Source organism: Roseburia sp. AF42-8 (assembly GCF_003435965.1).
GTDB classification, from domain to species: Bacteria; Bacillota; Clostridia; order Lachnospirales; family Lachnospiraceae; genus Roseburia_C; species Roseburia_C amylophila.
The window spans coordinates 1-41,899 of the sequence record NZ_QTVB01000023.1 but is presented as its reverse complement, the minus strand read 5'-3'; the positions used below and the strand labels follow the sequence as shown (position 1 = coordinate 41,899).

Genomic DNA, 41,899 nt, shown 5'->3' with positions numbered 1-41,899 from the left:
AAAAAAGTATAAAATTAATTATTAAAATCATATCATTGACAGTTAAAAATCATATCATTGACAGTTAAAAACGAATCTTATAATATAAAAAAAGCAAGTTTTTTTACTAAAGGAGACTAAAAATATGAGTTTTAATTTTTTAAACCAATTACCAAGTCCGGAAGAAATCAAAAAAGAGTATCCGCTTCCGGAGAAACTGGCACAGATAAAAAAAGAACGGGATGCTGCAATTCGTAAAGTCTTAACCGGCGAAGATGACCGTTTCTTAGTTATCATCGGACCTTGTTCCGCTGACAGCGAAGAACCTGTCTGCGACTACGTCAGCCGCCTGACCAAAATTGCAGAAGATGTCAAAGACCGTCTGATTATTATCCCTCGTGTCTACACCAATAAGCCAAGAACAACCGGCGAAGGTTATAAAGGTATTGCTACCCAGCCTGACCCTGAGAAAGCTCCTGATATGGTTGCCGGACTGATTGCAATGCGTAAGCTGCACATCCGTACCATTGAAGAAAGTGGTCTGACCCCTGCCGACGAAATGCTTTATCCGGAAAACTGGAGTTACATTGACGACCTGCTCTCCTACGTTGCTATCGGTGCACGTTCTGTAGAAGACCAGCAGCATCGTCTTGTAGTCAGTGGGTTTGATGTTGCATCCGGAATGAAGAACCCGACCAGTGGTGACTTCTCCGTTATGCTCAATTCCGTATATGCTGCCCAGCATCCACATCATTTCGTATATCGCGGATATGAAGTAGAGACTCCTGGTAACGACTTAACTCACGTTGTTCTCCGTGGTGCTGTAAGCAAACATGGTAACAGCACACAGAACTACCACTACGAAGATATTATGCGTCTGATTGAAATGTATAATGAACGTGATCTTAAGAATCCAGCTGCTATCGTAGATGCAAACCACTCTAACTCCAATAAAAAATACTTCGAGCAGATTCGTATCGTCAAAGAAGTGATGCATAACCGCCAGCTCTCCCCTGAAATTCACAAGATGATTAAGGGTGTTATGATTGAAAGCTACATTGAACCGGGCAATCAGAAAATCGGCGAACACATCTATGGTAAATCCATTACTGACCCATGCTTAGGCTGGGAAGATTCCGCTCGTCTTATCTATGACATTGCAGAAATGAATAAATAATAATTTCATCTACAGGAGCGTTTTTTACTTTACAGGAAAGCAATTTCCTGTAAAGTAAAAAATGGGGGCAGCCATTTTTTAAGAAATGACTGCCCCCTTTTTCTATTTATGCAAGTAGCAAGAAACTCGCAAAGCGTGTTTCCCGTAGTTTCTTCTTTATCCTCTCGGATGTGCCTTGGCATATACTTCACGGATTCTGCTCTGTTTCATCTGTGCATAGATTTGCGTGGTAGAAATATCTGCATGTCCTAACATTTCCTGAACCGCTTTCAAATCTGCCCCATTGCTTACCAAATGAGCTGCAAAAGAATGACGCAGCATATGCGGTGTTATTTCTGTCTCAATTCCGGCTTTCTTTCCATAGGCTTTGATTAATTTCCAGAAACCCTGACGGCTCATTTCTTTGCCGGAACAGTTGGTGAAAAGATATTCACTGCCTTCTTCACTGACAAGATATGATCTTCCCTCTTCCAGATAATGCTGCAGAGCCTCTTTTGCTACTTCTCCAAAAGGAATAATTCTTTCTTTATGAGCATCTTTGCAGGTAATATATTCCAGTTTCAAATTCATATCGCTTAACTTCAAAGAAATCAATTCAGAGACACGGATTCCCGTCGCATAAAGCAATTCTAACATCGCATGGTCCCTTAATTCCTTCGGTGTATTTCCGTTTGGCTGGTCTAAAAGCCGGCTGGTTTCTTCCATAGAAAGAATAACCGGAGCTTTCTTCTCTATCTTGGGTGCCTTTAATCCATCCGTCACATTTTGGTTTACATAATTCCGTACCACAAGATACTGAAAAAAGGCTTTCATGGATGCAAGTCCTCTGGAAATCGTTGCCGGTTTCTTTCCTTCCTGCTCCTGCTTTTCCATATATATTTTTAAGTGTTCCTGTCTGACATCCTCAACAGAAAGCACACCTTCAGAATACAGAAATTCCTTCATTTTGCGCAAATCCGTCTCATAAGAAACCGCTGTATTTTTCGATATTTTCTTTACTTCCTGAAGATACTTCATAAAAGCATCTATTTCCTGTGTCATAACTGTAACCACCTAACTCTTTTTCTCTTATGCCCTTCTATTCTTTTCCAAAAGGCAAGTACAATCCCTATTATAATGATTCTAATTTGGAAAAGCAATTCATATTTTCGCCTGTTTTTTGCTGATTTACATAAATCTACCACATGTATCTTATTTCTATTTTTCTACCCACAATATGTTGTAAAAATTTCGTAAAATTTTTTATATTTTTTTCAACACGAAGTGCACCATACCTGGATTCAGATATGCCTCTGTTAAGAATCCGATAAAGAACAATAATAATATAATCCCCCACAAAAGGATCCATTCCCCAAGCTTTCCATGTTCCTTTCCGCACTGGTACTTTTCTTCTAACTTTAATAACAGCAGGTATCCGGACACATAGAAAATAAATTGTGGGCATAACGCAATCATCATAAGCCAGATGGCACCTGCGCCAATATTGCTGATTGCCATCACGCACAGGAAACCAAAAGAAAAGCCGCTCCATATCAGAAATATACTATTCACAACCCGGTACCACGGTGTCATTCCAAAGAAGATTAATGTAAGGACAACCGGCACTCTTGCTGATAGTACATAAATAAAATAATCATGTTTTTCTATCGTAATATATTTTAACTGCTGTATAAAATAATCATTTAATATGCCATATTGCTGCAGACGGCTTCTTCCATACAAATTAGCAGCTATAATGCCAATCACAAAACAGCCTAAAAATAACACCTCTAACAGATGAAGATGCTTTTCTCTTCTTATCCCCGATACTCTTTCCATGTATTCACTTGTCTTAATTTTCTTATTTCATATTATTCCGGTAACGGTAACAATATGCCAAGATACCAGCTACGGTTTTACTGTCCTGGATTATTCCGGCATAAATTTTTTCCAATAATTCTTCCGGGTCATATGCCCTTACTTCAATAAATTCTTCTGGATCAAGATGCTGTTTGCCCGGTTTTAAATCCGTTGCCAGATATACATCAATAAACTCATTACAGAAAGCTACGGTCGTCTTTAAAGAAAGCATCTTTTCGATATGACCGCACTGAAAGCCCGTCTCTTCCTCTAATTCCCGCATAGCACTTATTTTCGTATCCTCTGTCAGGGAATCTCTGCATCCTGCCGGCAATTCAATAGTATAACGGTCTAATGCATTCCGATACTGGCGTACCATTAAGATTCTGCCCTCCGGTGTAACCGGCACAACTGCCGCAGCTCCTTTTCTGTGTTCCACATAATCCCAGTATGCAATATTTCCATCCGGTGTCTCGATGGTGTCTGAATAAACATCCACGATTGCGCCCTGATATTTTAACTCCCTGTTAACTCTTCTGATTCTTTTTTCTTCCTGATGATTCTGTCCCATTGTATTCTCCTTTTTTCTTACAGATTATTCCTCATTACTTGTTTTTTCTCGTAGAGCTTTTTTACTTTGCAGGAAAGCAATTTCCTGTAAAGTAAAAAAATAAGTGTCCAAAAAGCTTTCACTCTTCGGACACTTATTTCCTGCTTATTTTGCGTAATCAACTACACGTGATTCACGAATTACGTTTACCTTAATCTGACCTGGATATTCTAATTCAGATTCAATCTGCTTTGAAATATCACGGGCAAGTAATACCATTTCAGCATCACTTATCTGTTCAGGAACTACCATTACACGAATCTCTCTACCCGCCTGAATTGCAAAAGATTTATCTACACCTTTAAATTCATTTGTAATATCTTCTAACTGCTTTAATCTGTTGGAATATGTTTCCATTGTCTCGCGTCTTGCACCTGGTCTTGCTGCGCTAATTGTATCGGCTGCCTGTACCAGACAAGCAATCAATGACTCTGGCTCTACGTCGCCATGGTGTGCCTCTACCGCATTGATAATAAGCGGAGATTCTTTATATTTTCTACATAAATCCACACCAATCTGAATATGTGAACCTTCTACTTCGTGGTCTACTGATTTACCAATATCATGCAGGAGTCCTGCACGTTTTGCCAATCTTACGTCTACACCAACTTCAGCCGCAAGTAAGCCACAAAGCTGTGCTACTTCTATAGAATGCTTTAATGCATTCTGACCATAACTGGTTCTGAATTTCATTCGGCCTAATAATTTCACAAGTTCCGGATGAATGCCATGTACACCTACTTCTAAAGTAGCAGCTTCACCCTCTTCACGAATCATGGTTTCAACTTCTTTTTGCGCTTTTTCTACCATTTCTTCAATTCTAGCCGGATGAATTCGTCCGTCTACAATCAATTTCTCTAATGCAATACGAGCAACTTCTCTTCGTATTGGATCAAATCCGGAAAGGATAACTGCTTCCGGTGTATCATCGATAATTAAATCTACACCAGTCAGCGTCTCTAACGTACGGATATTTCTTCCTTCACGTCCGATAATTCTTCCCTTCATCTCATCATTCGGAAGCTGTACTACAGAGATGGTTGTCTCTGACACATGGTCTGCAGCACATTTCTGAATTGCAGTAACCACATATTCTTTTGCTTTCTTTCCAGCTTCTTCTTTTGCCTGATGCTCCATCTCTTTGATTAATTTTGCAGTATCAAGCTTTACATCTTCTTCAACAGTTTTTAATAGATATTCTTTTGCCTGGTCGGAGGTAAGTCCTGAGATTCTTTCTAGTTCCCGTACACGCTCTTCATGAAGCTTTGTAATTTCAGCTTTCTGTTTGTTCAGCTCTTCTTCTTTTGCTGCAAAACCTGCTTCGCGCTTCTCAATGGCTTCCAGTTTCTTATCCAGATTGGATTCCTTCTGTTCCACTCTGCGCTCGTTTCTCTGAATTTCGTTTCTTCTTTCCTTGATTTCCTTGTCCAATTCGTTCTTCGTACGAATCGACTCTTCTTTAATCTCAAGCAAAGATTCTCTCTTCTTCGTCTCAGCGGTCTTCACAGCTTCATCTATTATCTCACGGGCTTTATCTTCTGCACTGCCAATCTTTGAAGCAGTCTGCTTTTTCTGGTATGCATTTGCAACAAACCAGGTGATAGCACATGTGACAATAAATGTAATTACAACAGCTATAATTACTGCCTGCACAGGAGCACCTCCTTTATTCAATTTTCATTGTTCATATAACATAAATATTCATTCATCTGTCATAAATAACAATAAATAAATTTTATACTTTTTCTAATATTATGTCAAGTAGTCCGGACATTTCATTACACGTAAAATGTCTTCACTTTTATATCCTCTCCGCATCAGATATCCATACTGTTTCTGCATTTCCTTTGCATCCGGCTGTTCCGGATTATAATGTCTCTTTTTTAATATTTCTGCAATTTTTTCTGTATCATTATTTTCATAGATTTCTTCTAATGCCTGCTCTGTAATTTCTTTGGGAACTCCCTTCTGCATCAGTTCCTGCTGTAACCGGCGGCGGCTCTTACTGCCCTGTCGGTAACTGATATAATTTCTTGCATAGCGCATGTCATCAATATAATGATATTTCTTCACATACTCTATGGCATCAAGAATCAGTTCTTCCGGATATTCACTCTCAGCCAGTTTCCGGTAAAGCCCCTGTTCTGTCCGGTCCATCTTCTCTAAAAGTGCAAGTGCCCGTTTTTTCACCCGCTTACCTACTACTTCATAAAAGAGTTCCTGATACAGTGCCTCGTCTACGGTCTGCCCTTCCTGTAATCTGTAGCGGTGCACCTCACCTTTATATAATACAAGGTGTGTACCATCATCCATACACACCTTATATTTGTTTTTCTTATATTCTGTTATCCCTGAAACAATTCTGTCCATTACTCTGCATCAAGAACTTCCGGTCCATTTGCAGCTGAAGTCTCTGTTTCTTCTTCACTCTTATCCACTGCATAATGAGCTCTTACTTTTTCTTCGATTTCCTGGCAGACCTGTGGATTCTCTTTCAGATAAGTCTTGGCATTTTCACGACCCTGGCCAATCTTATCTCCATTATATGCATACCATGCACCGGACTTATTTACAATACCAAGTTCAGAAGCCAGATCAAGGATATCTCCTTCTTTTGAAATTCCTTCTCCGAACATAATATCAAATTCAGCCTCTTTAAATGGCGGTGCCACTTTATTCTTCACTACTTTAATACGGGTACGGTTACCGACAATTTCTCCACCCTGTTTTAAGGATTCAATTCGACGTACATCAAGACGTACGGAAGAATAGAATTTCAATGCACGGCCACCGGTTGTTGTCTCCGGATTACCAAACATAACTCCAACCTTTTCACGCAACTGGTTAATAAAGATTACAATACAGTTAGAACGGTTGATTGCTGCAGTCAGCTTACGAAGTGCCTGTGACATCAATCTTGCCTGTAAACCCACATGGGAATCTCCCATATCACCATCAATCTCTGCCTTTGGCACCAGTGCTGCAACAGAGTCTACGATTACAATATCTACTGCACCGGATCTGACCATAGTCTCTGTAATCTCAAGTGCCTGTTCTCCGTTATCCGGTTGTGAAATATAAAGATTATCAATATCTACTCCGATATTCTTCGCATATGCCGGGTCTAATGCATGCTCAGCATCAATAAATCCGGCAATTCCTCCACGCTTCTGTACCTCAGCGACTGCATGCAGGGCAACGGTCGTCTTACCACTGGACTCCGGTCCATATATCTCAATAATTCTTCCCTTAGGAAGTCCGCCTAATCCCAAAGCAATATCAAGACTTAATGCTCCTGTCGGAACAGTCTCCACATTCATCCGGTTGCTCTCATCCCCCAGTTTCATAACAGAACCTTTTCCGTACTGCTTCTCAATCTGGGATATAGCAGCATCCAGTGCCTTTAATTTATCTTCTTTACTGCTGTCTCTTCTCGTATCTTTTACATCTCTCGCCATGTCAATTCTCCTTCATGCGAACTTATGTTCGTTTTCTGATATTATAGTAGTATACTTTCTTCCAAATGTCAACTGCATTTTTAGAAAATATTTTTTTCTGTCCCTATACATTCTGTAAAGTGGGTATACCCGGCAGAATAGCCAAATATTTTATAGACTGTAAATATTCTCATGTAAAGAAAAAAGACTTCTTTCTGAAGTCTCTCATGGAAAGGTATCCTTATCTTAACATAATAAGATTCCGGTTACAAATTAATTTTCTATAAACAATGGAAACCTCTGGCAATCGTTCCATCTTTTTAATCATGATATTGATCCATACCAAGAATCAGGAAAATCTGTTCTAAGTACTTCTCACCAGACCGTTCTCCATAAATGATATGATTAATATACTGCGGACTGCACCCAACCGATGTTGCAAGTTCTTCCTGACTCATCTCAAGTTCTACCAGCCTGCGCTTTATTTCTTTCCCCATTGGAGTAATCTGCCGTTTTGTCTTTGCCATAAAAGTCTCCCCTTTTCTTCTTTATCATTTGTGTTTATATAAAAAATGATGTATAATATGAAAATAATTTCACAAATTACATTATAATTCATAAATATGAATTTGTCAATTCATATTTGCGTATTTTATTTTTATTTTTTATTTTCTATACAATATTATTTAATACCTGATAAAGGAGTACACTATGACAATCAGCCAACGTATCTTTGCATTATTACGGGAAAAGAAGCTTTCACAAAAAGAATTATCGGAATACACCGGAATCTCTCCTGCTGCTATCAGCAGCTGGAAATCCAAGGGTACAAATCCTTCTTCTGATAAAATTGTAAAAATAAGTGAATTTTTAGATGTTGATGTATACTATCTTCTGACCGGTGAATACCAGCCGGCTTCCAACCTTCAGATTGCAGAAGAATCAGAATATCGTGCTTTCCCATCCGATCCAGATGAACATTTACTGCTCCAGCTTTTCCATAAACTTTCTCCGATGGACAAAGGACGCATCATCGGTCAGTTAGAACAGAAACTTGCTGAAAAATAACTTCTATATTTTTTTATATGCAATGATATATTTTTATAGCAATATGAATCAGGCATTTATTACACATCTATAAAAATTGTATGATAAAATCCGGACAGTATATTAAGATATACCATCCGGATTTTCTTATCAGCTGCAATCATAAAGCTAAAAGCCTTAATACTTCGTCTTTATCCTGCACACCGATGCTCTTTCCCTCAAAAACACCTTTTTTCATTACAACCAGGGTCGGAATACTCATAATCTGATATTTTAAAGCCAGTGCTGCTTCTTCATCCACATTCACTTTTCCAACCTTTACCTGTCCCTCTAATTCATCCGCCAGTTCTTCTACAACCGGAGACATCATTTTACACGGACCGCACCAGTCTGCCCAGAAATCCAAAAGTACCGGTTTATCTGACTTTAATACTTCTTCTTCAAAATTGTCATTTGTAATCTTTACTACCATTTCGTTATCCTCCTTTACTTTTATAGAAAAGCTTCTATTTTTTCTTTTTTAAGTATGTCTCTTCTTAATTTTGTTTATACCCGCTTAATTTTTACCGAATTCCGATAATACCAGACCATCATTCCGGTCAAGAGTCATGCCGACACTCCATGCATTGACAAATAACAGCAATGGATTGCCCTTAAGGTCACGGATTTTCTTCATATCGGAAGTTCCGGTAAGCTTGTCCATATCAATATCTTTATTTTCAATCCAGCGGATATGCTCATATGGAAGCTTCTCCAAGCGTATTTCCACATTGTATTCATTTTCCAGACGGTATTTTAATACATCAAACTGCAGTACACCTACTACGCCTACGATAATCTCTTCCATACCACCCTGATATTCCTGGAAAATCTGGATTGCGCCCTCCTGTGCGATCTGCATGACACCTTTGACGAACTGTTTTCTCTTCATGGTATCTACCTGACGTACCCTTGCAAAATGCTCCGGTGCAAAAGTCGGTATTCCTTCGAATTCGAAGTTGTCTTTCGCAGTGGTTAAAGTATCACCGATTGAAAAGATACCCGGGTCAAAGACTCCGATAATATCTCCGGCATATGCTTCATCTATAATCTTTCTCTCCTGTGCCATCAACTGCTGCGGCTGGGAAAGACGGATTGTTTTTCCACCCTGGATATGTTTTACTTCCATGCCGGCTTCAAACTTTCCGGAACAGATTCGCATAAATGCAATACGGTCACGATGATTCTTATTCATATTTGCCTGAATTTTAAAGACAAAAGCAGAGAAATCGGAACCAAACGGATCAATCAGCCCCTTGTCCGAATTTCTCGGAAGCGGTGATGTAGTCATGGAAAGGAAATGCTTTAAGAAAGTTTCTACACCAAAGTTCGTTAAAGCAGAACCAAAGAATACCGGTGACAGTTCTCCCCTGGACACAAGATCCATATCGAATTCTGCACTTGCACCATCTAACAATTCAATTTCTTCATCCAATTTATCCCGGTATTCCTGCCCGATTTCTGTTGTCAATGCCGGATCATTAATATCAAAATCTTTTTCTTCACCTTCCTTGGTTCCCTTCAAGGTATCAGAGAACAGCATGACTTTTTTCGTATTCCGGTCATAAACTCCCTTAAAATTCTTTCCGGATCCAATCGGCCAGTTAACCGGACAGGTAGCAATGCCAAGTTCTTTTTCGATTTCATCTAATAAATCAAAGGTATCATTAGCATCACGATCCATTTTATTGATAAATGTAAAAATCGGAATGTGACGCATTACACAGACTTTAAACAGTTTTCTGGTTTGTGCCTCTACACCTTTTGAACCATCGATTACCATAACTGCAGAATCAGCAGCCATCAGGGTACGATAGGTATCTTCCGAGAAGTCCTGATGTCCCGGTGTATCCAGAATATTGATGCAATATCCACCATAATTAAACTGCAATACAGAAGAAGTAACGGAAATACCTCTCTCCTTCTCTATTTCCATCCAGTCGGAAACTGCATGTCTTGCAGTTGCTTTTCCTTTTACAGAACCTGCCAGGTTAATAGCTCCTCCATACAGAAGAAATTTCTCTGTCAGTGTTGTCTTACCGGCATCCGGATGGGAAATAATCGCAAATGTTCTTCGTTTCTCTATCTCTTTTCTAAAATCAGCCAAAATGGGACCTCCTATAATTCCAGCGGCTCACCCGCACATTTTTGCTTTATGTCGAAGTAAGATAATATGGTTGCAGCAATGTCTGCAAAGCTGCTTCTTGTGCCATAGTCCTTACCCGGAGTAATATGTGCTCCATACATAAGAAGTGGTGTATACTCTCTGGAATGGTCAGTAGAAGGTGTACTCGGATCACATCCGTGGTCGGCTGTAATCATTAAAATATCATCCTCCCGTAACTTTGCCAAAAGCTCCGGCAGCCGCTCATCAAAGTGTGTCAGTGCTTTTGCATAACCATCTACATCATTCCTATGTCCATACAACATATCATAGTCTACCAAATTTGTAAAACATAATCCAGTAAAATCTTTGTCCATATAGGCTGATGTTTTGTCAATTCCATCATCATTTCCGTTTGTTCGTACAAAATCTGTAATTCCGCGTTCTGCAAAAATATCTATGATTTTTCCGACAGACAGCACTGTTTTCCCACTTTCCGTCAGCTGATCCAACATGGTAACTGCCGGCGGTTCTAAGGAAAAGTCATGTCTTCCTGCAGTACGGGTAAAATTCCCCGGTTCTCCGATAAACGGTCTTGCGATGACTCTTCCCACTCCGTTTTTCCCAGTCAGCATATTTCTTGCGATCTGGCAATCCCGGTACAGTTCTTCAATCGGCACTACCTCTTCATGGGCTGCCACCTGGAAAACAGAATCTGCTGATGTGTATACAATCAGTTTTCCAGTTTCCATATGCTCTTTTCCATAATCCCGGATAACATCCGTGCCGGAATATGGACGGTTGCAAAGTACCCCGCGTCCGGTTTTCTGCTCAAATTCTTCTATGATTTCCTGTGGAAATCCATTTGGAAATGTTGGCAGTGGATGACTGGATATCACGCCTGCAATCTCCCAGTGTCCGATGGTGGTATCTTTTCCTTTGGACACCTCTGTCAGTCTGGCAAATGCACCTTTCGGATTTGCTTCTTTTCCTCCAATGTGGACTCCGTCAATATTAAAATAGCCCAGTGAGCGCATATTCGGCATGGAAAAATATGGACTCCGTGAAGCTGCAAGTAAGGTATTGCTTCCTTCATCATGATACTCTGCCGCATCCGGCATCTCTCCGATTCCAACACTGTCTAATACAATTAAAAATACTCTCTTCATAGGCATTCCCTCTCTTCTCATGGTTCTGTCGGTTCTTTTTCTTATGATATTATTATACTAATTTCAGCCCCGTTTTCAAGTATCTAAGGGCGGGGCTGCTTCCCTTAATTTGTCTGTTCTGTTGTGTCTGAATTTTCGGTGGTTTCTGTTGCCGGATTCTCCTGTGCAGTATTTTTCTGAATTGGTGTGATAATGATATTTTCTGCCTCAATGCCGGCTTTTCTCTTTACAATATCCTCTATTTGGGCACGTTTGGCATCTGTTACTTCTCCCATATCAAGTACCACATCCGCTGTATTATCAGTAATGCTGACAACTACATCCGTAAATCCTTTTGCCTCTAACAACATCTCAGCTGCATTTTCCCGTTCTGCAATATCCGTCATTGCCACCATCTGATTTAAGGCATCCTGCTTTGCAGCTTCATCTATATTTGTATTATTGATAATTTCCAGCAAAGTCTCTTTGTTTTTAGAACGTACCTGTTCCCGGCCCAGTTTCATTTCTGACGCATAATCCATGCTGCTGCTTGCCATGACGCTTCGCCCGGGTTCTCTAGGCTCTCTTCAACCACATTGTCTGCCGCTGATACAGCTTCACTACTGTTATCTTCCGTATCGGTAAAAATATCTGCTTCCGCTAAGTCATCCTCTGCCGATATCTCATAAGATAAATCTGCCGTATCCGCAGAAGCCTCCATTGCCACCTTTTCATCTTTGCCATTCTTGTCGGTAAAACTTAAGTAACCAGCCACTGCTATCATCAATGCCAATGCGGTTATAATGAGTTGATTTTTCTTAAATACTTTCTTCATTTACTGTCCTCCAGTCCGCTCATTTTTACTATTTTTATTCTATGTGCTTCTACCTGAAATAATGCCAAAACCGCCTCGGAAATATTCTGTTTCACCTTCTGGTTATCACCACCGGATGCCACAATTAAAATTCCCTCCACTTTGGGAAGAAGTTCCTTAGAAACAAAGGGGGTATTTCCGGCATCTGCTTCCTCATATACCGTACTTTCCTGTAGCTGCTGTTCCTTTGTGCTTCTTACTCCACCAGTGCTGTCACTTTCCTCTAAAGAATTTTCAGAAGTATTTTTATCCTTTTCCACCACCTGTGTCCCACTGTCCTGATAAGTAATCATCACCTTTACATCTCCAGCCCCGTCGATTTTTTCTAAAATATCTTCTAATTTCCGCTCTATTTCATCCTTAGATGCCTCCATGGTATTATTTTCCTTTGATATATTTTCTTTTGCTTCCTCTGCCTGTTTTTTTTCTTTTGTATCTGTAGGCAATGCGATAATCAGAATCAATATGCCTGCCAGGACTAAAATCAACCAATCTGACCGTTTTAGTTTCTTTTCTTTTATCTTTTGCATAAAATCCTGCATTTTCATCATCTCACCTCTTCTATCTGAATCTGCGTCTTATCAACCAGATAATTTTCACATACAAATTTTTCTAATTCTGCATACTCCTGACTTGTATGCTCCTTTTTCTCTTCTGTTTCTTTTATCTCAATTGCCGGTATCTCAATATCCGAAACATGGACGGAACTATTTTTTTCAATGTTATCCCCAGACTTTTCAATCCCGATTGTAATATGTTCTATTTCATAACCCTCATTTAACGTTACCTTACTGTATGCCACCGCATAGCCTTTCTGCCTTAGGGTATCCTCTACCTGCCCGCCACAGGCTTCTTCATATTGCAAACGATAATCTGCAGTCTCCGCACTGCTTATGGCATTTATATTTTGTACATTTTCAAGTTCCTGAAAGAACTGTGCCTGTTCCATATTCTGTATCAGCGTATCCTCATCAATTAGCCTAGAAGCAATGGGCGCCATTACCGCCAGCAGAATCAGAATCCTAAGAAAGAAATGCACATATTTTTCATAAATTTTATTCTGTACCAGATACAGCATCACATGTCCAATCAGAAAAAGGATCAGAATTCCCTTCATCCAGTTTAAAATTGCATCCATTTTATATTGCTCCCTCTTCCCCTTCTTATTTCTCTTCTTTCCTTCATCCCATAAGGAATCCGGATACTGCAGTAATCATGGCAATCGTCACAAGAAAAAGAACCAGCGAAGTAAGTAAAATCCTTGTAAGCAGCTGGCAGCCCAGACAAATGCCGTTCATGCTTCCTGCGATCCTCTTATCCGATACCGGTTCGGTTACTGCCGCTGTCACTTTATACATAAGACTCAGCAAAAACATTTTGCATAGTGGAAACATCACCAGCAAAAGTAAAATCAATACCCCGGCTGTTCCGACACTGTTCTTAATGACCATACCCGCTCCAAGCATCAGTTCACTGACTGCTCCTGTAATATTTCCCATTCCCGGTATCATTCCAAGTGTCTTTGTAACGGTACTCATTTTCAATCGGTCAATGGCCGGAACCACCATGGTCTGTACCACATTCAGACCAATGGTTGCTGCAATCGCACATTTTAAGCACCAGCGGATTATTTCTTCCATCAGTTCACACATTCTGCTAAAACGTTCCCCTTCTATCATATAATTCATAAATTCCATCATAATAAAGAGTTTCGTCATTGGCACCAGACAGGCAAGCATTCCCCACTGAACAATATAAACCACGATAAAAGCAATCTGGTAAAATCCTGCCGCTGTAAAATTTGCCATGGAAAATGCCAGAGACATGCCAAATACTGGAATCAGCATATTCATAAAATCTACAATCTGATTCATTGCCGTTACTACAATATCACTCATCATCTGATAGGACTGCAGCAGCAGGACTGTCATCTCCATATAAATCAGGAAAAAGCAGACCTCCGATATATAAGTATTATGAAAAATATCAGAGAAATTTTTAAGAAATGCGCAGCTGATTGCCAGTAAAAGAACGGTTACCAGTATTGCCTTATTATCCTGCAATTCTCCCCACAGAATCCTTCCCACTGCCTGCGTCAGCTTTTGTCCGTCACAGGAAAAGTTTCCGGTTGCCAGCTCTTTAATCAGTTCATAGAAACTAATCTCTTCTGTAGCATCCTGTTCCTTTAAATACTGCTCAATCTCTGATAAATCCAGCTGTTCCATAAAATCATCCGTATAATCCTTATCCGTCCCTGTCCTGCTGTTATCTGATGCTGCTGATACGGAAGATGCCTGTACAAGTCCTCCTGGCATGAGCCAGAACATGAAAAATATAATGAAACATCCTGCCGTTCTTACAAACATCTTAAACGCATTTTTTAATAGTTGTCTCTTCATAAAAAAGCCCCTAACGTTTCAATAAATCCCATCAGCACCGGCATACTGATTAAAAGAATCGACAGCTTGGCAAAGATTTCAATTTGTCCGGCAATTGCCTGATACCCGGATTCTCTGCAGATATCTGTTGCAAATTCTGCTACATAAGTAATTCCAATCATTTTTAAAATCATGGCAAGATACCTTCCATCTACAGGAAGCAGTTGCACCACACTATTGACATAAGACAATACAAGCTCCAATTTTCCTATCAGAAAAATGAAAATGCACAGGCACGCCACAATACTGATTAAAATGCTGTATTCACTTTTGTAGTTTTTGATAAAAAGTGCAAGAAAAACTGCTGTAATTCCCAGCAATCCAACCTGAATAATATCCATATTTCTCCTCTACAACGAAAACAGTGACTTCATCGTTTCAAACAAATCATATATGTATGGAACAATCCAGAACAGCACAATCAAAAGTCCTGCCAGACTGGTTAAAAATGCATGTTCTTCCCGTCCGCTATGCTTCAGCACCTGACTGATTACCGTCACCAAAATACCAACTGCCGCAATTTTAAATATCAGGTTTACACTCATCTTCTCCTCCATTAAACCAGTATCAGCACCAGAAATATTCCTGCGGTAGCACACAGGTACATGCTGACTTTTATCCTCTCTCTCATCTCTGTCTGTTCTCTTTGAATCAAAATATTGATTCTTTCTATCAGTATCTCTGCTTCTTTTTCAAACAACCCTCCGCTTCCCTGTTCCAAAAGTCTTCCGCACTCCAAAAACAGTTGTCCTTCCTCTTTCGTAAAGATTTCCCTTTTTTTCCATGACTTCCACGCCTCCTTCCAACAGCTTTTCGGACTGCTGTTCTCATACTGCATCAGCTCCTTATGCAGATGCATAAAAAATGATTGAAAAGCTTCCGGTGCATGATGCCCCAATTCTGTAATAATATCCGGCAGCGGTTTCTTTAAGCTCTGCATATCTCCCTGTATTTTCAGCATACATTCCCGCCAGTCTAAAAGCCCTTCATAATGCCGCTTTATCTGCTGCATCCTGTCATAACCAATCCCAACTGTCCCCAAAAGTATCAGCACAACTCCTATCAATCGGACCATATTTTTTCCCATGCCCCATCATAAATCATAAAATGTCTTCTTCCACCATCATCCTTTTTTAAGATGACATACCGCTCAAAAATCTTTTGTTCTAGCCATTTTTGAAGTTGTTCCTTTTGTTGTAACTCCAACATATCAGCCGCGTGAATGGTTCCAAGAATACTGCAGCCACAATGCAATACTTCATCCACTGCCTGAAAATCTTCCATGGAACCAAGTTCATCCACTGCAATTACATCCGGCGACATGGAACGAAGAAGCATCCGCATTCCCACAGCCTTTTTACACCGGTCTATCACATCTGTACGTATGCCAAGATTATTCTGCGGTATTCCATGGCAGCAGGCTGCTATCTCAGAACGTTCATCTACCACCCCTACTTTAAAGTGTATTCTGCTTGTCTCATCTCCGGAAATCAGACGAATACTGTCCCGGAGCAGGGTTGTCTTTCCAATCCCAACGGAAGATACGAAAAGCGTATTTCTCACACTCTGTTCTGTTCTGATAAAGGGCAGAATTTCCTTTGCACATCCAATCTTCTGATGTGCAATTCTTATGTTCAATGATCCGACATAAGCAAGCTGTTCCACCTTTTCTCCCTCCATCCGGATCTGTCCGGTTACTCCTACCCGGTGTCCACCTTCTAAGGTCAGGAATCCACTCTTTAACTCTTCTTCATAGGCATAAATGGAATACCTGCTTAAAAAAGTCAGCATCGCAGAAATATCACTTTCCTTTATGTAATAACTTCCTTCCGCCTCCACACTTAATCTGCCACTTAGCTTATCTAAAAAATATTCCTTTCTCCCATCCCAGAGAATCATCGGCTGGTTTATACGAATGCGTATTTCCTCTGTCTCCTTTAATTTATCTTTATTTGCAAGCAGCATTTTCCGAAGCTCTGCCGGGAAAATCTGAAGTACCTGTTCTAACATTGTTTCCGGATTCACTCCTTTCTTTCGGTCTATCAATATATTCTTTCTAGTCTACTTGCGTAACTACGAGAAACATGCGTAAAAAAGAATGTGCCTTGGCACATTCTCGCGCCTGCAGCGGTCGCTTGCGACATCTACCTTATACGCCGCAGTGCGCATCCTCGCGGAGCATTTTTTACTTTACAGGAAAGCAATTTCCTGTAAAGTAAAAAAGTCGCAAGGATTTCTCCTCACGACTAATATATGACTTGTCTTATAAAATATGCTCTAAAATTTGTTTCCCTCCTACAAAACCTGCCACCAGCAGTTTCTTACGAATGCTTGGCAACCCATAAGCTTGGCAATAGAACAGAGAATGTGCCTTGGCACATTCTCGCGCCTGCGGCGGTCGCTTGCGACATCTACCTTATACGCCGCAGTGTGCATCCTCGCGGAGCGTTTTTTACTTTACAGGAAAGCAATTTCCTGTAAAGTAAAAAAGTGAAAGCTGTCACAAATGTGACAGCTTTCTATCTTATTAGTTGTACTTACGTTTTCTTGCAGCTTCCGATTTTTTCTTACGTTTAACACTTGGTTTCTCGTAATGCTCTCTTTTACGGATTTCCTGCTGGATACCAGCTTTCGCACAGTTTCTTTTGAATCTGCGTAAAGCGCTATCTAACGTCTCGTTTTCTTTTACGATTACATTTGACATTGTCTCACACCTAACCTCCCTCCAGTTGCGTATTGTGCATATTCAACTGTTTGGGTAATTTTATTGCACTACCAAAGATTATAGCATAATTTTCCCGTACGTCAACCGTTTTTTTGCTGTTTTTCCAATTTTCCGGAAAATATTTTTAATTCAGTATATTTTATGCTAACTGCTGTGCAAGAACAGTCTTTGCTTCTGTCAAAGCATCTTTGATGCCAGCCGGATTCTTACCACCGGCCTGAGCCATATTTGGACGGCCACCGCCGCCTCCGCCAACCTTCGCAGCAATTCCCTTGATGAGGTTACCGGCATGTGCACCCTTGCCCATTGCTTCCTCAGTTGCCATTGCAACAAGATTTACTTTGCCATCACAATCAGAAGCTAATACGATAACACCTTCGCCAAGCTTCTCTTTGAGCTGGTCTCCTAAGTCTCTTAAACCATTCATATCTACACCGGAAACGCTGGTTGCTAAAAGTTTCACACCAGCTACTTCCTCCACCTGATTCATAACATCACCTAATGCATCCTTTGCCGCTTTGCTCTTTAAGGATTCATTTTCAGACTGTAATGCTTTTACTTCGCCTAATACATGATTTACACGCTCAACAAGATTTGCAGGTGTCGCTTTTAATAATTTTGCAGCCTCTTTTAAGGTTTCTTCTAACTGGTCATAATATTCAAATACACCTTTGGATGTCAGGGCTTCAATTCTTCTGACTCCAGCCTGGATTCCAGCCTCGGAAATAATCTTAAATGCCTGGACTGCACTTGTATTGCTTACATGGGTACCACCGCAAAGCTCGGTAGAAAAATCTCCCATTTTTACAACACGGACATTATCACCGTATTTCTCACCAAATAATGCCATTGCACCGGTCTTCTTTGCATCCTCTAAAGACATTACTTCTGTTATAACAGGAAGTGCTTCTGCAATTTTCTGGTTTACAATGTCTTCCACTTTGGTAATCTCATCTGCTGTCATTGCTGAGAAATGTGTAAAGTCAAATCTTAATCTGTGCTCGTCTACATAAGAACCGGACTGCTGTACATGGGTACCAAGTACTTCTCTTAAGGCTTCCTGAAGAAGATGTGTTGCACTGTGGTTCTTTCCGATTGCAAGTCTTCTGTCTGCATCAATGGAAAGTTCTACTTCATCACCGGTCTTAATCATTCCCTTGGTAACTTTACCAATATGTCCGACTTTGCCGCCAAGCATCTTTACGGTATCTTCTACTTCAAAGACAAAGCTTCCGTCCTTGCTGCTGATAACACCGGTATCTGCTACCTGTCCACCCATGGTTGCATAGAATGGAGTCTTCTCTACGAAAATAGTTCCAATCTCACCATCGGATAAAGCTTCTGTGATTTCAGTCTCGGTAGTCATTACTGTAATCTTTGAGGTATAAGTATTGTTCTCATATCCGACAAATTCAGTTGTAATACTTGGGTCGATGGATTCATATACGGTAACATCTGCACCCATGTAGTTGGTTACTTTTCTTGCTTTTCTTGCTTTCTCTCTCTGCTCTTCCATTGCGGCCTTAAATCCGGCTTCATCAATGGTAAATCCTTTTTCTTCTAAGATTTCCTGGGTCAGGTCAAGAGGGAATCCGTAAGTATCATAAAGCTTGAAAGCATCCGCTCCGGATAATTCTTTCTTTCCTTCTTTTTCCAGCTTGTCCTGCATCTCTGCTAAGATAGCAAGTCCCTGATCAATTGTTTTATTGAATTTTTCTTCTTCCTGGGATAATACCTTGAAGATGAAATCTTTCTTCTCCTCTAATTCCGGATAACCATCCTTGCTCTCACGAATAACAGTATCACTGAGTTTTGCCAAAAACAGTCCATCAATTCCAAGTAATCTGCCATGTCTTGCAGCACGACGAATCAGTCTTCTTAAAACATAACCTCTTCCTTCGTTACTTGGCATAATTCCGTCGGATACCATAAAGGTTACAGAGCGGATATGGTCTGTAATCAGACGGATAGAAACGTCATCTAATGCATCCTGCTGATAAGTCTTTCCTGATAATTCACAAATCTTATCACGGATTGCTTTCATAGTATCAATATCAAATACGGAGTCTACATCCTGCATAACAACTGCCAGACGCTCTAATCCCATTCCGGTATCAATATTTTTCTGGGAAAGCTCGGTATAACCACCTTTGCCATCTCCTTCAAACTGTGTAAATACGTTGTTCCATACTTCCATGAAACGGTCGCACTCACATCCTACTTTACAGTCAGGACTTCCACAGCCGTATTTTTCTCCACGGTCATAATAGATTTCAGAACACGGTCCGCAAGGTCCTGCACCATGCTCCCAGAAGTTATCACATTCTCCGGTTTCCGGGTCACGATAGAATCTGGTAATTTTCTCTGCCGGAACACCGACTTCTTTGGTCCAGATTTCAAATGCTTCTTCGTCTTCTCCATAAATAGACGGATACAGGCGCTCCGGGTCAAGCTCTAACACTTTTGTTAAGAATTCCCATGACCATGCAATTGCTTCATGTTTGAAATAATCACCAAAAGAGAAGTTTCCAAGCATCTCAAAGAAAGTAAGATGTCTTGCTGTCTTACCTACATTTTCAATATCTCCGGTACGAATACATTTCTGACAGGTTGTCACTCTTCTTCTCGGCGGAATCTCCTGTCCTGTAAAATATGGCTTTAATGGAGCCATACCAGCATTGATAAGCAGAAGACTGTTATCATTATGTGGTACTAAAGAAAAGCTCTTCATTGCCAGATGTCCTTTGCTCTCAAAGAATTCAAGATACATTCTTCTTAAGTCATTTACTCCGTATTTCTTCACAATAATTCCTCCAAAAAACTATTTTTCTTCCTTTTTATCTTCATGTAATGCCAGTTCCTTTGCATCTTTCCGTTTCCGCAGTGCAATACCTGTGAATACACCGAGAACTGCAATTGCAACCAGAATCACAAAAATAACTACATACTGTAAAAAACTGCCTCCAAATGCGAGAAAATTATCCATACATTCTTCCTCCTGTTTTTAACTACGGGAACCACTTTTTACCGATTTCCCGTGTAACGAAATAGTTTCCTTCCCCTAAGCAGGAAACGTATTAAGTATAGACCAATTAATGGCATAATTCAAGAATTTCATTTGAGATTGTCCATATCAAATACCTGATTTTCTTTTTCGATATCCATGATTCGGTCCGTATACAAATGATTATCACATTTTTGCTTGTATTTTTCAATGGCAGAATAATCCTGCCACATATGCATCGGGAATACATAATCAGCTTCCACATTTTTCATGAAATAAGCCAAACCAAGGTCAGTATACTCACCAAGTCTCGGGTCTAAAACCACAAATGCCACATTGATATGCTCACCTTCTAACTTGCGTATCTGGTGTCTATAGTCCCGCTCCATCTTGCCATTAATCAGCTCTCCCACATGCTCCATCTTCCAGTTATGAAGGTCTCCTGCATGATAAATGGTCTTGCCACAGGTCTTTACCAGAAACGCCACACCGGCATCCGTGGAACGAAGGGTTCTTACCTTCACTTTTCCGATTTCATATTTCTTATCCGGAATGACATATTCGATACATTTCTTTGCCCGCTCCGGAATACCGTGTTTTTTCATAAAATTCGGACTCATTTTTGTATCTTTTGACAAAATAAAATGAATGTCTTCATAATCCTCTGCCAGTTTTAAAATATTCATATCAAAGTGGTCCTGATGCTTATGGCTTGCAAAGAAATAAATGGATTTGTCTTTGTCAAATACCGGAAGCACTCCGGTAAAAGTATAACCGGTTACACGGTTTCCTTCAAAATAATCAAATATCAAAATCACATCTTCCATTTCCACCACAAAACAGCTATGATGTACAAATATTACTTTCATATCGTTCCTCTCATTTCATTCTGCCAATAATTTCATTTGCTTTCCGGTATATTTCTTCCGGTTCAAATCCAATCTGAAATGTGTTATCTTCATAAAGAATTTGTCCATTTACCATAGTAGCTTTACATTCTGTTTGCTTCCGCTGTATACAATATTCCTGACGAGATTATTTTCCGGCTGCATATTCGGCTGTTTTAAATCAAGCATGATTAAATCTGCTTTCTTTCCCTCTGCCAGACTATCGCATTCATTTAATCCCATGGCAGCAGCTCCTCCTGTCGTTGCCATATAAAGTACTTCTTCCGCACCAACACAGGCTGCATCCTTTTCTCTGACCTTTGCCAGACCGGTAGTTAAAAACATTTCCCGGAACATATCAAGGCAGTTGTTACTTGCCGGGCCATCTGTTCCGATAGCAAGATTAATTTCCTCTTTTATAAAGCGGTCAATCGGTGCGATTCCGCTTGCCAGCTTCAGATTCGATGCAGGATTCGTTACTGCCGTAAGATTTCTCTTTCGAAAAATTTCAAAATCCTCATCTTCAAAATATACACAGTGATAACCACCGCCGCCATATTGAAACATTCCAAGCTCTTCCATCAGCCGGGTCGGTGTCATTCCATAACGCTCCTTACACTGTTCTACTTCAAGTGCAGTCTCGGAATTATGGAAATATACCGGTGCATGCAGCTTTTCGGATAATGCTGCCACCTGTTTTAAGTGCTCTTTTGAGGTGGTATATTCCGCATGAAATCCCGGCACATAACCGGTTAAGTCACTCATTTCATTGACTTTATGATAAATTTCTTCCATCTCTTCAATGGAGCTTGTAAAATCATTGAAGCTGCTGACCTGCATGGTCCGGAATCCACAGTCTATGGAAGCCTTTGCAATTGTCTCCGGAAAGAAATACATATCAAAATTTGAAGTGATGCCACTGGTCAGATATTCCATGATGCCTAGTATGCTGAGCCAGTATATATCATCTGCCGTAAGCAGTGCCTCTTTCGGAAATACCTGCTTTGTCAGCCAGTCCTGTAATGGCAGGTCATCCGCATAGGAACGTAAAAATGTCATAGCCGTATGGGTATGGGCATTTTTAAATCCCGGCAGCAGCAGGTTTTTCCCTGCGTCAATTTCCCTGTCCCAAAGAATCATTCCTGCCGGCTCTTTTTCAAAAACACGTTCCGTATCAAGGCCATCCCCGATATAGATAATCTCATTCTTCTTTACCCACAATTCCCCGGTTATCACCTGAAAAGAATGTCCCTCTGACGGCGCTAAGATTCTGGCATTGTAAAAACGTATATTCATACGCAATCCCCTCCTTATCTTCTACCTTCTCCTGATAGATATCTGCCTCTTATATTTAATTTCTATAGCTGCTTCCCGCTATACCATTTTCTTACAGAAATGTTTTCATACCGGTAATAGAATCGGTCACCAGCTTTTTAAACAATGGTGCAACACGATCTGCTGTCTCCTGAACTTCACGGTGTGTCAGGGAAAATGGTGAAATTCCTGCCGCAAGATTTGAAATACAGGAAATACCGCAGATTTTCATCCCCATATGATTTGCTGCAATGGCTTCACAGGCTGTACTCATGCCTACCGCATCTGCCCCCAGTACACGGCACATGGAAATCTCCTGTGGTGTTTCAAAATTCGGTCCTGATAACTGCAGGTAAGTGCCTTCCCGAAGCGGAATATCTGCTTCAATGGCAGCTTTTCGGATTATTTTCTGTAAATCCTCATCATAGATATGGCTCATATCCGGGAACCTTTCCCCCAGTTCATCGATATTTGCCCCGATTAAAGGAGATGGTACAAAGCAGCCAATCTGCCCGGTAATCATCATCAGATCTCCGGCTTTCATTCCCTGCTGTATTCCCCCTGCAGCATTGGTAAGAAAGAGTACCTTTGCGCCCATCATTTTCATTAATCTTGTTGGCAGCACAACATCCTGCATGGAATAACCTTCGTAATAATGCACACGTCCCTGCATACATACTACCGGCACATCCCCTACATAACCGAATACGAAGCGCCCCTTATGCCCCGGTACCGTTGATACCGGAAACCCTTCGATATCGTGATAATCAAGCACTGCTTCCACCTTCATATTCGTGTCAGCATAATCTCCTAATCCGGAGCCTAAAATCAATGCTGCCTGTGGTTTAAAATCAATCTTATCTTCAAAACATGCATAACATTTTAAAAGCTTTTCATATACTTCGTTCATGCTCCTCACTCCTTTTAACAATTATACCTTCCTATGTATTAAAAATCAAATAAAGAAAGCTGGTTCGATTCCGGCAAGTCCCCAAATAATCCAAGGTCTCCCATCAGATCAATTACGGTCTTACTAACTTTGGTCCGCTGTCTGAAATCATCCTTGGAAAGGAACGGACCATCCTTTGCAGCCTCTACCACTGCCTCTGCCGCCTTCTCGCCAAGACCATCTATCGTACTTAAGGCAGGCATCAGTCTGCCATCAATAATCTGGAAACGGGATGCCTGGGCTTTATATAAATCAATGGTCCAGAACTCATAGCCTCTTGCATACATTTCCTGCACAATACGCATATCCTTATAGGTATCCTGCTCCTTCTTCGATAGTGAATCCTTTCGTTTCTCATAATCACGCATGAAATAATTCAGCTTGTCTTTTCCCTGACACATAAGCTCATAACTGAATCCGGTTGCACGGATGGAAAAGTATGCTGCATAATATGCCAGCGGATAAAACACCTTACAGTAAGCAATACGCCATGCCATCATAACGTATGCCGCCGCATGGGCTTTCGGGAACATATACTTAATCTTCTTACAGGACCAGATATACCAGTCTGGTACGCCGTGGGCAGTCATTTCTTCCTCCCACTCCGGTTTTAGCCCTTTCCCTTACGGACAGACTCCATAATGGTAAAGGATTCCTCACTGTCAAGTCCCATACTGATAAGATAAATCATAATATCATCACGGGTACAGATTGCCGTAGAAATGGTTGCTTTTCCCTCTTCAATCAATGTCTGGGCATTTCCTAACCATACATCCGTACCGTGTGAAAGACCTGCAATTCGAATCAGATGGGAAAAGGACTGCGGGTCTGCGTCAATTAACATCTGCATCGCAAAGTCTGTTCCAAACTCAGGAATTCCAAGGGCACCGAGTGTACAGTTCGTCAACATATCCGGTGTAATACTCAGTGCACTGGTATTCTTAAATAAGGACATAACGGACTTATCATCCAGCGGAATCTTCTGTGCATCAATTCCAGTTAAGTCCTCAAGCATACGGATCATGGTCGGATCGTCGTGTCCGAGAATATCAAGCTTTAATAAGTTGTGATCAATGGAATGGTACTCAAAATGAGTCGTAATAATATCGGTTGTCATATCGTTAGCAGGATGCTGAATCGGTGTAAAGGAGTAAATTTCTTCCCCCACTGGCAATACTACGATACCTCCCGGATGCTGTCCGGTGGTCCGGTGGATTCCCACGCAGCCCTGCACAATCCGGTCTATCTCACAATTTCTCTTATGCACACCATGCTCTTCATAATAATTCTTTACATAACCGAATGCGGTTTTATCTGCCAGCGTACCAATGGTTCCGGCACGGAAGGTCTGTCCCGCGCCGAAAATTACTTCTGTATATTTATGGGATTTACTCTGGTAATCACCGGAAAAGTTAAGATCAATATCCGGCTCTTTATTTCCCTTAAATCCAAGGAATGTTTCAAACGGAATGTCAAATCCTGCTTTCACCAGTGGTTTGCCGCAGTTCGGACACCGCTTATCCGGCATATCACAACCGGACTGTCCGCCATATTCCTTTACTTCCGGCGAATCAAAATCACTGTAATGACAGTGGGCACAGTAATAATGTGGTGCCAGCGGATTTACCTCCGTGATTCCGGACATGGTTGCCGCAAAAGAAGAACCTACGGACCCACGGGAACCTACCAGATAACCATCCTCATTGGATTTCCAAACCAGCTTCTGGGCAATGATATACATTACCGCATAACCGTTTCCGATAATGGATTTTAACTCCCGCTCCAACCGCTCCGATACGATTTCCGGCAAATCCTCTCCATACATCTCATGTGCCTTGTTATAGCAGATATCACGCAGCATCTGATCGGAATTTTCAATTACCGGCGGACACTTATCCGGGCGAACCGGAGAAATGCGCTCGCACATATCTGCGATCTTATTGGTATTATCGATAACAACTTCTTTCGCTTTCTCACTGCCTAAATAGCTGAATTCCTCCAACATTTCTTCTGTGGTACGAAGATATAGCGGAGCCTGCTCATCGGCATCCTTAAAGCCTTTACCCGCCAGAATAATACGACGGTATACTTCATCCTCCGGGTCCATAAAATGCACATCACAGGTTGCCACAACCGGCTTATGGAATTCTTCTCCTAATTTTACAATCCGGCGGTTAATGTCCTTTAATTCATCCATGGTGGAAATCGGTGCTTTTTCATCTTTTATCATAAATGCATTATTTCCAAGAGGCTGGATTTCAAGGTAATCATAAAACTTCACCAGACGGATAATCTCTTCCTGCGGCCGTCCCTGTAAAATTGCCTGATAAAGTTCTCCCGCCTCACAGGCAGAACCAATCAGTAAGCCTTCCTTGTGTTTTAAGTATTCGCTCTTTGGAATTCTCGCCCTCTGATGGAAATAATCAAGGTGGGATAAGGATATCAGCTTATAGAGATTCACACGTCCCAGATCATTCGTTGCAAGAATAATAGCATGATGGGTCGGCATCTTCATAACGGTCTCTTTACTGACATGTCCCTCGGCATTTAATTCATCCAGTGTATTGATGCCACGGTCAGCAAGCATTTTTACAAACTTTTCGAAAATTTCAGCGGTACATGCCGCATCATCTACCGCACGGTGATGATTCTCCAGCGAAATATTTAATGCCCTTGCTACGGTATCCAGCTTAAAACGGTTCAGGTTCGGCAGCAGCATTCGTGCCATGGCAACGGTATCTGCAATGGTAAAATCATAAGGAATGCTTAAACGGTCACAGTTATATTTGATAAAGCTCATATCAAAATCAGCATTGTGTGCTACCATAACAGCACCATCACAGAAGGCTAAGAACTCCGGCATAACTTCCGCAATCACCGGTGCCGTAATTACCATATCATCTTTGATTCCGGTCAGATTTTCAATGTGGAACGGAATCGGCACTTCCGGATTAACAAAAGTGGAAAAACGCTCGGTTATATTCCCCTTTTCTACTTTTACCGCACCAATTTCAATAATTTTATTTACCAGCGGTGAAAATCCGGTGGTCTCTATATCGAATACCACATAGGTATCCTGCAGGGACTGATTCTTTGAATTTTCTACAATGTCCTTTAAGTCATCCACAAGATAAGCTTCCACACCATAGATAATCTTAAAGTCCGGGTCATCCGGCAGTGCATGGTTTGCAATCGGGAATGCCTGGACATTTCCATGATCGGTAATCGCCAGTGCCTTATGTCCCCACTTATATGCCCTTTTTACCAGATCTCCTACATCAGTAACACCATCCATGTCACTCATCTTGGTATGGCAATGAAGCTCTACTCTCTTTAACGGGCTGTTGTCCATTCTTATTGTAGTAAAATCAGGGATTTTTTTAATTCCGACAATGGAGCCGATGGTCAGCTCACTGTCAAATTTATCAATGGTCGTTACACCTTTAATTTTAAGAAATGCTCCCTTTTTCAAATCTCCCATCAGTTCCGGTAGATTCTCATTTTTTGTAAAGATTTTAAGCACAATGGAATCTGTAAAATCCGTTACTGACATAATGATAATTGTCTTTTCACCACGGATTTCTCTTGTATCTAATGTCATTATCTGTCCACGGATGACAACTTCTCCCATTTCACCTACGATGGTCTCAATCGGAATTGCATCCTCTTCAAAATCACGGCCATAAATAACATCCGGATTGTCTGATTTTTTAACAAAATCTCTTCTCTGGAAGGAAGATTTTCCCTTGAAATCCTTTCCGCCGGAAAAGTTATTCTTTCCAGCAGCAGGTGCTACTCCTGCACCTTCTGTGCCGGTAGTCTGTTTTTTCTCCGGGGCAGCAGGTGTTTTTTCCTTTTCTGACGCTCTAGCATCCGGCTGTGCGTTTGCTTCATTGGCAGCAGGCTGTTCCATGCCATCCGCATTCTGCGTTCTTGCAGCAGCGGTTCGTGCCACGATATGGGCAACCTCTGTTTCAATCTGGCTGTCTGCGCTCTTTAAATAATCATTTTCTGCCGGCTTCTCATACTGTGGCTCAATCATTAATTTTAATCCACAACGTTCGCAGATGATTTTTTCTAAGATATCAATCAGTTCATTGCTCCGCTCTGTGGCAACAATGGTATCCTCTAAGGTAAGAATCATATGGTCTTCCCGGTCAAATTCCATTTTGCTGCAGCGCATCAGATTATAGAGCAATACGCTGTAATTGCGAATCTCTTCTAAAATACTCTCCCGGTATACCACCATCAGTTTTTCCGGTGTATACTGGCTGGATAAATTAAATTTTTCTATGATTTTAACAGCTATCTCCTTGTGCGGAAATAGCTGTTGTCTGATTTCTTGTTCAATATGATAGATTTCCGGTTTGGGAATTAGCCTTGTACTCTCTAAATAAATCCGCAGTGCATTCTGTGCGGAATTCGATGCCACTTTTGTAATCTCTGTTTCTTTCAAAAGTGCACTCATCTCTCCGGTAATCTTTAATGTCGGAAAAACTTCAAAAAACAGTTTTGCCATAATTTTTCCTACTCCTTATTCCAGTTCAAAAGTTCCTTTCTTAATTCACTTAAGAGCTGATTCTCCGGTACTTTACGGTCTATCTGACCATGCTTTATAATTAGTCCTTCTCCCACACCACCGGCAATTCCGATATCGGCTTCCTTGGCTTCTCCCGGTCCGTTGACTACACAGCCCATAACAGCAACCTTGATGTCTAAAGGAATATCCGCTACCATATTCTCTACCTGATTTGCCAGTTCGATTAAGTTGATTCTTGTTCTTCCACAGGTCGGACAGGATACGACTTCTATACCACCTTTACGAAGCCCTAAAGTTCTTAAAATCAGTTTTGCTGATTTGATTTCTTCTAACGGATCTCCGGTTAATGAAACACGAATGGTATCTCCAATCCCCTGATTTAAAATCAGTCCCAGTCCAATGGAGGATTTAATATTTCCGCTGATAATCGTTCCTGCCTCTGTAATTCCCACATGCAGTGGATGATCGGTTTGCTCAGCAATCAGTTCATGGGCTTTTACACACATCATAACATCTGAAGATTTGATACTGATAACGAGATTGTCATATCCCATATCTTCAATAAGATGCACTTTATCCAAAGCACTTTCTACAATGCCTTCTGCGGTAACACCATGATATTTTTCTACTAAATCCTTTTCCAGTGAACCGCTGTTGACTCCCACACGGATTGGAATATTTCTTTCCTTCGCTACGTCTACCACAGCCTGCACACGCTCTTCGCTTCCGATGTTGCCCGGATTGATTCTGATTTTATCTGCACCATGCTCCATGGCAGCAATAGCCAGCCGGTAATCAAAATGAATATCTGCAACCAGTGGTATTGCTATCTGCTTCTTAATCTCAGTCAATGCTTCTGCGGCTTCCATTGTCGGCACCGCACAGCGGATGATATCACAGCCTGCCGCTGCCAGACGGTTAATCTGCTCTACGGTTGCTTTTACATCCTCTGTCTTTGTATTGGTCATTGACTGTATCAGGATTGGATTTTTTCCACCGATGATACGGTCTCCTATTTTTACCACTTTCGTATCTTTTCGTTCCATGATTGCTTTTCCTCCTGTGCAGGATTATTTAAAATAATTTTCGAATATCGTTAAACATAACAAGCACCATCAATGCCAGAAGCAGCATCAGTCCGACAAAATGAACCATGCCCTCTTTGTCCGGATCCACCCGTTTCTTTCTGACGGCTTCTATAATCAGAAATACCAGTCTTCCTCCGTCTAATGCCGGTAATGGAAGCAGGTTCATAATTCCAAGATTGGCAGTCAGCATTATGGAATAATTAATTAATGTCAATACCACCGATAGCGTTCCCGCTGACTTGCTCTCGTCATAAGTATCACCAATATTCTTTACAATACCTACCGGTCCCGAAAGTTCATTGACACTGACTCTTCCGGTCACTAACATCTTCAAGCTGTCCATGGTAACTTCTATCCAGTATTTCACTTCATATACGCTATATTTTATGGTCTCAAAAATATTACCCCGCTCACGCATGGTATTTCCATAGATTCCAAAGAGATTTCTTCCTGCTTCTTCATTATATTTCGGGCTGATAGTACAGGTATATTCCTCTCCATCTCTTTCATAGGTCACTTCCAGATTCTCATTGGAATGAAACAGCGTGTAAACACTTACTTCACGATAAATATGAATGTTCTTTCCATTGATTTCTTTAATGATATCTCCAGCCTGAAGTCCTGCTTCCTCTGCCGGATATCCTTCCATAACACCTTTTACCTCCGGCCGGTCAAATCCGGCTGTCCCGATAACAATCAGTGCCAGAAAGAATGCCAGAATAAAGTTAAAAACCGGTCCTGCCGCTACAACTGCTATTCTCGCCCATACGGACTTGCTGTTAAAGGAGCCTTCACTTTCCGACTCTCCGTCTTCGCCTTCCATCATACATGCTCCACCAAAAGGCAGCAGTTTTATGGAATATTTTGTCTCTCCCTTTGTAATTCCAAATAGCGTTGGTCCAAGTCCCAGGCAAAATTCATTTACTTTGATTTTATTTTTCTTTGCCAGCAAAAAATGTCCCAGTTCATGAAAAATAATAATAAAACTGAACATTAAGATTGCAATGATTATTTTCAATCTACCACCTGCTCTCTATATACTCATACGCAGCCTGCTCTGTTGCAAGGATTTCTTCTACGGACGGACTGGCAATATAGGTACACTGCTCCATACACGCCTGTGCAATTTCCGGAATCTCCAAGAAACGGATCTTTCCGTCTAAGAACATTGCTACCGCTCTCTCATTTGCTGCATTAAAAGCAGTCGGAATGTTACCGCCCTTTCTACAGGCTTCATAAGCCAGTTTCAATCCGTAAAAAGTCTCCATATCCGGCTCTTCCAATGTAATTGCCTTCATTTTCCAGAAATCAAGCCGGTCTCCACTTAAGTGTAACCGTTTCGGATAATACAGGGCATACTGGATTGGAAGCCGCATATCTGCCGTTCCAAGCTGTGCAATGACTGCACCGTCTTCATACTCTACCATAGAATGTATGATACTCTGTGGTTGTACTACAACCTGAATCTGGTCTGCATTTACATCAAACAGCCATTTTGCTTCAATGACTTCAAGTCCCTTATTTATCATGGTTGCGGAATCAATAGTGATTTTACGTCCCATGCTCCAGTTCGGATGCTTCAATGCATCTTCCACTTTTACCTGTTCTAATTCCGCCCGCTTCTTTCCACGGAATGGTCCGCCGGAAGCTGTCAAAAGTATTTTTGCAATTTTATTGTCTCCGGCTCCCTGCAGAGACTGAAAGATTGCACTGTGTTCACTGTCCACTGGAAGGATTTTCACATTACATTCCTTTGCCAGCGGCATAATAATATGTCCTGCGGTAACTAAAGTCTCCTTATTAGCTAGTGCAATGTCCTTTCCTGCTTTCATAGCGGCTATGGTCGGACGGATACCAAGCATACCCACAATGGCAGTTACAAGAATCTCTGCTTTCTCTTCCGTTGCTACTTCTAAAAGTCCTTCCATCCCGGAAGCCACCTTTACCTTCAAATCTGCAACCCTTGTCCGAAGCTCAATCGCATCCTCTTCTGCCCATACAGCAACCAAAGCCGGATGAAACTCCCGGATCTGTTCTTCTAATTTTGCAATATTATGTCCTGCCGCAAGTGCAGTTACTTCAATATCTCCATGTTCTCTTACAACAGAAAGTGTCTGGGTTCCGATGGAACCAGTGGAACCTAAAATTGCAATCTTCTTCATGTTTCCTCCTACTTGCCAATCAGATATAATGCAAGATAATAAATAATTGGCGCTGTAAATATTACACTGTCAAAACGATCTAAGATTCCACCATGGCCAGGAATCAGTTTGCCATAATCTTTAATGTCATAATTACGTTTGATTGCAGATGCAGTCAGGTCTCCAATCATAGATATGATTGCCCCAATCGCACAAATCATGCAAAGCATAATGATATCACGGTTGGTGCTTCCCATAGAGCCCTGGAAAACAAAGCAATAAATCAGGGTTAATAATGCTGCTCCCACTACTCCGCCAACAGCTCCTTCCCAGGATTTCTTCGGAGAAAGCACCGGTGCCATCTTGTGTTTTCCAATCAGCACACCCACGCAATATGCACAGGTATCGCAGCCCCAGGAGCATAAGAAAATTAACCATACAATATAAGCTCCACCCGGTAGCATTCTGGTCTGATATACATAAGAAAGCATCACCGATACATAAAATACACCAAAAAATGCTGCTAACATCTGCTCGGTATGATATTTCGGATAAGAAAATACATATACAAACATCAGCACTACCAAAAGTGCGATGACAAATAACAGCATATCCGGAATAAACTGAAATTTCAGATTGCAATAATATACAATCGTTGCCAGTCCGCCGACGACACCGGCACAGCTTTTTTCAATTTTAAACACACGATACAGTTCATACAATCCAATCAAAGAAATAATTCCGGTTACTGCCAGCAGCAAATCATTTCCGGTAATAATGAATACCAGTGCCAGAATTACCAGCACGATTCCACTTAATAATCTTGTCTTAAACATATTACTCCTCCTCTATCTTTCCATATCTCCGGTCTCTTCCGCTGTAATCCTCTACTGCTTTACGCAGTTCTTCCGGTGTAAAGTCCGGCCATGGAACCTCTGTAAAATATAACTCACTATAAGCAAACTGCCACAGCAAGAAGTTGGAAAGCCGCTGTTCTCCACTGGTGCGGATCATAAGATCAGGATCCGGGATATCTTTCGTATCAAGATAGGATTCATATTTCTCTTCGGTAATCTCCTCTGCCGAAATACCATCCTGCCACATTTTCTTCATTCCACGGATCATTTCATCTCTTGCTCCATAATTAATGGCAATCTGTAAATTCAGTCCCGTATTATGGGCAGATTCTCTTTCCAATACAGCAATCTGCTGCTGGAATTTATCATCCAGCCGGCTGGTATCCCCGATTACACGGACTCTCATATTATTCTTGTCCGCTGTCTTTATACAGTTCTTAAGATAACTGCTCAAAAGCTTCATCAAAGCATCTACTTCATTCTGTGGACGGTTCCAGTTCTCTGTGGAAAATGCATACATGGTTACGTATTCTATGCCCAGATCATGCGCTGCTTTACAGATAACTTCAACATTCTTTGCCCCCATAGTATGTCCATAGTTTCTTGGCATTCCTCTTTTCTTTGCCCAGCGTCCGTTTCCATCCAGAATAATTGCAACATGTTTTGGAATCTTCATCTTTGTTCTCCTTTTTACAGATGTTTACAACATAAAAGGGGACACGGCAATCGCGCTATGTCCCCATATGTGTCGTACATGGATAAGATTATACCGTAAGGATTTCCTTTGTCTTTTCCTCTACTGCACCATCAATTTTTGCAATATATTTATCCGTAATTTTCTGAGTATCGTTTTCTAATTCCTTTAATTCATCCTCAGATACTTCATTTGCTTTGTTCTGTTTCTTGAATGCATCATTGGCATCCCTTCTGATATTACGGATTGCCACCTTGGCATTCTCACCTTTTTTCTTAATATCCTTTGCCAGTTCTTTACGTCTTTCCTCGGTAAGCTCCGGGAATACAAGACGGATTACTTTACCATCGTTGGTTGGATTTAAGCCTAAATCAGATGTTAAAATTGCTTTTTCAATCTCTTTTACAAGGGATGCTTCCCAAGGCTGGATCTGAATCATTCTTGGCTCCGGAACATTGATATTTGCAACCTGCTGTAACGGGGTCGGTGTTCCATAATAATCTACAGTAATTCTGTCTAAGATATGCGGATTCGCTCTTCCTGCCCGGATAGTTGCATATTCTTCCACAAGATTCTCGTATGATTTCTGCATTTTCTCTTCATATGGGTTTAATCTGCTATCCATAAATAATCTCCTTTATTATACAGTCACTTTCGTGCCGTTAAATTTTCCGCTCATTGCATTTACAATGCTGTCCGGCTCATTTAATCCGAATACATACATTGGCATTTTATTTTCCATACACATAATAGATGCGGTTAAATCTACTACTGCAAGCTTCTTATCAATCACTTCCTGAATGGATACCTCATCATATTTCTTTGCTGCCGGATTTACCTTCGGGTCACTGTCATAGACACCGTCAATGGCTTTTGCCAGGAAAATGCCCTCTGCATCCATTTCAATGGCACGGAGTACAATTCCGGTATCTGTTGAAAAATAAGGATGTCCTGTTCCACCTGCAAAAAATACTACCATTCCTTTTTCAAAATATTTATTGGCACGGTCTTTTGAGAAAAGTTTGGTCATGCTTCCACACTCAAACGGAGTCAGAATCTGTGTCATCATTCCAACAGAACGGAAGATTTCAGATACATAAATACAGTTCATAATCGTTGCAAGCATACCAATCTGGTCTGCTTTGGTACGGTCGATAGTCTCGCTGGAACGTCCTCTCCAGAAATTACCGCCACCAATTACGATTCCAACCTGGCATCCGCCATCTACAATCTGTTTTACCTGGCGGGCAACTTCTGTTACGGTCGGCTCATCAAAACCTGTTTTCTTTTCTCCTGCAAGTGCTTCTCCACTTAATTTTAAAAATACTCTCTTCATTATTTATTCTCTCCAAAAAGACTTTCCACATCAATATCAGCATAGCACTGGGAACAGAAACCTTCGATAACTGCACCATTGTTAATCTGAACAGAACGGGATTTGATGTTACCCATAACAACTGCAGAAGTATCTACAACTACAGGTCCCTGAACATCGATATCGCCCTTGATTGCTCCTGCGATAACTGCAGAGCTTGCGGTAATATTTCCAATAATGACAGAACCAAGTCCGATTTTAACAGTTCCGGTGCTTACCACTTCACCTTCTACTTTTGCAGCATCAGCGAAGAATTCAGCAGAATTGCTGTTTCCATTGATAGTTCCGGTAACAACCAGCTTGCCATTACACTGAACATCACCATTAATATTTCCACGGATATCTAAAGAACCAGTAGATGCCATATTACCTGTAATGGATGTTCCTTCTGTGATTACAGATACTTCATCTGAAACTTCATCTGATGTCTGAACCGGAGCAAAATGCGCCGGAGTTGCCGGCTGTACCGGTGTTACTGTCTCTTCTGGCATTGTCATGGTTTCATTTGCTGTTGTCTCACTCATTTTACTTTCCTCCTGAATATGTAAATCTTCTTTTTCTTCTGCAGCTGGTGTCTCTACTTTTGTTTCTGTTTCCTGTGCCGGTGCTTCCTTCTCTACCGGAGCATTGGCATCCTTGGTAACCTTTTCTAAAAGTCCGTCCAATTTGGATAATTCAGACTCCACATCCAGTTCATCTTCCAATGTATTGACTACTACATCGTTATCCTGCTCTGCTGCCTCTGTTGTGTCTTCACCCGGTACCAGTTCGTTCACTGCCTGTGATAAATCCTCTTTAAAATCTTTAAAAAAGCTCATTCTTAAAAACCTCCATTTTTTCTATTGAACACTGTCTGCACTAATATGCTGTATTACAGTTGTATCCTCAGTAATCGGAAGTAACTCTACTCCCTGTGCCTGTAGTGCCTCAATCATCGGACCTAAGGCTTCCACCGTTGTCTCCTTCGTATTTGCATCATGAAGTAACACAACCGATGTTTTATATTTTACCACATCCTCTAACACATTATCTACCAGCTCGTCCGCTGTATATGCCTGTGATGTAGCATCACCACTGGTTACATTCCAGTCAAAATAAGTAACATCCTGATCATTCAGATATTTTATAAACTCTTTCATATCAGTATTACTGACCTGATTGCTGCTTCCACCCGGGAAACGATAATAATGGCAATCCTCTCCCGTTATATCATAAAGATAATTTTGTATTTTGGTAAAATCATCCTCAAAATTTTCAAGCGAATCGTAAATCACACTGTATTTATGGGAATAAGAATGCATTCCCAGTGTGTGCCCCTCATTTACAATTCTTTTATACATCTCCTGGGACTCTTCATCTTCTTTTCCTACAACAAAAAATGTTGCTTTCACATTATACTGCGCCAATGTATCAAGAATAGCTGCCGTATTGGAACTTGGTCCATCATCAAAGGTAAGATATACTTTAAGCTGATCTCCCGGCTGTGCCTTGTTGCTTTCATCCTCTGCCACCAATGGCTGGATAATCGAACTGTCTGCATTCTGATCCTGATATTCTGTGTCTGTCTGTAATTCCGTTCCAGTAGACATTTCTCCTTTCGACTGGTTCTCGTCCTGCTGTACCTTTCCGGAAACAATACCGCTTGATACCAGCCTGTCTATCTGGTTCTGTAAAGAAATTACCCGGCACAACAATACCACGCACAAAATAATCGATATCAGCATCCAGGCGAAGATAGATGTTATAATCCCCGTCTTCATGCGATTAATGCGTTTTCGCCTTTCCCGCTGTTCCTTTAACCCCTTCGTGGTCTTCTCTTCCATGTAGTGACCTCCCGGTCATAAAATCTCTTTTCTATTGTAACACACTTTAACAAAATATCACTATAAAAAATAATTTTAATTGAATTACTTCTTGAGATTTTTCTTTCTTTTGTCAGAAAATTCCCCTGCAGAAATCACTCTACAGGGGAATTTTATATACTTTTACAATTTGTGCTAAGCTTTTGCTTAGTTTCCTGCTATCTGAGCAGCAACTTCTGCAGCAAAGTCTTCATTTTTCTTCTCCAAACCTTCACCTGTTTCGAAACGTACAAACTTCTTAACAGATACAGGAGCACCAACTTCTTTGGAAACCTGCTCTAAGTATTTTCCAACTGTCTGTTTTCCATCTTCTGCTTTTACATATACCTGATCTACTAAGCAGATTTCTTTTAACTCTTTGCTGATACGTCCTTCGATCATTCCATGGATAACCTTTTCCGGTTTCTGGGACTCTTTCGGATCATTCATAATCTGAGCTAAGAGAATTTCTTTCTCATGTGCGATGTAATCTGCACTTACTTCATCTCTGGAAACATATTTTGGATTTAAAGCTGCTATCTGCATTGCAATGTTGGTTAATGCTTCTTTTACTGCATCATTTACAACAGTTGTGTCAGCATCAACGATAACACCGATTCTTCCGCCGCCATGGATATAAGATACTACACAACCATTCTCAGCTACAACCTTTTCGAATCTACGAATCTTTAAGTTCTCTCCGATAACTGCAACTTTCTCTACTAATGCATCTTTTACTGTCTTGCTTTCATCTGCATTCCATTTTTCTTCCATGAATGCATCCATGTCTGCTGCGTCAGAGTTTACTGCCTGTGTTGCAACAGCCTCTACAAACTCACGGAATGTATCATTTTTAGCAACGAAGTCTGTTTCAGAGTTAACTTCAACAACTGCTGCTGTCTTATCATCTTTTACTACAACAGTACAAAGACCTTCTGCTGCAATTCTTCCAGCTTTCTTCTCAGCTTTTGCCTGTCCGTTTTTTCTTAAATATTCAACAGCCTCATCCATGTTGCCGTCTGTTTCACCTAATGCTTTTTTACAATCCATCATTCCTGCGCCGGTTAATTCACGCAGTTCTTTTACCATTGCTGCTGTAATAGCCATCTTCATTTTCCTCCATTTATTTTTTCTAAAGGTAAGGACAGGCAATTACTGTCTGTCCTGTTTTATACACACGTTGTGTGTTTCTTATCGTTTAAAATACTGTTCTTATGCCTCTACAGCTTCTTCTGCATCCTCTGCAGCTTCAGTGTCAACATCAACAGTTCCCTGATTTGCTTCGATAACAGCATCTGCCATTTTAGAAACGATTAATTTAACGGCTCTGATTGCATCATCGTTACCAGGAATTACATAATCTAACTCTTCCGGATCACAGTTTGTATCTGCAATACCAATAAGTGGAATTCCTAAGGAATGAGCTTCCTGAACGCAGATTCTTTCTTTCTTAGGATCTACGATAAAGATAGCATCTGGAATCTTCTTCATTTCTTTGATTCCGCCTAAGTTCTTCTGTAATTTATCTAATTCTTTCTTTAATTTGATAACTTCTTTCTTAGGAAGAACATCAAATGTTCCATCCTCTTCCATAGTTTCGATTGCTTTTAATCTTGCAATACGGCTCTGGATTGTCTTGAAGTTAGTAAGCATACCACCTAACCATCTCTCGTTTACATAGAACATGTTACAACGCTCTGCTTCTGTTTTGATTGCATCCTGAGCCTGTTTCTTTGTTCCTACGAAAAGAATAGTACCACCATCAGCAGCGATATCTGCCATGGCTTTGTAAGCCTCATCAACTTTACCTACAGATTTCTGCAGGTCGATGATGTAGATACCATTTCTCTCTGTGTAGATGTATGGAGCCATTTTAGGGTTCCATCTTCTGGTCTGATGTCCAAAATGAACACCTGCTTCTAATAACTGTTTCATTGAAATAACGCTCATTGTTTTTCCTCCATTTGGTTATTCTTCCATATACTTCTTATTATCAGACAACCTTGCGGCACCAATCTGACAATCGGTATATGTGTAAATTTATCGCAACGCATGGATTATATCATACTCAGCCATGCTATGCAACCTTTTTTTAATGATGAATCGTTTTATCCGTAAGTATTCCGGCAATTTCTTCATAGCCAGCCCCTTCCGGAATCGTTACGGTTCCAGGCAGGACAAAATTGGCATAATTATTATCTACCATATATTTATTAAATGCTTCTGCATTGTCCACAAGACCTTCTTCCTGCAGACGCTGTGAAACCGCATTAGAAGAATCTCCTACTTCTACGGTAAATTCCTTCTGTACCATATTGGTCCATCCTGTGACGGTGGTACGGCATCCGCTCCATCTGTTCCCACATCCTGCGATATCTCCCCTGAATCAGTTGTTCCCGGCTGCATATCTGTCTGTTCTGTATTAAAACCGCCTTCCGTGCTCTTTGGAATCTCATCTTCTGTTTCTGTAGCTTTTGGTATGGTGTCCTTTCCGGTATCTTCCATTACCATTCCAAGTTCTTTTGCCCTTGCAATGATTTCATCATCTGAAAGGTCATTTTTCTTCATTGCAAATGATATGGATAAGATAATCGTGCTTATCAGAATACCAATTCCCAAGCCTCTCAGATAATACTTAAACTTCACTTGTATCTACTCCTTTATACAATCCTACAACCAATCTCACTTCACCCTGTCCAAGGCCCAGTTCCTTTGCTATCTCTACATACGATTTTCCCTGACTGTATAAGGCAAGGATTTTTTCGTTATGATTCGTCTGCTCCGGCTGTTCTTCCATCTCTCCGGTTGCCGGTTCCGCTTCTGTCTCCACCGGTTCCTCTGTGGCTTTTACTTCTTCTGTTTCTTTAACTACAGACTCTTTCGCCTCTTCTAAGCTCTCACCGATTTCGGCTGACATCTCGCCAATTTGTCCTGCAAGCTTTGTCAGTTCTGTGTGCTTGTCATTTAGCATGCTGTATAAAAACATAATCTCATTATGGGTCTGATTCATCTTCTCCATAACGGTATCCGAATATTCACCGATTGCCAGCATTTTTTCATTGGTCTCTTTATCCAGTGCCCGCTCCACCTTATCTGTGGAATCTTCAATTGCATGGTCAATCTGGTCTTCTATCGCAGCTTCTGCATCTTTCAACTTGTTTTCCAGTATTTTTTTTATCTCATTCTGACTCAGTTCCGCAATACGGTCTAATTCTGCACCGGATAGCTTTTCTGTTACCATAAAGCTTCCTATCATCATAACCAGACCAGCCAGAATCAGGATGATTTCCACGCCTGTCATCTGTCAGATACACTCCTTTTTATATTTTAACATCAAAGCCGCCAATTGCACCTTTGATAACCACACGGTCTTCTTTCTGTTTCTTTTTCCGTTGTTCCTGCCGCTGGTACTGACCCTTTCCCTCTTCCTTTGCATCAAAACGATGTTCTTCCATCTGGGAATCATCTTTCCTGGTCACCTGCTCTGATTGGCGGTATTCTTCTCTTTGCACTTCCATCTGTATATTTTGCTGATCCACCATAGGTTTCATATCCTGCTGTTGTTTCAGTGTTCCAACATCCTGTGTTCTCTGAATAACTCCATTCATATCTACCGGACGAATTGACATATCCACACACCTCCAGCCTGTCTCAACCATATGTCATTACATATTTGAGATTTTTACTTCACCCTCATCCTTATAAAGCTGACAGAAGCTTCTGTCATCCTTTACAACAAGGCTTACATCGGTAATATTTACAATTACTCCCGCATACAGTATCTTTGATACTTTCACCCTTGCATTGCTACTGCCATTTAATATACTCTGCAGCCTTTCGTATTCATGCTCTAATGGTGTACGCTGAGCTTCCTTCTCCTTAAAAGCACGCATAAGCTGTTCAATATACTGGATTTTTCCCTGATCCAGTTTTTCTTTATTCTTAAGCTTCTCTCCATAGGTAGTAAGAATCGTCCGAATCTGCTCAATGGTCTTATTCAGCTGAAGCAGTTCTTCCTGCACTTTCACATAACGTTCTTTCTTTTCCGGATCCACACCAACTTCAATACGTGTTCCTGCTCCAAGGCTGGAACCAATGGTCTGGGCCTCTACCAGACTGCCCGCCCGGATAACACCACCTGTTATGAATCCATTCTTACCACTTACGCGAACCTCCGTTGCTGCGGATACCTTACTATGTAAAATAGAATCTGTTTCAACATAACCTCCGGAAATGATGGTTGCATTTTCAATAAACTTGCAGATAACATTTCCCTGTGCCCGAAGTATTCCTTTGGTCATTCCATGAATTCCACGTTTTACAATAATCTGACCACCCGCCTGTATCAGCGCATCTTCTACCACGCCTTCTACTACTACATCACCTTTTGCAATAATTGAAAAACCACCTTTTACATTACCTCTTACGGTAACGTTTCCCGGATAATCAATATTACCGGTGGAATTATCCACATCAGCCGGCACTTCATAGACATCTGATACAAATACTTTACCATTTACCAGACTTGCATGTCCGGTTACTTCAGAGTACAGTTCTGTTTTGTCTTCCGATACCCGGATATTATTTCCATATTCTAACCGGAGAGAGCGTACCTGTTTTGGTTTAATTTCTTTTCCCTGTACATCATATCCTTTGATTCCATGATCTTCCGGAAATAATTTTGCCAGAAGGTCTCCTTCTTTGATATGGCTGATTACATTCAGTTCACGGTAATCTACCGAACCATCTTCATTTTTCTTCGGCTTTAAATCAACATCTGTATTAAAATAATATTCAATTCTGGCATCCTGACCATCTACCGGTTTCTTTCCTTTTGCCAGCACAAAATCGGTACAGTATTCCCTATCCTGGAAAAATTTCAAAATTTCATCCTGATCAACCCCTGCTTTGACACCTTTTGCAGTTAAATCCCTTAAGATTTCCTGCACATTCATATTCGTGCCGCCTGCAGCCGGATAAAATCTGCATACCGCCTCCATGGCATCTGCTGATACTGTTACGGACATCTCTTCATTTATCTGAATCGGATAAATATCTCCGACCATAATCTCTGTCATCTCATTGCTGTTAATTGCTGCAACCAGTTCCTTTAAATTATAATCCGGGCAGCCATGCCTTTCCAGATACTCTGTCAGTTCACCAATTTCAATAACATTTCCTTCCAGAGCTGCCGGGAAAAGCTTAATATAAGTCGCATGTTCCTTTATCACAAATTGAAAATAAGCATTTGCCTGTCCCATAGCTTCCCTCCTTTTAACTTTCATCAACCAATATATCCATATAACTTCCCATTTTCTTTTTCATCTTTGCCAGAGCCCTGGTATGAAGCTGGGATATTCTTGATTCAGATACTTCAAGAATACTGCTGATTTCCTTCAAGGTAAGTTCTTCATAATAATAAAGTTCAATTACCCTGCGTTCCTTTTCCGTCAAGGTCTCAAGGCTTTGTGCCAAAACTTCTTTCAGTTCGCTTTCTGCCACCACATCTTCCGGTTGTGCAAAATGGGAATTTTTTGTCGCATCCATCGCAGGCTCTGTTCCCTGCTCCACAAACTCATTTAAAGAAACAACATTGGTAACTTTTAACTGGGACTGCCAGTTCAGGTATTCAGTCCTCTGATACCCCGAGTTCGCTTGCAATCTCTTCATCCAATGCCGTCTTTCCTGTCTTCATTTCTATATTTTTTATTGCTTCGTTCAATCTTTTTCTGTTTTTGGCGAACAGCCCTCGGTTATCCAGTCCATTTTACGAATCTGGTCTAATATTGCCC

General features: G+C 40.9%; 41 protein-coding genes and 4 pseudogenes. 2 read left to right on the top strand and 43 right to left on the bottom strand.

The window, feature by feature from the left end:
• Positions 1–124 precede the first annotated feature (124 nt).
• Positions 125–1,156 carry a 3-deoxy-7-phosphoheptulonate synthase gene (locus DW059_RS10320; RefSeq protein WP_117698729.1) on the top strand — a complete coding sequence of 344 codons (1,032 nt, stop codon included), beginning with the start codon at positions 125–127 and terminating at the stop codon, positions 1,154–1,156.
• A gap of 156 nt (positions 1,157–1,312) precedes the next feature.
• On the opposite strand, the gene xerD is transcribed toward DW059_RS10320, so the two are convergent.
• The 7 genes from xerD to DW059_RS10285 form a co-directional block, all read right to left on the bottom strand.
• Positions 1,313–2,197 carry a site-specific tyrosine recombinase XerD gene (gene xerD / locus DW059_RS10315; protein ID WP_117698728.1) on the bottom strand — a complete coding sequence of 295 codons (885 nt, stop codon included), beginning with the start codon at positions 2,195–2,197 and terminating at the stop codon, positions 1,313–1,315.
• Between the two features lie 201 nt (positions 2,198–2,398).
• A complete protein-coding gene (locus DW059_RS10310) occupies positions 2,399–2,974 on the bottom strand; it encodes a stage II sporulation protein M (RefSeq protein WP_117698727.1) in 576 nt (191 codons plus the stop codon).
• A 22-nt stretch (positions 2,975–2,996) separates the two neighbouring features.
• Positions 2,997–3,566, bottom strand: a complete 570-nt coding sequence (locus DW059_RS10305) for an NUDIX hydrolase (protein WP_117698726.1) — start codon at positions 3,564–3,566, stop codon at positions 2,997–2,999.
• A 144-nt stretch (positions 3,567–3,710) separates the two neighbouring features.
• Positions 3,711–5,231, bottom strand: a complete 1,521-nt coding sequence (gene rny, locus DW059_RS10300) for a ribonuclease Y (RefSeq protein WP_416390266.1) — start codon at positions 5,229–5,231, stop codon at positions 3,711–3,713.
• Positions 5,232–5,357: 126 nt separating this feature from the next.
• Positions 5,358–5,975, bottom strand: coding sequence for a regulatory protein RecX (locus DW059_RS10295; RefSeq protein ID WP_117698725.1), 618 nt, complete (start codon positions 5,973–5,975; stop codon positions 5,358–5,360).
• A complete protein-coding gene (recA, locus tag DW059_RS10290) occupies positions 5,975–7,063 on the bottom strand; it encodes a recombinase RecA (protein WP_117698724.1) in 1,089 nt (362 codons plus the stop codon). The genes DW059_RS10295 and recA overlap by 1 nt, the downstream gene beginning before the upstream one ends.
• A 299-nt stretch (positions 7,064–7,362) precedes the next feature.
• Positions 7,363–7,569 carry a helix-turn-helix transcriptional regulator gene (locus DW059_RS10285; protein WP_117698723.1) on the bottom strand — a complete coding sequence of 69 codons (207 nt, stop codon included), beginning with the start codon at positions 7,567–7,569 and terminating at the stop codon, positions 7,363–7,365.
• Between the two features lie 184 nt (positions 7,570–7,753).
• Here DW059_RS10285 and DW059_RS10280 point away from each other — a divergent pair, with 184 nt between their 5' ends.
• Positions 7,754–8,110, top strand: coding sequence for a helix-turn-helix domain-containing protein (locus DW059_RS10280; RefSeq protein WP_117698722.1), 357 nt, complete (start codon positions 7,754–7,756; stop codon positions 8,108–8,110).
• 139 nt (positions 8,111–8,249) lie between these two features.
• Here the strand turns inward: DW059_RS10280 and trxA are convergent, their stop codons facing one another.
• The 36 genes and pseudogenes from trxA to DW059_RS10105 all read right to left on the bottom strand — a co-directional run.
• A complete protein-coding gene (trxA, locus tag DW059_RS10275) occupies positions 8,250–8,561 on the bottom strand; it encodes a thioredoxin (RefSeq protein ID WP_022243252.1) in 312 nt (103 codons plus the stop codon).
• Between the two features lie 84 nt (positions 8,562–8,645).
• The gene (locus tag DW059_RS10270; protein WP_117698721.1) at positions 8,646–10,235 is read right to left on the bottom strand and encodes a peptide chain release factor 3; all 1,590 of its coding nucleotides are present in this window, start codon (positions 10,233–10,235) and stop codon (positions 8,646–8,648) included.
• 11 nt (positions 10,236–10,246) lie between these two features.
• On the bottom strand, positions 10,247–11,401 hold the full coding sequence (locus DW059_RS10265) for a phosphopentomutase (RefSeq protein WP_117698720.1): 1,155 nt from the start codon (positions 11,399–11,401) through the stop codon (positions 10,247–10,249).
• A 104-nt stretch (positions 11,402–11,505) separates the two neighbouring features.
• The gene (locus DW059_RS17305; RefSeq protein ID WP_330408385.1) at positions 11,506–11,937 is read right to left on the bottom strand and encodes a SpoIIIAH-like family protein; all 432 of its coding nucleotides are present in this window, start codon (positions 11,935–11,937) and stop codon (positions 11,506–11,508) included.
• Positions 11,901–12,215 carry a SpoIIIAH-like family protein gene (locus DW059_RS17300; protein WP_330408384.1) on the bottom strand — a complete coding sequence of 105 codons (315 nt, stop codon included), beginning with the start codon at positions 12,213–12,215 and terminating at the stop codon, positions 11,901–11,903. The genes DW059_RS17305 and DW059_RS17300 overlap by 37 nt, the downstream gene beginning before the upstream one ends.
• Positions 12,212–12,805 carry a stage III sporulation protein AG gene (locus DW059_RS10255; RefSeq protein ID WP_147326041.1) on the bottom strand — a complete coding sequence of 198 codons (594 nt, stop codon included), beginning with the start codon at positions 12,803–12,805 and terminating at the stop codon, positions 12,212–12,214. Before DW059_RS10255 ends, DW059_RS17300 begins: the two co-directional genes overlap by 4 nt.
• A complete protein-coding gene (locus tag DW059_RS10250) occupies positions 12,802–13,392 on the bottom strand; it encodes a stage III sporulation protein AF (RefSeq protein ID WP_117698718.1) in 591 nt (196 codons plus the stop codon). Before DW059_RS10250 ends, DW059_RS10255 begins: the two co-directional genes overlap by 4 nt.
• Before the next feature lie 43 nt (positions 13,393–13,435).
• Positions 13,436–14,653, bottom strand: coding sequence for a stage III sporulation protein AE (locus DW059_RS10245; RefSeq protein WP_117698717.1), 1,218 nt, complete (start codon positions 14,651–14,653; stop codon positions 13,436–13,438).
• Positions 14,650–15,033 (bottom strand): SpoIIIAC/SpoIIIAD family protein, encoded by a 384-nt coding sequence (locus DW059_RS10240; protein ID WP_117698716.1) that lies wholly within the window; start codon positions 15,031–15,033, stop codon positions 14,650–14,652. The genes DW059_RS10245 and DW059_RS10240 overlap by 4 nt, the downstream gene beginning before the upstream one ends.
• A gap of 9 nt (positions 15,034–15,042) precedes the next feature.
• Entirely contained in the window at positions 15,043–15,237 is a 195-nt protein-coding gene (spoIIIAC, locus tag DW059_RS10235; protein ID WP_022243260.1) for a stage III sporulation protein AC, read from the bottom strand.
• An 11-nt stretch (positions 15,238–15,248) separates the two neighbouring features.
• On the bottom strand, positions 15,249–15,767 hold the full coding sequence (locus tag DW059_RS10230) for a stage III sporulation protein AB (RefSeq protein WP_158552107.1): 519 nt from the start codon (positions 15,765–15,767) through the stop codon (positions 15,249–15,251).
• Entirely contained in the window at positions 15,755–16,702 is a 948-nt protein-coding gene (spoIIIAA, locus tag DW059_RS10225; RefSeq protein WP_118087511.1) for a stage III sporulation protein AA, read from the bottom strand. The genes DW059_RS10230 and spoIIIAA overlap by 13 nt, the downstream gene beginning before the upstream one ends.
• A 517-nt stretch (positions 16,703–17,219) precedes the next feature.
• Positions 17,220–17,396 (bottom strand): 30S ribosomal protein S21, encoded by a 177-nt coding sequence (rpsU, locus tag DW059_RS10220; protein WP_021737899.1) that lies wholly within the window; start codon positions 17,394–17,396, stop codon positions 17,220–17,222.
• Between the two features lie 160 nt (positions 17,397–17,556).
• On the bottom strand, positions 17,557–20,220 hold the full coding sequence (gene alaS, locus DW059_RS10215; protein ID WP_330408383.1) for an alanine--tRNA ligase: 2,664 nt from the start codon (positions 20,218–20,220) through the stop codon (positions 17,557–17,559).
• A gap of 18 nt (positions 20,221–20,238) precedes the next feature.
• Positions 20,239–20,403: a vanadium nitrogenase gene (locus DW059_RS10210; protein ID WP_117698712.1), complete on the bottom strand. Its 165-nt coding sequence runs from the start codon at positions 20,401–20,403 to the stop codon at positions 20,239–20,241.
• Between the two features lie 128 nt (positions 20,404–20,531).
• The gene (locus DW059_RS10205) at positions 20,532–21,290 is read right to left on the bottom strand and encodes an MBL fold metallo-hydrolase (protein WP_117698711.1); all 759 of its coding nucleotides are present in this window, start codon (positions 21,288–21,290) and stop codon (positions 20,532–20,534) included.
• A gap of 10 nt (positions 21,291–21,300) precedes the next feature.
• Positions 21,301–22,604: pseudogene (locus tag DW059_RS10200) on the bottom strand (amidohydrolase family protein).
• Positions 22,605–22,695: 91 nt separating this feature from the next.
• A complete protein-coding gene (locus tag DW059_RS10195; RefSeq protein ID WP_022243267.1) occupies positions 22,696–23,532 on the bottom strand; it encodes a purine-nucleoside phosphorylase in 837 nt (278 codons plus the stop codon).
• Between the two features lie 38 nt (positions 23,533–23,570).
• Positions 23,571–28,090, bottom strand: a pseudogene (locus tag DW059_RS10190) (PolC-type DNA polymerase III).
• An 8-nt stretch (positions 28,091–28,098) separates the two neighbouring features.
• Positions 28,099–29,157, bottom strand: coding sequence for a flavodoxin-dependent (E)-4-hydroxy-3-methylbut-2-enyl-diphosphate synthase (ispG, locus tag DW059_RS10185; protein WP_117698710.1), 1,059 nt, complete (start codon positions 29,155–29,157; stop codon positions 28,099–28,101).
• 28 nt (positions 29,158–29,185) lie between these two features.
• A complete protein-coding gene (gene rseP, locus DW059_RS10180) occupies positions 29,186–30,217 on the bottom strand; it encodes an RIP metalloprotease RseP (protein WP_117698709.1) in 1,032 nt (343 codons plus the stop codon).
• A gap of 1 nt (position 30,218) precedes the next feature.
• A complete protein-coding gene (dxr, locus tag DW059_RS10175; RefSeq protein ID WP_117698708.1) occupies positions 30,219–31,361 on the bottom strand; it encodes a 1-deoxy-D-xylulose-5-phosphate reductoisomerase in 1,143 nt (380 codons plus the stop codon).
• A gap of 8 nt (positions 31,362–31,369) precedes the next feature.
• A complete protein-coding gene (locus DW059_RS10170; RefSeq protein WP_117698707.1) occupies positions 31,370–32,176 on the bottom strand; it encodes a phosphatidate cytidylyltransferase in 807 nt (268 codons plus the stop codon).
• Position 32,177: 1 nt separating this feature from the next.
• Positions 32,178–32,879, bottom strand: a pseudogene (locus DW059_RS10165) (isoprenyl transferase); the annotation flags it as partial.
• Positions 32,880–32,961: 82 nt separating this feature from the next.
• A complete protein-coding gene (gene frr / locus DW059_RS10160; protein ID WP_022243274.1) occupies positions 32,962–33,516 on the bottom strand; it encodes a ribosome recycling factor in 555 nt (184 codons plus the stop codon).
• A 15-nt stretch (positions 33,517–33,531) separates the two neighbouring features.
• The gene (pyrH, locus tag DW059_RS10155) at positions 33,532–34,227 is read right to left on the bottom strand and encodes a UMP kinase (protein WP_022243275.1); all 696 of its coding nucleotides are present in this window, start codon (positions 34,225–34,227) and stop codon (positions 33,532–33,534) included.
• A complete protein-coding gene (locus DW059_RS10150; protein ID WP_022243276.1) occupies positions 34,227–35,084 on the bottom strand; it encodes a polymer-forming cytoskeletal protein in 858 nt (285 codons plus the stop codon). The genes pyrH and DW059_RS10150 overlap by 1 nt, the downstream gene beginning before the upstream one ends.
• A gap of 21 nt (positions 35,085–35,105) precedes the next feature.
• On the bottom strand, positions 35,106–36,089 hold the full coding sequence (locus DW059_RS10145) for a polysaccharide deacetylase family protein (protein ID WP_117698705.1): 984 nt from the start codon (positions 36,087–36,089) through the stop codon (positions 35,106–35,108).
• Between the two features lie 186 nt (positions 36,090–36,275).
• Positions 36,276–37,214: a translation elongation factor Ts gene (gene tsf, locus DW059_RS10140; protein WP_022243278.1), complete on the bottom strand. Its 939-nt coding sequence runs from the start codon at positions 37,212–37,214 to the stop codon at positions 36,276–36,278.
• A 105-nt stretch (positions 37,215–37,319) separates the two neighbouring features.
• Entirely contained in the window at positions 37,320–38,057 is a 738-nt protein-coding gene (rpsB, locus tag DW059_RS10135; protein ID WP_022243279.1) for a 30S ribosomal protein S2, read from the bottom strand.
• A 142-nt stretch (positions 38,058–38,199) separates the two neighbouring features.
• The gene (locus tag DW059_RS10130; RefSeq protein WP_117698704.1) at positions 38,200–38,421 is read right to left on the bottom strand and encodes an endolytic transglycosylase MltG; all 222 of its coding nucleotides are present in this window, start codon (positions 38,419–38,421) and stop codon (positions 38,200–38,202) included.
• The gene (locus DW059_RS10125) at positions 38,397–38,753 is read right to left on the bottom strand and encodes a hypothetical protein (RefSeq protein WP_117698703.1); all 357 of its coding nucleotides are present in this window, start codon (positions 38,751–38,753) and stop codon (positions 38,397–38,399) included. Before DW059_RS10125 ends, DW059_RS10130 begins: the two co-directional genes overlap by 25 nt.
• Positions 38,743–39,408 carry a DUF6115 domain-containing protein gene (locus tag DW059_RS10120; RefSeq protein ID WP_117698702.1) on the bottom strand — a complete coding sequence of 222 codons (666 nt, stop codon included), beginning with the start codon at positions 39,406–39,408 and terminating at the stop codon, positions 38,743–38,745. The genes DW059_RS10125 and DW059_RS10120 overlap by 11 nt, the downstream gene beginning before the upstream one ends.
• 19 nt (positions 39,409–39,427) lie before the next feature.
• On the bottom strand, positions 39,428–39,736 hold the full coding sequence (locus DW059_RS10115) for a hypothetical protein (protein WP_117698701.1): 309 nt from the start codon (positions 39,734–39,736) through the stop codon (positions 39,428–39,430).
• A gap of 36 nt (positions 39,737–39,772) precedes the next feature.
• Positions 39,773–41,368 carry a FapA family protein gene (locus tag DW059_RS10110; protein WP_158552106.1) on the bottom strand — a complete coding sequence of 532 codons (1,596 nt, stop codon included), beginning with the start codon at positions 41,366–41,368 and terminating at the stop codon, positions 39,773–39,775.
• Positions 41,369–41,381: 13 nt separating this feature from the next.
• Positions 41,382–41,899, bottom strand: a pseudogene (locus DW059_RS10105) (sigma-70 family RNA polymerase sigma factor); the annotation flags it as partial.

Coding starts and splice junctions, on each gene's coding strand:
- DW059_RS10320 (WP_117698729.1), top strand. CDS start 125: ATGAGTTTTAATTTTTTAAACCAATTACCAAGTCCGGAAGAAATCAAA.
- xerD (WP_117698728.1), bottom strand. CDS start 2,197: ATGACACAGGAAATAGATGCTTTTATGAAGTATCTTCAGGAAGTAAAG.
- DW059_RS10310 (WP_117698727.1), bottom strand. CDS start 2,974: ATGGAAAGAGTATCGGGGATAAGAAGAGAAAAGCATCTTCATCTGTTA.
- DW059_RS10305 (WP_117698726.1), bottom strand. CDS start 3,566: ATGGGACAGAATCATCAGGAAGAAAAAAGAATCAGAAGAGTTAACAGG.
- DW059_RS10295 (WP_117698725.1), bottom strand. CDS start 5,975: ATGGACAGAATTGTTTCAGGGATAACAGAATATAAGAAAAACAAATAT.
- recA (WP_117698724.1), bottom strand. CDS start 7,063: ATGGCGAGAGATGTAAAAGATACGAGAAGAGACAGCAGTAAAGAAGAT.
- DW059_RS10285 (WP_117698723.1), bottom strand. CDS start 7,569: ATGGCAAAGACAAAACGGCAGATTACTCCAATGGGGAAAGAAATAAAG.
- DW059_RS10280 (WP_117698722.1), top strand. CDS start 7,754: ATGACAATCAGCCAACGTATCTTTGCATTATTACGGGAAAAGAAGCTT.
- trxA (WP_022243252.1), bottom strand. CDS start 8,561: ATGGTAGTAAAGATTACAAATGACAATTTTGAAGAAGAAGTATTAAAG.
- DW059_RS10265 (WP_117698720.1), bottom strand. CDS start 11,401: ATGAAGAGAGTATTTTTAATTGTATTAGACAGTGTTGGAATCGGAGAG.
- DW059_RS17305 (WP_330408385.1), bottom strand. CDS start 11,937: ATGGCAAGCAGCAGCATGGATTATGCGTCAGAAATGAAACTGGGCCGG.
- DW059_RS17300 (WP_330408384.1), bottom strand. CDS start 12,215: ATGAAGAAAGTATTTAAGAAAAATCAACTCATTATAACCGCATTGGCA.
- DW059_RS10255 (WP_147326041.1), bottom strand. CDS start 12,805: ATGATGAAAATGCAGGATTTTATGCAAAAGATAAAAGAAAAGAAACTA.
- DW059_RS10250 (WP_117698718.1), bottom strand. CDS start 13,392: ATGGATGCAATTTTAAACTGGATGAAGGGAATTCTGATCCTTTTTCTG.
- DW059_RS10245 (WP_117698717.1), bottom strand. CDS start 14,653: ATGAAGAGACAACTATTAAAAAATGCGTTTAAGATGTTTGTAAGAACG.
- DW059_RS10240 (WP_117698716.1), bottom strand. CDS start 15,033: ATGGATATTATTCAGGTTGGATTGCTGGGAATTACAGCAGTTTTTCTT.
- spoIIIAC (WP_022243260.1), bottom strand. CDS start 15,237: ATGAGTGTAAACCTGATATTTAAAATTGCGGCAGTTGGTATTTTGGTG.
- DW059_RS10230 (WP_158552107.1), bottom strand. CDS start 15,767: ATGGTCCGATTGATAGGAGTTGTGCTGATACTTTTGGGGACAGTTGGG.
- spoIIIAA (WP_118087511.1), bottom strand. CDS start 16,702: ATGTTAGAACAGGTACTTCAGATTTTCCCGGCAGAGCTTCGGAAAATG.
- rpsU (WP_021737899.1), bottom strand. CDS start 17,396: ATGTCAAATGTAATCGTAAAAGAAAACGAGACGTTAGATAGCGCTTTA.
- DW059_RS10210 (WP_117698712.1), bottom strand. CDS start 20,403: ATGGATAATTTTCTCGCATTTGGAGGCAGTTTTTTACAGTATGTAGTT.
- DW059_RS10205 (WP_117698711.1), bottom strand. CDS start 21,290: ATGAAAGTAATATTTGTACATCATAGCTGTTTTGTGGTGGAAATGGAA.
- DW059_RS10195 (WP_022243267.1), bottom strand. CDS start 23,532: ATGAACGAAGTATATGAAAAGCTTTTAAAATGTTATGCATGTTTTGAA.
- ispG (WP_117698710.1), bottom strand. CDS start 29,157: ATGGAACGAAAAGATACGAAAGTGGTAAAAATAGGAGACCGTATCATC.
- dxr (WP_117698708.1), bottom strand. CDS start 31,361: ATGAAGAAGATTGCAATTTTAGGTTCCACTGGTTCCATCGGAACCCAG.
- DW059_RS10170 (WP_117698707.1), bottom strand. CDS start 32,176: ATGTTTAAGACAAGATTATTAAGTGGAATCGTGCTGGTAATTCTGGCA.
- frr (WP_022243274.1), bottom strand. CDS start 33,516: ATGGATAGCAGATTAAACCCATATGAAGAGAAAATGCAGAAATCATAC.
- pyrH (WP_022243275.1), bottom strand. CDS start 34,227: ATGAAGAGAGTATTTTTAAAATTAAGTGGAGAAGCACTTGCAGGAGAA.
- DW059_RS10150 (WP_022243276.1), bottom strand. CDS start 35,084: ATGAGCTTTTTTAAAGATTTTAAAGAGGATTTATCACAGGCAGTGAAC.
- DW059_RS10145 (WP_117698705.1), bottom strand. CDS start 36,089: ATGGAAGAGAAGACCACGAAGGGGTTAAAGGAACAGCGGGAAAGGCGA.
- tsf (WP_022243278.1), bottom strand. CDS start 37,214: ATGGCTATTACAGCAGCAATGGTAAAAGAACTGCGTGAATTAACCGGC.
- rpsB (WP_022243279.1), bottom strand. CDS start 38,057: ATGAGCGTTATTTCAATGAAACAGTTATTAGAAGCAGGTGTTCATTTT.
- DW059_RS10130 (WP_117698704.1), bottom strand. CDS start 38,421: ATGGTACAGAAGGAATTTACCGTAGAAGTAGGAGATTCTTCTAATGCG.
- DW059_RS10120 (WP_117698702.1), bottom strand. CDS start 39,408: ATGACAGGCGTGGAAATCATCCTGATTCTGGCTGGTCTGGTTATGATG.
- DW059_RS10115 (WP_117698701.1), bottom strand. CDS start 39,736: ATGTCAATTCGTCCGGTAGATATGAATGGAGTTATTCAGAGAACACAG.
- DW059_RS10110 (WP_158552106.1), bottom strand. CDS start 41,368: ATGGGACAGGCAAATGCTTATTTTCAATTTGTGATAAAGGAACATGCG.